The sequence below is a fragment of the Pseudomonadales bacterium genome (assembly GCA_024234165.1).
Taxonomy (GTDB): Bacteria; Pseudomonadota; Gammaproteobacteria; order Pseudomonadales; family UBA5518; genus UBA5518.
Map to the genome: position 1 here is coordinate 461,374 of JACKOP010000002.1, position 57,671 is coordinate 519,044.

The following is a 57,671-nucleotide window of genomic DNA, read 5'->3' on the forward strand; positions in this document are numbered from 1 at the left end:
AGCGATGCATCGGCAATGAACTGCATGCGCTTCAGAGACGTGTGGTACGGATATGCGCGAGCAGCGCGTCGGTCGCCTCCTCGATCAGATCGAGTACCGCCTCGAATTCTCGCTCGTCACCGTGGTAGGGGTCAGGCACATCGAGCAGGCCACTCGAGCCAAAAGGCAGCAGCAACTGGGGTCTCGTCACGCCGGTACCCGGTCTGAGTCGCTCGAGATCGGCAAGATTGCTGCGATCCATCGCGAGCACGAAGTCGAATCGCCGGAAATCCCCGGGAAGCACCTGCCGCGCACGCAGCATCGAGAGATCGTAGCCGCGCTGCGCGGCGTGACGCTGCGAGCGCCGATCCGGCGGCTCACCCAGATGCCAGTCACCAGTGCCCGCCGAGTCGATATGCAGCCGCGAATCCAGCCCCAGCGCACGCGCCTTGTGCGTGAACACGGCGTCCGCCGTCGGCGAGCGGCATATGTTTCCCAGACAGACGAAAAGCACGCCGACCGTCATTGCTCATCCCGCAGCAGGCGCTCGATACGCTGCAGATCCGCTGGCGTGTCGACACCCCCGGGAACCGCAACACGAGCGTATGCCACATGAATCGCCTCGCCATGCTCGAGCGCGCGCAACTGCTCCAGCGACTCGAAGGCCTCGAGCGAACCGGTACGCCAGCCAACGAAACGGTGCAGGAAAGCGGCGCGGTAGGCATAGATACCGATATGACGTCGTGCCGGCAACCCCGCCGGCAGTTCCGCACGTGAACGTGCGAACGCATCGCGAGGCCACGGGATCGGCGCCCGGCTGAAATAGAGTGCCCGCTCGTCGCTGGCGCAGACGACCTTGACCACGTTCGGATCAAGAAATTGTGCGGCGTCGACGAGCGGCTCGCACAGCGTTGCAATCGCACACTGCGGATGCGCCGCCAGGTTGAACGCAACCTGGTCGATCACCTCGGGTGGGATCAGCGGCTCGTCACCCTGCACGTTCACGACGATCTCGTCTGCACCCAGACCGAGCACGGACACCGCCTCCTGCAGACGGTCGGTCCCGGAAGGATGCGTCGCCGACGTCATGCAGACGTCGGCACCGAACGCGAGTGCCGCATCGCGGATACGCACGTCTTCGGTGGCAACCACCACCCGCCGGGCTCCGCTGCGACACGCTCGCTCCCACACATGGCGCAGCATCGGACGCCCCACGATATCGAGCAGCGGCTTGCCGGGCAGGCGAGTGGACGCAAAGCGTGCCGGAATGACGACAGTGAAACTCACGGAATCGGCCTCGGATTGTGGCTGGCGACGTGACGCAGGACCACTTCGGCGAGCGTGCGGGGCAACTGCGCCTCCACACCGAGTGCAAGCCAACCAGGCGCAGCGAAGCTGCGACACTTTACTGCATCCTTTTCGGTCATCACAACGCGCAGCGCATCCCCGAACTGCAGATCCTGCACACGGAAATGATGATGGTCCGGGAACGGGTGCTCGATCGGATCCAGGCCGAGCATCCGCAGTGTCGTGAAGAAACGTTGCGGGTTGCCGATGCCCGCCACCGCATGCACACGTTCCCCGGCTGCAGGCTCTCCCACCGGCGCAGGCGCATCATCGACCACACGTCGCCACGTTGCAGGCTGCAAGCGCAGGTTCGCGTGGACGATCACGCCGGGTGGAGCAGGCGCATCGCCGTTCGCCACCACGCAATCCACCTCCGACAGGCGCTGCGGCGGTTCGCGCAGCGGCCCCAGCGGCAAGCAATGCCCGTTGCCGAACCAGCGTGTCGCATCGAGCACGCAGATCTCCATCGTGCGCGCCAGGCGGTAATGCTGCAGACCATCGTCGGCAAGAATCACGTCCACCGGCGTTGCCGCCAACAGCGCAGTTGCAGCCTGCGCACGGTCACGCCCGACCCACACCGGACCGTCCACGCGCAGCGCCAGCAACAACGCCTCGTCCCCGCAGTACCTCGCCTCACCATGGGCCGTGACGGCGAGCGGCGTGCGCACGCGTCCACCGTGACCACGACTCACGACGCCGACGCGCAAGCCCTGTTCGCTCAACAGGCGTGCAAGTGCGATCACCAGCGGCGTCTTGCCAGTACCTCCGACCGTGATATTGCCGACGACGATCACGGGCACGGGCAATGCCCGTGCAGCGCGAGACTGACACTCGCGGCGTCGACGCGCCAACGCGATGAAAACCCGCTCCAGCGGTCGCAACAGACGAGCGCCCGGCGACGGCACCGTGTGCCACAGCGCCATCAGTCGCGACTCGAGCGCTGCGCGGATGCTCATGCGCCGATGGCGACAGCCTCTCAGCCGCCGCCTTCCTCCGGCAGACGCGTCGTGATGCGCAAACGCGAAAAACCACTGCGTCCGGCGGCGTCCATCGCGCGCACCACGAGCTCGTGTGTCGCACTGGCGTCTGCCGTGATCACCAGCGGTTGCTTCACATCGCCACCACTCGCCTCCGCAAGCGCAGCCATGATGGTTTCGATCCGTGAATTCACCAATGCACGCCCGTTCAGCGCCACCGTTCCCGATGCGGTGACCACCAGCTCGAGCGCCGCATCGTTCAACGCGTCCGGATTCGCCCTGGCCTCAGGCAACGTGAGCTGCAAATGCGCCCTGTTCGTAAAGGTGGTCGAAACCATGAAAAAGATCAGCATCAGGAACACCACATCGACCAGCGAGGTGATGTCGATACCGGACTCGACTCGAGGCCTGCGACGGAACTTCACGCGACGGGCACCCCGCGCACATCGACCTGCCGCCCGCCATGCACCGCATCGACCAGTTTGATCGCCTCCTGCTCCAGACCGACCACGATGGTGTCGACGCGACGCAGAAAGTGGCGATGCATGATCAGCGTGGGAATCGCGACGATCAGACCGGCCGCGGTCGTGATCAGTGCCTTCGAAATGCCACCGGCAAGCAGTTCGGCGTTGCCGGTACCGTGCAGCATCACGTCGGAGAAGACCTGGATCATCCCGAGCACGGTGCCGAGCAATCCGAGCAGCGGTTCGATCGATGCGATCGTACCGAGGGTGTTCAGATAGCGCTCGAGATCGTGGATCACATGACCTGCCGCCTCCTCGATGCTTTCCTTCATCACGTCACGCCCGGCGTGCGCGTTGGCGAGCCCGGCCGCAAGAACGCAGCCAAGCGGCGAGGAATCCTTCAGTGCCCGCAGCCGCTCGGCAGACAATTCGTTGCGACGAATCAGTTGCCAGACTTCAGCCAGCGTGTTCGCCGGCACCACCTTGCGATAGTCGAGCGTCCACCAACGCTCGATGCCGATCGCCAGCGCACCGATCGAACCCAGGATGATCGGCAGCATGACCCAACCGCCGGCGATGATGATCTCGAGCAACTGCCGCACCTCCGTCGATCCGCGCGCGCGAGCATTGTAACGACGTTTGGCGCCCCCGCAATTGCGCGTGGCGATCACCGCCGCCCTCGTCCATAATCCGCCTCCCTCTGGCGAGCCGGCTCCTATCGATGTGGTTCAAGAATCTGCGTATCTACCGCCTGACCGGCGAGCTTCCATGCCCGACGGAGGACCTCGGCGAACGCCTTGCCGACGCCGCCTTCGTACCGTGTACCGGCATGGATACCCGGCGCATCGGCTGGGTATCGCCGATGGGTCCGACTGCCACGCACCTGGTGCACAGCGTCAATGACTTCCATCTCGTGTGTGCGCGCACCCAGCAGAAGCTGCTGCCGGTTGCTGCAATCCGCGAGGTGCTGGATGAAAAAATCCTGGAGATCGAAACTGCCGAAGGTCGCAAGCTGCACAAGCGCGAACGCGCGAACCTCAAGGACGAGACGATCCAGACGCTGTTGCCACGCGCGCTGACACGCTCGCAACTGAGCTTTGCGTTCCTCGCCACAGCACGTGGTCTGCTGCTCATCGACTCGCCGAATGCAGCTCGTGCCGAAGACCTGCTGAACCTGCTGCGTGAAAGCCTCGGCCGTCTGCCGGTGCGCCCGCTGGCCCCGCGGCACAACCCGGTGGAAATCATGACGCGCTGGCTCGGTGGTACGCGCCTGCCCGCCGGTTTCAGCCTCGGTCAGCACTGCGATCTGCGCGATCCGCTGAACGCCGCAAACGTGGTGCGCTGCCGGCAGCAGGACCTCGCCACCCGCGAGGTTCGAGAGCACCTGGACGCCGGCAAGCAGGTTGGCGCACTCGGGCTGAGCTGGAAGGAACGCGTAGCCTTTGTGCTGGCCGAGGATCTGGCCGTAAGGGCCATCAAGTATCCGGAGATCGTGCGCAACGAATCCGGGATCGACCCGGAACTCGACGCAGCAGCGCGTTTCGATGCCGATTTCGCGCTGATGTCACTCGAGCTCGATCAGCTCGCTGCGGAACTGATCGAAATCTTCGGCATTGCCGAAGATTGATGCATCACCATCAGATCACGACGCGGATGAACATGACGAAGGCCATGGCGAACGCCAGTGCCGAAACGCCAAGCAGCAACCATTCGACGCGGTTGAAACGCTCGCTGTGGGAAGTTTCCTGCCATCTGGCAAGGTGATCACGACGACTGCTCATCGATCTCCAGCTCATGCGGACTGCGTGATTTACGCACTCTCGTTGAACTGACTATATCACCGGGATTCCGGTTCGAACGGCAACGGCAGCGTGAATAATTCCAGCGCTCAGTAGCTGCTCGGCAGCTTGCCGTTGATGATGATGTTCTTGCCTTCGAAGCTGATGTAGTCGCCGATCGCGAGATCCTTCAGGATGCGTGCGACCATTTCACGCGAGGCGCCGACGCGATCCGCGATGTCCTGTTGCGTCAGCCGCTCTTCGATGTAGAGCTTGTCCCCGCGCGGTTCGGCAAGTGTCATCAACACTTTCGTCACGCGACCGTAGACGTCCTGCAGCGCCAGGCTCTTCACGTTTTCCGTCAGCTTGCGCACCCGCCGTGTAAGGTTGCGGATCAGCGTCTGCGCGATGTTCGGATGGCGCTCCATGACGGCATGGAATTCGTCCTTGAACATGATCGTGAACGTCGATTTCTCGAGTGTGCGCACGGAAGCAGACCGTCGGTCGTCATCGAGCAGCGCCAGTTCGCCGAAATAGTCTCCCGGCCCCAGCGTGTTCATGATGTATTCCTTGCCGTTCTTGTCGCTGCAATAGACCTTCACGCGACCGCTCTCGATCACGTACAGCGAATCGGCGAAGTCGTTCTCGTTGATCACGACCGTATTGCGCGGGTAGTTGCGGGTCACGCAGGAACCCTCGAGCGCTGCCTGCTCTTCCTCCGACAGACCCGCAAAGATCTCCACCTTCGATAGCATCGACATGCGAGATTGCCCTCCGGCCGCGCGCAGCTCCACAACTCCTCATGAACGCGGGAACTATAGCACATGCCCACGGCACGCCAGCCCACACGCGGCGTGCATCCGACGCCGATCATCCAGGGCTCGCAACCGCGCGATAGCTCCTGAGCGCGTAGACGTCGAAGCGTGTGCTGCGACCTTCGATCGTGAACGAGGGAGGTGGCCCCGGCAATGCCGGTGCACGTCGCGGTCGCTTCACGACGACCCGGTAGCGTGCCAGCGCCAGTGACGCGGCGAGCAATTCAGCCGCATCGGCGTCATCACCGACCAGCGCCTGGAACAGCTGCATCTCCTTGCGCACCGCTGCGCTGCCGTCGCGCTCGGGGAACATCGGGTCGAGCAATACCGCATCCGGTGCCGGCGCACTCCAGCACTGCTGCCGTTCACGCGCATCGCCCTCGAGCAAGTGCAGGCGGTCCACCAGTGTACGTACACGCGGATCCGCACTCGCCGAGGCTCGTGCAAGCGCATCGTCGAGCAGCAACCACACTACCCGGTGGCGCTCGATCATCGTGACCTCGCAGCCGAGTGCGGCAAGTACCGCGCTGTCGCGCCCCCAGCCGGCGGTGGCATCGACTACCTGCAAAGGGCGTCGCTGGCCCACACCGACGGCACGCGCGAGGTCCTCACTGCGGGCGTCAGCACGGCGCAGGCGGTGCAGCAGCGCTGGATCACCGAAATCGACCTGTACCGGCGTCAGGCGCTGCCTGCCTCCCCGCGCCAATGCGAGCCCCGTACTGCCAACCAGCAGCGCCACGCGCTGCTCTGTCACAAGGGTGCGCCAGCACTCGCCGTTCGCCTGCAGGCAGATGCCGCCAAGCTCTTGCGCCAACGCAGCCGCCCGCTCGCCGGAGGCTGTATCGAGCGCCACCACGACTGGCACCGCAGGCCCGCATGCGAGGCTCTCGCTCATGACCATCCTCGTCCCGACCGGGACACGAACACTGCTGCTGTAGTACGCTTGCGACCGCTCATTCCGCAGTTCCGAAGGCCGTTCCGTGACGCTCCAACGCATCGCTCCCCGCCTGGCTGGCATCCTTGTCACGCTGACGGTCACTCTCGCCGGCTGCGTCGGTTACGAGTACAAACTGAACGAGCGCACGATGTTCGAGGGTCCACGCCTGCTCACCGACTACGCGATTGCCGACGAGGCTCTGCGGGAGTGCGTGGCCCAGGCGATCACCGACCAGCGCATCACACACGCCGAAACGCTCGAGGATCTGAACTGCACCCACGCCGGGATCACCAGCCTGGACGGCCTGCAGGCATTCAGCGGCTTGCGCAGGCTCGGGCTCGACGACAATGCGATCACCGATGTCACGCCGCTCGGTGCGCTGCGCGCGCTGGAACTGCTGCAGGTGCGCGGCAATCGGCTGCGCACACTGGATCCGCAACTCTGTCAGGGGGTCGCGAAGAAGATCGCCCTGGAGCGCAACGATGGCCTCGATTGCGCGGCGATCGAACGCCTGCGCGCCTGTAGTGCAACGATCCTCGATCTGCCTGCGCACTGCACGCCCGGTACACCCTGAGAGCAGCTCCTCCCTCGAACTCAGTTGCAGTTCTCGCGCAGAAACTCCTCCTGCTCGCCAAGCATGCGCTCGCGCTCTGCGTCCGAGTAGCGCTGGTAGCTGCCGTCCTCGCGCTCGTAACGCGCGGCCGGACGTGTGCGCAGCCGCTCGATCGCGTCACGGGCATTCGCGCACTGCTCGAGGACCTGCGCGGCCCGCGCACGCTCTGCTTCCGGGTCGTTCCCGGTCGCATCGGCAGCCGCCGTCGGTGCTGCTGCAGCAGGCACATCGGCAGGTTTCGCCGGGGCATCGGCACGCGCCGGCCCGGCATGCAACTGCATCCGCGTCGCGTCATGACCGGGCGGAGGCTGCGCCGAGTAGTGCACCCCACCTTCGGCATCGACCCAGCGATACGCCTCGGCCAGTGCGAGCGGCGCCACGGCGAGCCACGCCGCACCCAAAAGACTCCGCAACGCGAGCGCATTCATCGCAGCGACTCCGGTTCGATCGACCGCTTCATTAAAGACCAAAAACACCATCGTCGCCCGCCCTTCATCCAGTCCCGACAGCAGACCGCGCAGCTGGGCGCAGACCATCAACGCACCACGCTGTGGCGTCCGAGCACCGTGTGCACGGCAGCAGCGAGCGCATCGATGTTTGCATGCGTGATGCCGGCCAGATTGATCCGCGTCGACTCCATCATGTAGACGGCAAAATCCTCGCGCAGCCGTCTGACCTGATCCGGCGCGATACCGAAATACGAGAACATGCCTTTCTGGCGCCGGATGAAGCCGAAGTCGATTCCCGCCGCGTTGCCGGCCAGACGCTCCGCGAGCAGCGCACGCATCGCGTTGATCCGTCCGCGCACCTCGGCAAGCTCCTCCAGCCAGCCGGCACGCAAGCTGGCGTCACCGAGGATATGCGCCACCGCCGCGGCACCGTGCGCCGGGGGCATCGACCAGATCTGACGCGCCGCGGCCATCGCCTGTGTCTGCACCGCATCGGCCTGCCGGGCAGTGGCAGCGAGGAAATACACCGCGCCCACACGCTCGCGGTAAAGCCCGAAATTCTTCGAGCACGAGGTAGCGATCACCGCTTCCGGTACCGCGGCAAGCAGATGCCGCACACCGGCGACATCCTCGTCGACACCGTCAGCGAGCCCCTGGTAGGCGATATCGATGTACGGCGTGAAGCCGTTTTCCAGCACCAGGTCGGTCAGCGCGCGCCACTGCTCGAGCGAGAGATCCGCACCGGTCGGGTTGTGGCAGCAACCGTGCAGCAGCACCACGTCACCGGCCTTCACCTTTGCCAGCCCGGCCATCATCGCGTCGAAATCCACACCGTGCGTACGCGGGTCGTAGTACGGGTACTCGGCCAGCCGCAATCCGCTGCCGCCGATCAGCGGCACATGGTTCGCCCACGTCGGCGTGCTGACCCAGACCGTCGCCTCGGGACGCGCGCGGCGGATCGTCTCGGCGCCGATACGCAGCGCACCGCATCCGCCCGGTGTCTGCAGCCCGCGCACCCGACCTTCGGCGCTCGCACAATCGTCGCTGCCGAGCAACAGCCCGAGCAGGCGTTCGTTGAACTGCGGATCACCGGCAATGCCCAGATAGGTCTTGGTCGTTTCCACTTCCAGCAGATGGCGCTCCGCATCGCTGACCGCACGCATGATCGGTGTGCGTCCGAGTTCGTCCTGGTAGACACCGACACCAAGGTCGATCTTGTGCGGGCGTTCATCGGCACGGTACGCAGCCATCATGCCGAGGATCGGATCGGCCTCGAGGCGTGGCAACTTCTGGAACATGGCGTCTCCGGCAGGCCTGATCGGTTGACAGGCGGCGATTGTGCCGCGCCAGGGTCGCGGCGTCGAGTTCGATCGGTCGCGCGGGTCAGCCCGCACGCAAGCAGGCTTCGCGGATCAGTCCTGGTGCGGATCAGCGTGCATCCACACACGGATCTTCTGTTCGAGCACCCGCAGCGGCAGCGCACCCGTGTTCAACACCTCGGCATGGAACGCGCGCGGATCGAAGCGTGTCCCCAGCACCTGCTCGACCTCGGCACGCAGACCACGGATCGTCAGCGCGCCCACCTTGTACGCCAGCGCCTGTCCGGGAATCGCGATGTAACGCTCGACCTCCGTGCGGGCGCCGGTTTGCGACTGTGCCGAGTGCTCGAGCACGTAGGCAATGGCCTGCTCACGACTCCAGCCCATGGCGTGGAGCCCGGTATCGACCACGAGGCGGATCGCACGCAGCATTTCGTCGTCCAGATTGCCAAAGCGCTGGTATGGGTCCGACAACATCCCGAGCTCCGGTCCCAGCGACTCCGCATACAGCGCCCAGCCTTCGACGAAGGCCGGGTTGCCGCCGAAGCGCATGAACGCCGGCAGTGATCCGTTCTCCTGCGCAAGGCTGATCTGGAAGTGATGCCCCGGGATCGCTTCGTGCAGGAACAGCGTCTCCACTCCCACGCTCGTGCGCGACGGCAGATCGTAGGTGTTCACGAAAAACACGCCGGGGCGTGAGCCATCGGGAGTGCCCGGGCGATAGAAGGCAGCGGCTTCGAACTTCTCCGAATACGCTGGCACGGGACGGATCTCGAACGGCGTGTCCGGCATCAGCGAGAACAGCAGCGGCACACCGGCCTCGACGCGCGCACGAATGGCCGTGTAACCGTCGAGCAGCGCCTCCTTGCTTGCAAACCTGAAGCGCGGATCGTTGCGCACATAATCGAAGAACTCGCGCAGCGTGCCGTCGAAACCGAGCTGCGTGCGAATCGCGTCCATCTCGCGCGTGATGCGCTCGACTTCGCGCAGACCGATGGCGTGGATCTCCTCGGCCGTCATGTCGGTGGTCGTGTAACGTTCGATCAACCCCTGGTACAGCGCCTTCCCGTCCTTCATCGTCAGCAGCCCGGGCGCCCCTTCGCGACACGCGGGCAGGTACTCCTTGCGGATGAACGCCTGCAACTGGCGATACGCGCCAAATACACGCTCCTCGATGGCGTTGCGATACGCTGCGCTCAGACGCTCGCGGTCTGCAGCAGCGAAATCGTCGGGCATGTTCTTCACCGGCTGGAAGAACGGGCTTGCCTCGACGCCACCATCCATCTGCCGTGCGAGCTGCTCGAGCACATTCTCCATCACCAGCTTCGGCTGCGTGTGTCCGCTGGCGATGCCCTGGCGCATGCGGTCGATCGCGTGCTCGAAATAGCGTGCGTAGCCATCGAGTCTCGCGAGTCCGTGGTCGTAGTCGCTGACGGTGTGAAACGGCGCCACCGACCGGCCGGACGAGATCTCCGGGTAGAACACATGAAAGCCGTTGAAATGATCGATGGGCAACTGGGCCTTGATGTCCATCAGACCGCGGTCGAAGAAGTCGAGCAACTGGCGGTTCTGGTAGGCGAACGCATCGTAGGCGATGCGATCCTGCGCCGAGAGCAGCGCGCGATCGATCACATCCAGCCGCTGCATCTGCTCGCGCGCATTCGTTTGCAGCCGCGTGAAATATTCGAGCGTCACGTAGTCACCGAACTCGGCCACGTAGCGCATGTCGCCGCGCAGCATCGCCTCGAGCGGATCCAGCGCAAGCGCAGCCTCGTCGGCATCCGCGAACAGCGCTGCCAACGTATCGGCCTGGTCGCTGCGCGTATCGGCAAGCGCACGCGCGCCCGGCCCCATACCGAGCAACAGCACGATGGCGCACACGATGTGGCCTGTCCGGCAAAGGTTTTTCATCATGACTCCCGGCAAACCAGCCCGCGCTGCAGACGGGCGACGCCAGATGATACTGCAGGCGCAGCGGCACCACGGTGCACGAGCTTGACGCATCACGCGATGCCCGCTTAGGGTCGCACGCGTCCACCAGCGCCCGGAGAGACCCCGCGATGACGAACTCGCTCGATGCCGGAACGTGTGCGTCGATCGCAGCCGAGCTCGGCTTCGAGCTCGACGCTGCCGACGCGGCGCGCTACGCCGCACTCGCCTCGGCGACGCTGCAGAGCATAGGCCTGCTGGAGCTGTTGCCACTCCCCGGTCCATGGCCGGATCCCGAGCGCACGAGCTGGCACCGGCCATCCACAGCGGAGAACCCGCTGGGCGCCTGGCATGTGCGCGGCGAGCTGCGCACCCGCAGCGAGGGAGCGCTTGCGGGCCGCACGGTCGCACTGAAGGACAATGTATTGCTTGCCGGCGCGCCACTCGCCAACGGCAGCACGATCCTCGGCGACTACCGGCCACGCGAGGACGCCACGATCATCACGCGCATGCTCGCTGCGGGAGCGACGATCGTCGGCAAGACCGTCTGCGAGGCCTACTGCTTCTCGGCCGGCAGCCACACCAGCGCAAGCGGCGTGGTACGCAACCCGCATGACCCCGAGCGCAGCGCCGGCGGCAGCTCGACCGGCTGCGCCGTGGTGGTGGCAACCGGCGAAGCCGACATGGCGATCGGCTGCGACCAGGGCGGCTCGATCCGCCTGCCCGCGGCGTTCTGCGGCATCGTCGGCCTCAAGCCAACGTGGGGACTGGTGCCGTACACCGGCATCCTCGGCATGAACTTCACGGTCGACCATGCCGGACCGATGACGCGCAACGTCGCCGACAACGCGCTGCTGCTCGAAATCATCGCCGGCCCGGACGGACAGGACCCCCGCCAGCACGGCGCGCGCGTCGGTGAGTATCGCGCCGCGCTCGGTGAACCGCTCGAGGGCCTGCGCATCGGCCTGCTGAAGGAGGGTTTCGGCACCGCGGGCGCGGATCCGGAAGTCGATGCCTGCGTGCGCGAGGCGGCAGCGCGCCTTGCCGCACTCGGCGCACGTGTCAGCGAGATCTCGGTTCCGGTGCACACGATTGCCGGTGGCGCCACCTTCGCGGCACTGCAGGGAATGATCACCTCGATGTTCCTGCTCGATGGTGCCAGCCTGGAACATCAGATCGGCGTCGACGAGCAGTACGTGGAACGCCAGCACGCCTGGCGCACGCACGCCGGGCTGCTGCCGCCGAATATCCGCCTGCTGCTGATCATCGCCGAGCAGTTGCGCCGCAAGCACGGCTACGGCCTCCTTGCCCGCGCGATGAACCGCATCCCGCTGATCCGCCGTGCCTACGATGAAGCGCTCACCCGGGTCGACCTGTTGCTGCTGCCGACCGCGCCGACCACCGCACCGCGGTTGCCACGCCCCGACGCTGCACTCGAGGAGCTGATCGCCGCCGCGTTCGGGCCAGTCACCAACCTCAGCATGTTCAACCACACGCACCACCCGGCAATGTCGCTACCCTGTGGAACGCGTGCAGGACTGCCGGTCGGGATGCTGCTGGTGGGTCGACACTTCGACGAAGCGACGCTGTACCGCGCGGCATACGCATTCGAACAGAACCGCTGACAATCCGGACCGGACACGACGATGGAGGCGATACGCATGAACCTGGACACCTCGATGGATTTCAGCGGCAGGACCGCCTTCGTCACCGGCGGCGGCAGCGGCATCGGACGCGCGGCAGCCCTGCTGTTCGCACACCACGGCGCACGCGTGGCGGTGGTCGATCTGGATGTCGCGGCCGCAGGGGAAACGCTGCGCCTGATCCGCGCGGTCGGCGGCGAGGCCGAGTTCCTGCGCGCTGACCTGGCGCGGGAAGACGCAGCACGGCAAGCGGTGGAGCACTGCGTCGAGCGCTTCGGCGGGCTCGACTGCGCGTTCAACAACGCCGGCATCTGCCCACCTGCCGGTCCGTTCCACGAACTCGACGGCGCCGAATGGGAGCGTGTGATCGCGGTCGACCTGTCGGCGGTGTTCTACTGCATGAAGCACCAGATCCGCCATATGCTCGGACACGGGGGTGGCACGATCGTGAACACATCCTCGGGCGCCGGTGTCACCCCGGCACCGTTCCTGCCGCACTACACCGCGGCCAAGCACGGCGTGCTCGGGCTGACGCGCGTGGCAGCACGCGAGTACGCCCGCCAGCAGATACGCGTGAACGCGATCTGTCCCGGCGTGACCGACACGCCGATGATGCGCGCGAGCATCGACGCGCGCCCCGATCTCGAACCGGTGCTGCTGTCGACGCTGCCGGCCGGACGCATGGGCAGCTCGGAAGAAATCGCACGCGCAGCGCTGTGGCTGTGCTCGGACGCTGCGTCGTATGTCTCGGGCGTGGCGCTTGCGGTGGACGGCGCCAGCATCTGTCACTGAGCCTCTGCGGCAGAGGCTCAACCCGAGCGGGCTGCCGCGCGTCCGGCTCGCCGGCCGAAGAACGTGGCATCACCGATCGACATGCCGCTCGCGTAGCCCTCGCCACTGCGTGGCAAGCCGGCACTGCTGCGCCCGGCCGCGTAGAGTCCGGGGATCGGCTTGCGGGTCGGCGTCAGCACCTCACCGTCGACCGTGGTATCGAGGCCGCCGAGCGTGAACGACGGATAGAAGACGCCGCTGCCGATCGAGAAATCGAGCAGCGCGAACGGTGGCTGGTCGAGCGGACGCAGGTAGTCACGGCTCTTGTGGAACAGCGGATCCTCGCCGGCGCGCGCGAAGCGGTTGTAGGTCTGCAGCGCCGCGCTCAGCGTTCCCTCAGGGAAACCCGCCTCGCGTTCCAGTTCCTCGAAGCTCTCGGCGACGTGCAGTACGGTGGCCTTGGCATACAGCGGCGGCTCGGTATAGATGCCGCTGTCGACGACCATATAAGCCTTGCGGTTGCTCTGGTTCAGGCAATGATGGCCGCCGCGCGCGTGGTAGCAGTCCTCGTTCACGAAACGCTGCCCCTGCTCGTTCACGAACACGCCCTTGCAGAACTCGCCCGATGGATACCACACCACCGACACGAAACCCTCGTGCATGTTGATCGCGGCACCACCGGCACCCATGCCCATCAGGATGCCGGCACCGGTATCGCCCGGGCTGCCGATCGGGTCGGCGTCCTGCAATCGCGGCGCGTAGCGCGCGATCATGTCGCGGTTCATCACGAAGCCGCCGCAGCACAGCACCACACCACGACGCGCACGCCAGGCACGAATGGCCCCGTCCTGACGGCACAGCGCACCGACGATGCCCCCGTGCTCGCGCACCAGCGTGAGCGCGCGCGTATCCACGTGCACGCGGATCGCACGACGCTCCACCGCCGCGCGCAGGGTGGCCATCAGCGTCGCGCCGCCCTCCTCCCAGTGCGCATGCGGCTTGTGTGCCCGCGGTGCCGGACGCGCCGCGAGCGACTCCCTGTAGCCACGCTCGTTGCCCGACCAGGTCAGCGTCTGGTATTCGGGCGTGTTCGTGTGCTTGCCACCGTAGTATTGATTGTTGAACTGCACGCCCTGCGCCACCAGCCAGTCGAAATGTTCCAGACTGCCGTGCGCATAGAGGTGCGCCTTCTGTGGATCGACGTTCGCGCCAGCCGCCGCCAGCAGGTAGGCCTCCATGTCCTCGGGAGCGTCCTCGAAGCCGCACGCCTTCTGCACCGGGGTGCCACCACCCAGGTAGATCTGCCCGCCCGCCAGCGCGGTGGTGCCGCCGCCGGCACTCGCGAGCTCGAGCAGGCTGACGCACGCGCCGGCAGCCTCGGCCTCGAGCGCCGCACACGCGCCCGCCGCGCCGTAGCCGATCACCAGCACATCGGCATCCTCGAACCACTCCTGCACCGAAGCCGCATCGACCGGCTCGCATGGATCGATCGCGCTCATTGGCCTGCCTTCTGGTAGGTACCGATCAGCTCGGCCTGCGCGATCACGTGCCCGCGCATCGCCGCCTCGAGCTGCTGCTTGTCCGGCTGCTGCAGATCCGGCAGCACCACATCGAGTGCATAGAGCTTGTGGAAATAGCGATGGCGCCCAATCGGTGGGCAGGGGCCGCCGTAGCCGGTGCGCTTCCAGTCGTTGTGACCTTCACGGGTGCCCACGGGAAGCGTGCGTACGGCTTCGGGCAGGCCGGCACTCGCCGGTGGCAGGTTGTAGAGCACCCAGTGCACCCAGGTCATCTTCGGCGCCGCCGGATCCGGCGCGTCGGGGTCGTCCACGATCAGCACCAAGCTGCGGGTGCCTTCCGGCACGCCACTCCATGCCAGCGGTGGCGAGATATCGCTGCCCTCGCAGGTATGGCGCTCCGGTATCGCGCCGCCGTCGCTGAACGCGCTGGATGAAATCTGCATGCTCATGGTGTCCTCCCCGGCCCGGACCGTGCACACCACCAGCGCTGCCAGCAGTGCACCGGTGCGCAGCCAATGCCGATGTTTCATCGTGGTGCACCTCACCGTCTGGCCAGTCGCCGCTTCAGTCCGCATGGGTCGTCAGGATCGCTTCCGGAAACGGGGTCGGCGGAATACCGTGCACCTGACTGCCCGGAGACACAAAGACCTCGAACATGCCGTATCCCGTCTGCCCTGCAAACTCCACGCGCACCAGTTGTTCGTACCACAGCGCCACCTCATCGGCGTAGCGCTGCTCGCCTGGCGCCTGCTCCGACCACCGGTCCGGCGTCGGTCCCAGCACCATGCTGTGCACCGTATGCGCGCTGTAATCGATCACCCTGCCGGCTTCCGTTTCGATCCGGCAGTGGCGCAACCGCGGTCGCTTGACGCCGCTGTCAGCGAAGGTCTCGATGCGCTGGTCGTAGCGCACGATGCGCTCGACGCGTCCGTCGGCATGGGTGATCGCACCGTCCGTATATACCGAACTGCCGTCCTGGTTCTCGAACTTCCAGGTGTTGATCGCGAAATCCTCGAACTGGGCCTCGCACCAGTGGTACATCGGCAACTCGAGCCAGGCGCGTACTCCCCACGAGCGGTTGCGCATGCCAAGCAGGCTGCGGTAACAGGCACCGCCGATGCGGAACTCACCGCTGAACTCGCCACTCTGGTTGTAGTGCTGCTGCTGGATCACCGGTCTGCCGACAGCGTTGAGCCAGAACGGCGGTCTGACCACATTCTGCACGCAGCGTGCAGTGAAACGCAGCTCCGCATGAATGCCGTTGGCCGGATCGTCGATACCGAGCGCCCACACACGCTGCGGTTCGACCACGACGAACTCGATGCCGCCTCCACGCATGCGCAGACGATCGTCGTTGTCGAGCGGGCCATTCCACACGTAGCGGCTGTGCTGCCCCTGGTGGCACGCGAGCATCAGCGCACGTGCATGACCCCGGTTCGGAAAGATTTCGAAGGTGACGAAAGCCACCATCTCCCCGTCGCGATCGTGCATGAAGAAGTACGCACTGTCGTCCCAGTGCGGCTCACGCGAGACCGTCACCGCCAGTGGCTGCTCGGTCTGGTGAATCAGATATTCGTCCATCGCCGTGATCATGGGCGTTTCCTCACGTATCCGTGAAGCTAGCGGCGCGGCGCAGCCAGAGTCTGCTTCACTTCGATCCGGTCGATCTCCCCGGTGAACGCGTTGCTGCCCGGATAGTCGACCACGGTTGCTCCGGTGTCGCGACCGGTATCGAAGGTCTCTCCCAGACCGGCCGTCATGATCGCCGTATGTTCGATGACGCCTTCGGCAACCTGCTTGCCGTCGACGCTGATCGTGAGCGTACCGCCCTCGCCTACCTTGCCGTGCGGGGTGAACGCATAACCCAGCTTCACCCGGCCAGGGGGCAGCGCCGTGTCCGCCGCGACGCGATAGACGTGCCGGGGTTGCTGCGAATACGCGTGCACCACGACCGGCCTGCCGGCCTCGAAGTGGAAGCTCCAGCCGCCGAAGCGGCTGCCGATCGCAGCCAGCACCCCGTCGAGCCCTGCCGCCGGAACGACGACGTCGGCCTCGACCGAGAACGGAAACACGCCAAGCATCGGAGCACGCGACGCCGGGGCGCTGATCCCGCCGCCCCAGTACACATAGCTCGGCCGCGGCACGTCTTCCGGGCGCATGCTGCCGATGGAGCGCGTTCCGCCCTGGGTGTCATCCAGGGGGAACACGTGGTTGCGCTCCGCCTCCGCCTCCCACAGCGCCTTCAGCTCGGCGAGTTTCGCCGGGTTGCTGGCGGCGATGTTGCGCGCCTGCGCATAGTCCCGGTCGAGGTTGTAGAGCTCCCACTGGTAATCGGCGGGCGAAATACCCGAGCTGCCGAGCCCCCACGGCAGGCGTGCCGGCGTCGTGCTCGCCATCCAGCCGTCGTGGTAGATCGCGCGGTTGGCCAGCATCTCGAAATACTGCGTCGTGTGCCGTTCGGGTGCCTTCGCATCGCCGAAGCTGTAGCGGAAGCTGGTGCCATCGATACGCTGCTGCTCGATGCCGTTCACCGTCGCCGGTGGCTCGATGCCGATCACTTCGTACAGGGTGGGAGCAATGTCGATCACGTGCGTGAACTGGCTGCGGATGCCGCCCTTGTCGCCGATCCCGCTGGGCCAGGACACCACGAAGCCATTGCGCGTGCCTCCCAGATGCGAACCGACCTGCTTGGTCCACTGGAACGGCGTATCCATCGCCCAGCCCCAGCCCACCGGGTAAAGCTGGTAGGTGTTCGGGCCTCCCATTTGATCGAGCATCGAAAGCTTGTACTGCAGGTCCTCGGGCACGCGGTTTGCGATACGCCCGAGCTCGTTCATGGTGCCATCGGGTTCGCCCTCCGGACTCGAACCGTTGTCACCTTCGATGAACAGGACCAGCGTGTTTTCACGCACCCCGGTACGGTCGAGCTCATCGAGCAGACGACCGAACTGATGGTCCTGGTAGGCAAGCATCGCCGCGAACACTTCCATCATGCGCGCATAGACCCGGCGTTCGTCGGCACTCAGCGCATCCCAGGCCGGAATCGCCGTGGGCCGCGGAGTAAGCCCCGTATCGCGCGGCACCACACGAAGTTCCTTCTGACGCTTCAGGATGGGGGCACGGATCGCGTCCCAGCCCATGTCGAACTTGCCCCTGAACTTCGCAATCCATTCGGCGGGTACCTGGTGCGGGGAGTGGTTGGTGCCAAGGGCCGCATACATCAGGAACGGCTTGTCGGGAGCAACCGCAATATGGTTGTGCAGCCAGTCGATCGCATCGTCGATCAGGAACTTGTCGAGGGTCGCGTCCTGGCCGATCGTGTCCGGCGTCTCCACGCGCTGGATGCCGCGGAACAGGCGTGGATGCCACTGGTTGGTATCACCGCCGAGGAAACCGTAGAAATATTCGAAACCGAGTCCGGTGGGCCAGTGATCGAATGGACCCGCCGCCGAAAGCTGGCCATTCGGCGTGTTGTGGTGCTTGCCGAACATCGCGGTGTTGTAGCCGTGCTGGCGCAGCACCTCGGCAATCGTCGCCGCCGAGCGCGGAATGTCCCCCGTGTAGCCCGGAAAGCCGCTGCCGGTATCGGTGACGATGCCGCTGCCGACGGCATGGTGGTTGCGGCCGGTGAGCAGCGCGGCACGCGTCGGCGAACACATCGCCGTCGTGTGGAAACGGTTATAGCTGAGACCCTCCCTGGCCAGACGATCCAGGCTCGGGGTGGGAACGGGGCCACCGAAGGTACTGCTGGCGCCAAACCCCGTATCGTCCGTCAGCACGATCAGGATGTTCGGCGCACCGGCAGGCGCCCTTGTGGCAGGAGCAAAGAAGGGTTTCGACGTTGCGAGTGTCTGGCCGGCCACGCCTGCGAACGGTGCGTCGGGGCGTGGCAACTGCGCTGCGCTCTCGGCTGCGATCAGCCCGGCTGGTGCCAGGAGCACGAGCAGCAGGGCTGCAAGCATTTTCCTGTGGATCATGTGGTGTTACCCCCTTGCTTCGGGACGATTCACACGGCGCCCCCGTTGCGGGGATGAGCCGCACTATCCTGCAGCCACGCCGGCTTGGCAAGGCTGGCTGTGGCACAGCTGTCGCAAAAGCCTCTCGTGCATCGACACGACCGGCGCGTGGCCTACTCGTCCACCTCGACCGCCTCGCCGGGCTTCTGGTTCTTGAAGCTCTGGCGCTTCAGCTCGCCGTCGAGCTCGAAGACACCACGGCGCACGACACGGCGCAACACCACATCCACCATGGTCGTCTCGTGGGGACGCAGCAGGAGCTCCAGCCGGTCCACGGCCGCCTTCAGTTGCGCCGGCAGGTGATGCACGAACGGACCCATCACAACCGGCTTGAGCTGCAGCCCGAGGCTGCCGGCGCCGGGCAACGCGGCGCGACGCTCCTTGCCAGCCTCGTCGATCACGGCCGCCGCACCGTGCATGACCGCATGGTTGAAGAACAGGGTCAGCGTGCCGGAGTGACGCCGGTTGCGCTGGCGATCGGCCAGGAAGCCCTGCGGCAGATGGTTGGGGTTGTCGTCGGCGCCGGCGGTCAGTACCAGATCGAACTCCGGCACGCGCTCGCCGGCATCGTCCAGCACGCGCATGATCACCATCGAGTGCGGATCGTGGAAGTAGCCACGCTCCTGCAGGAACAAGCCGCGCTCGCACTCGTAGCGCTCGTCGGCCTGCGTGCGCGCCGTCGTGGCGGCAAATGCCTGTGCCAGCGCCGCATAACTCGCCGCGTCACGCACGCGCAGGCACTGGAGGATGGCGTCCACGGTGACGTGATCCCTGCCGTCGTTCCTGACGCTGCGCAGGATGCCCATGTTCTTGCCCGAATGCGCAAGCCCGGGCAGCAGCCCGAACGGCACGGCAGGGGAGCGCCGGGCCTGCACGCGCAACAGCCTGGACATCGCCTTCGACGAGCGGCCACCACCGCCCGAGGCGGGTCTTTCCTGCACGAGTTTCACGTAGCTCGTGTTGAGGTTGGCGGCAGCGGCACGGACCACACCATCGGAGCCGATCTCGCCGGTATAGGCATTCACGTGATCGTAGAACTTGCGGTCGATGCTCTGGCCGGTGAGCACGAACGGAAACACGCGGTCTTCCCTGCCGATCGCGTCGGCGTAGTCGAACCAGTTCAGGTTCAGCTCCCAGGCCTCCGGGCTGCCGAGTTCCAGCCAGTCCAGCACGGCGGCTCCCGGCTCCACGCCCTCGAACCAGGATTTCAGCCGACCCACCCTTGCCTTGCCGAGCTGCGCCAGCGCCGAACCGAAATTGGCCGGCGCCAGCATGATCAGGTGACTCATCGGACAACTGCCCGAGCGACCCGACTGCACGTAGTAGTGATCCCACCAATGGCGCACCACCGGTCCGCCGGTGGAATGCGTGATCGCAATGAATCGCTGTCCGGCCTCGATCAGCGTGCCGAGCTCACGTCGGATCGCGTCCTCGAAGGCCCGTGCGATATCGGCCACGCGCACTTCGTCGTGAAAGCTGATGTAGCGGCCGAGGTAGAGATGGCGCACGTCGAGCGCGAGCGCCGGATCGCGGGTCGCCTCCGCGACGAGGCGCTCCGGAAGCTCGCCGTAGGTGTCCGTGTGAGTAACGCTCCAGCCATGGACGAACAACACCAGTCTCGACATCGCCATGTTCTCCTTGCTGTCTGATCCGATCATCCGCAGCGGCAGGAACGGGAATCGCGTGACGGACACCACCCTGCCGGAAGGCTACGCGGGCCACGATACGGTTTCAATCGATGTTCTGTGATACCGTTCCGCGACCTCGACCAAGGTCGATGACCGAACGTGACCGGCGTCCCTGTACTCGACCTTCTGTTCCTCTCACTGGCTGCGGTCGCCGCGGGATTCGTCAATGCACTCGCGGGTGGCGGCACGCTGATCGTCTTTCCCGCGCTGATCGCAGCGGGGCTGCCGCCGATCGTCGCGAACGTGAGCAGCACGCTCGCGCTCTCGCCGGGCTACCTGAGCGCAACGCTTGCACAACGACGCGACCTCGAGGGTCAGGGTCGGCGGCTCGCACTGCTGCTGCCGATCGCGACCCTCGGTGGCGCCGGTGGCGCCCAACTCCTGCTGCACGGCAGCGATGCCACCTTCAACACCGTCGTACCCTGGCTGATCCTGCTGTCCTGCGCGCTGATAGGCGTGCAGAACCCGTTGCGGGCGTGGATCACCGGGCGTCGGCATGCCGCAGGCCTCGGTCGCAGCACCTCGATTCCTCTGCTCGTGCTGCCGCTCGCTGCGGGAGCGGTGTACGGCGGGTACTTCGGCGCCGCGTCGAGCGTGGTGCTGCTTGCGGTGCTGGGCCTTTCGCTGGACGACAGCCTCACGCGGCTCAACGCGCTGAAGCAGGCGCTGTCGTTCGTCGTCAGCGTTGCCGCCGCAGGAACCTACGCACTCACGGTACCGCTCGACTGGACCCCGATCGCCGTCATGGCGATCGGGGCTCTGGCTGGAGGCATGCTCGGCGGCAGGCTTGCCGGCCGCGTATCGCCCGCCGTGTTGCGTGTGGTCGTGGTGACGCTCGGCATCGTCATCGCCGTGCTCTACATGTGGCGCTATCGCTGACGCCGGGACCGGCGTTGCGATCGATAGGCGCCGAATCAGGCACCAAGCCGGTGCATCCGCGTGCCGGCCATGCCCCTCTGCGGTGCGCCCGGATGCCGGATCGATCGCTCTGCCGTACGCGCAGAAGGCAGCCTCACCTGCAAAAAGTGTCGCAAAAGCATCTCGCGCATTGACATGACCGACGCGTGGCACGGCGTTTGCTGACCTGCCGGTGACAACGCTCACGATTGTCCGTGAGTTCGAACGGCAGCTTCCCATCCACGCCTTGCCTTGCAGGAGAAAGACATGTCCAGGCAGACGCTCCAACTGATCAATGACCACGACGCCAAATGGGTCGACATACGTTTCACCGACACCCGCGGCAAGGAACAGCACGTGACGTTCCCGGCATCGGCCATCGGCGAGGACACTTTCGAGACCGGTGTGATGTTCGACGGCTCGTCGATTGCCGGATGGAAGGGCATCGAAGCCTCGGACATGATCCTGCTGCCGCAGGATGAGACCTCGTACCTCGATCCGTTCTACGAGAACCCCACCGTCGTCGTGACCTGCAACATCATCGAGCCGACGACGATGCAGACCTACGAGCGCGACCCGCGCTCCATTGCGACCCGCGCCGAAGCCTATCTGCGCTCCTGCGGCATCGCCGACACCTGCTACGTCGGACCGGAGCCGGAGTTCTTCGTTTTCGACGGCGTCAAATGGCGCTCCGAGATGGGTGGTCAATCCTATTCCATCCACTCGGCAGAAGCCGCCTGGGACACCAACAGCGACCAGGCCGGCGAATGGGCCTCGCCGGGTCACGGCGGCCACCGCCCGACGGTCAAGGGCGGTTATTTCCCGGTTCCACCGGTCGACTCGTTGCACGAGATCCGTGCCGAGATGTGCAACACCCTGCAGGCGATCGGACTCGAGGTCGAACTGCATCACCACGAAGTGGCGAATGCCGGCCAGTGCGAGATCGGTGTGAAATTCAACACGCTGACGCGCAAGGCCGACGAAATCCAGCAGCTCAAGTACGTCGTGCACAACGTTGCCGCCGCCTATGGCAAGACGGCGACCTTCATGCCGAAGCCCCTGGTCGGCGACAACGGTTCCGGCATGCACTGCCACTTCTCGCTGTGGAAGGAAGGCAAGAACCTGTTCGCCGGCGACGGCTACGCGGGTCTGTCCGAAACCGCCCTGTACTTCATCGGCGGTATCATCAGGCACGCCAAGGCACTGAATGCGTTCACCAACCCGACCACCAACAGCTACAAGCGACTGGTCCCCGGCTACGAAGCGCCCGTCATGCTCGCGTACTCCTCGCGCAACCGCTCGGCGGCGATCCGCATTCCGTACACCACCAGCCCGAAGGCCCGCCGCATCGAGGCACGCTTCCCGGATCCGGGCGCGAACCCGTACCTCGCGTTCGCCGCGCTGATGATGGCGGGCATCGACGGCATCCAGAACAGGCAGCACCCCGGTGAACCGGCCTCGAAGGATCTGTACCACCTGCCGCCGGAAGAAGCGGTCAATATTCCGACCATCTGCCACTCGCTGGAAATGGCGATCAACGAACTCCGCAAGGATCACGCGTTCCTGACCAGGGGCAACGTATTCACCCCGGAAATGATCGAAGCCTACATCGAGCTCAAGATGAACGACGTGCAGCGCCTGCGCATGACGCCACATCCGGTCGAGTTCGAGATGTACTACAGCTGCTGAGCCGGTGCCGCACGGCATCCACCCGCAAGGCCGCCCTCGCACCGGGGCGGCCTTCGCGTCTTCAGAGCCCGTCGCAAGAGCCCTTCGCGCTGTCATGACCAGCGCGTGAGACAACACCTTCGCACCGGTGGGACGCCGTAAACACATCCCTGCAGGCTCGAGTGCTGCGGCGCACGCGGCGGGAAGTCCCCGCCTGTCATGGCCACACCCACAGGCCCTCGTAGACGCGCGTCGCCGGTCCTTCCATCAGCACCGGAGCGCCCTCGTCACGCCATTCGATCAACAACTCGCCGCCGGGCAGACCCACACGCACCTGCGCATCCAGCAGACCAAGCCGCCGCCCCGCCACCACCGCAGCGCAGGCACCGCTGCCACAGGCAAGGGTTTCTCCGGCACCGCGCTCGAACACCCGCAGCTTCACGCGCTCACGCGACAGCACCTGCACAAAGCCGATATTGGCCCGGAGCGGAAAACGCGGATGTGACTCAAGGCGCGGCCCAAGCGTACCCACGGGCGCCGTATCGATCGCATCGACGAACAGCACGGCATGCGGATTACCCATATTGACGACAGCCAACTCGTGCGGCTCACCGTCCACCTCGACCAGGTGCAGCGCCCGTGGCGCGTCAGCCACGAACGGAATTTCATCCGGCAGGAACTTCGGCACCCCCATGTTCACAACGACACGATCCGCCGGCGTGATGCGCAGTTCGATCACCCCTGCGCTGGTTTTCACCCGGATGAGATCCTTGCGGGTCAGTCCCCGCTGACGCACGAAGCGGGCAAGGCAACGGGCACCGTTGCCGCACTGCCCGGCCTCCGATCCATCGGCATTGAAGATCCGGTAATGGAAATCCGCATCCGGATCACGCGCCCGCTCGACCATCAGCAACTGGTCGAAGCCCACACCGAAATGACGGTCCGCCATCAAGCGGATCTGTGCACTGCTCAGGTGCACTGGCCGCCGCGTCGCATCGATCACCACAAAATCATTGCCGATGCCGTGCATCTTCGTGAATGACAGAGGGCGCGGGTTCATCCGACCCAGGCTCGGGGCGCCAGCGGCAGTGCGCGCTTGTGCGCGCTGCGCTCATAGGCACGCACGATGCGCTCGAAACATGCACCATCGACGGGCAGCCCGTGCAGGAACGCATCGATATCGTCGTAGCTGACACCGTGAGCGGCTTCATCCGGCTTGCCCGGAGCGAGCGCCTCCAGATCGGCCGTCGGTATCTTGTGCACCAGGTGCGGCGGAGCCCCCAGACTGGCCGCGATGGCACGAATCTGGGATTTCACCAGACCATGCAGCGGCGTGATGTCACAGGCGCCATCGCCGAACTTGGTGAAGAACCCCATCACCGCTTCGGCGGCATGATCGGTACCGATGACCAGCCCGTTCGTGGCGTTGGCGATCGCGAACTGGGCCACCATGCGCATGCGCGCCTTGATGTTGCCGAGCACGAAATCACGGCGCTCGTGCGCCAGCGTCTGTACCTGAGCGAGCTGTGCCGCCAGGCCGAGAACAGCCGCTTCGATATCGACACTGCTCTCCTCATCGGCGCGAACGAATGCGAGTGCCGCGCGTGCGTCGTGCTCGTCGTGCTGCTCCGCGCACGGCAAGCGCACGGCGATGAACCGATAGCCGTCGTCACCGGCTTCGGCACGCAGCGCCTCGACCGCAAGCTGGGCCAGCCGTCCCGCCAACAGCGAATCGACGCCGCCGCTGATGCCCAGCACCAGCGTCTTCAATCCGCTGTCGAGAAGCGCTCTCTTGATGAAGGCGATGCGTCGTGCCGTCTCGGCCCGCAACGCCGCTTCGTCGATGAACGCAGGCACCACTCCGAGGGCTGCGGCAATTTCATGCTGGCGAGCGCGCATCCCGCTCGGGTGCATCCGAGCACCCGGATGCCTTGCGCTCTGCCACAGACGCGGGGCGAACTGCAGTGTGCCGAAGTAGTCTTCCACCGTCTCCGCCCGCCGGATCAGCTCGACCTCACCGTCCTGGCGCAACAGCAGCTCCTGTGGACGCAGCTTGCCGTTGTAGTTGAAGCCCATGGCGATGCCGTGCGCACCGGTATCGTGGATGAGCAACAGATCGCCGTCGGCAACCGGGGGCAGCGGGCGCTGGATCGCGAACTTGTCGTTGTTCTCGCACAGCGAACCGACGACGTCGACCGGCTGGTCGTTCACCGTCGGCGCCTTGCCCAGCACATCGATATGGTGATACGCACCGTACATGCCCGGTCGCATCAGCGAAGACATGCAGGCATCGACTCCGATGAAGGTGCGGTAGGTATCCTTGCGGTTGATCACCCGCGTGACCAGCACACCATGCGGGCCGGTGATGTAGCGCCCGCTCTCCATGTACAGACGTGGCACATAGCCGATGCGCCGGCCGAAATCCTGCAGCAAGGCGCTGGATTCCGCCCCCAGTGCCGCCAGATCGAACGGAACATCGTCTGGCCGGTAGGGAATGCCGAGCCCGCCTCCCATGTTGATGAACTCGAAGCGGATTGCCAGCTCGGCGCCCGCCCACTCGATGATCTCGAGCAGCATCCTGACCGTCTGCACCATGTAGGCGTGGTTGCGCTCGTTCGAGGCCAGCATGGTGTGCAGACCGAAGCGCCGTGCGCCACGCGCCATCGCCGCGCGCAGGGCATCGAGAATCTGGTGGTGCGCAACGCCGTACTTGGCCTCGACCGGGTTGCCGATGATGCTGTTGCCGCTGCGCGAGGGGCCGGGGTTGTAGCGAAAGCACACCAGCTCCGGCATGTCCGGCACCTTGTCGACCAGGCTGATGTCATCGAGGTTGAGGATGCAGCCGCCGTCGGCGGCGGCTGCGTCGAACTCCGCACGCGAGGTGTCGTTGGACGTGAACATGATGTCCTCGCCGCTGGCACCGGCACGGCGTGCCAGCAGCAGTTCGGCGATGGAGCTGCAGTCGAAGCCGAAGCCCATCTCGTGCATGATGGCGAGGATCCGCGGATTGGGCAGCGCCTTCACCGCAAAATACTCGCGGAATCCCGCCGTACCGGCAAAGGCCGCCTGCAACTGTCTCCCGGTCTCACGGATGCCCGATTCGTCGTAGACATGGAAAGGCGTGCCAAAGAATCCGGCGATTTCCGGCAATGCCGGGAACAGTCGCTGCTGGAACGCGGCGGACATGGGCATGGTTCAGTAGCCTTGCAGGAGGGAGTCGGTCATTGCAGCGCCGTGCGGATACGTTGCATGGCCTTGCAGACGTTCTCGTGACTGTTGAACGCGCTGATGCGCACATGCCGCTGACCGCAGCGGCCGAAGCCTGCACCGGGGGTGCAGACGACACCGGCACGCTGCAACAGCAAATCGAAGAATTCCCACGCGTCGCATCCGGCATCCACCCAGATGTAAGGGGAATTGTCGCCGCCGGCGCAACGAAAACCCATGGTGCCGAAGGCATCACGGATGTAGGCGGCATTTTCCATGTAATGGTCGATCAGCGCCCGTACCTGATGCTTGCCCTCGGGACTGTAGACGGCTTCGGCTGCACGCTGCACCGGATAGGAAACGCCGTTGAAACGGGTGGTGTGACGGCGGTTCCACAGCGCGTGCACGCGCACCGCCTCCGCCGTCGCCGTGTACGCGATACAGTCCTTCGGCACCACCGTGTACGCGCAGCGCACCCCGGTGAAACCCGCCGTCTTCGAGAAACTGCGGAACTCGATCGCCACTTCCCGCGCCCCCTCGATCTCGTAAATCGAGTGCGGCAGGCTCTCGTCGCGGATGAATGCCTCGTAAGCGGCGTCGAACAGGATCAGCGCCCTGTGCCTGTGCGCATAGGCCACCCAGTCCTGCAACCGTTCGCGGCTGACCGTGGCCCCGGTCGGGTTGTTGGGAAAACACAGGTAGATCAGGTCCACGTCCTGCGCAGGCAGATCAGGCACGTAGCCGTTGGCAGCATTGCAGTCCAGATAGACCAGGCCCTGATAGCGCTCGTCCACGCAGGCGCCGGTTCGGCCGGCCATCACATTCGTATCCACGTAGACCGGATAGACCGGGTCAGGGATCGCGACCCGCACGTCTGTCGCGAAGATTTCCTGGATGTTGCCGGTATCGCATTTCGCACCGTCACTGACGAAGATCTCGTCGGCCGAGACGTCGGCACCGCGCGCCCGGAAATCGTGCTCGGCGATGGCCTTGCGCAGGAAATCGTAACCCTGCTCCGGGCCGTAGCCACGAAACGTCTGCTCCGATGCCAGCTCATCCACTGCCTTGTGCAGGGCGCCGATGCAGGCGGGCGGCAGCGCACGCGTGACATCACCGATACCCAGACGGATGATCTCGCGATCCGGGTTCCGTGCCTGGAACTCCTGCACCCGTCTGCCGATATCGGAAAACAGATACGCGGATTGCAGCTTCAGATAATCGGGGTTGATCCTGATCATGGTTTACGTCCGGATTGCCGCGTTCTCATCGTGGCAGAACCGTGCTGCCCATCAGGTATTCATCTACCGCGCGCGCCGCCTGGCGGCCCTCCCGAATGGCCCATACCACCAGCGACTGCCCGCGTCGCATATCGCCGGCCGCGAAAACGCCCTTCACGCCGGTTGCGTAGCCGCCCTGCAGATCGGTCGTTGCACGGGCATTGCCGCGCGCATCGCGTTCCACACCGAAGCCCGCCAGCACGCTGTCCACCGGGCCCACGAATCCCATCGCCAGCAGCACCAGATCGGCCTTCCAGAACCGCTCCGTACCCTCGATCTCGATGAAACGCCCGTCGCGCATGTCCACCTGCACCGTCTTCAGGCCGGTCAGCTTGCCGTCCTCGCCGACGAACTCCTTGGTCGCGATGGAAAACTCGCGTTCGCAGCCTTCGTCGTGACTCGACGAGGTACGCAGCTTGTACGGCCAGTACGGCCACGTGAGCGGCTTGTTCTCCTGCGCCGGCGGGAGCGGCATCAGTTCGAACTGCACCACGCTTGCCGCGCGATGGCGGTTCGAGGTGCCCACGCAGTCGGAGCCGGTGTCGCCGCCTCCGATCACGATCACGTGCTTGCCGTCGGCGCGGATCTGCTCCGGCATCTTCACGCCGGCATTGACGCGGTTCTGCTGCGGCAGAAACTCCATCGCGAAATGCACGCCGGCCAGTTCGCGCCCTGGCAGCGGCAGGTCGCGCGACTGCTCGGCACCACCGGCAAGCAGTACGGCATCGAAGTCTGCCAGCAGTTGCGCAGGTTCGATCGTGGCAACGGCCCAGTCCGTCACCTTGCTGGCGGCGGGCAGCTCACCCACGCGCGTGTTGGTACGTATCGTCACGCCTTCGGCCAGCAGCTGCTCCACGCGACGATCGAGGTGCGACTTGTCGAGCTTGAAATCGGGAATGCCGAAGCGCAGCAGGCCGCCCACCTTGTCGTTCTTCTCGAACAACGTCACGTCATGGCCTGCGCGTGCCAGTTGCTGGGCAGCCGCCATGCCGGCGGGCCCGGAACCGACGATCGCAACCCGCTTGCCGGTCTTCACTGCGGCTGGCTGTGCCACCACCCAGCCTTCCTCGAAACCGCGCTCGATGATGGCGCGTTCGATCGACTTGATGCCCACCGGTTCGCTGTCGATGTTCAGCGTGCACCCCGCCTCGCACGGTGCCGGACAGATGCGCCCGGTGACCTCCGGAAAGTTGTTGGTCGACAGCAGCACCGCGAGTGCGTTCTTCCAGTCATCGCGGTACACCAGATCGTTGAAGTCCGGAATGATGTTGTTGACCGGACACGCATTGCTGCAGAACGGTATGCCGCAGTCCATGCAGCGCGCACCCTGCTGGCGGGCCTGCCCGGGTTCGAGCGTATGCACGAATTCCTTGAAGTTGCCGAGCCGTGCCTCGACGCTGTCGTAGCACTCGTCGATGCGCTGGAACTCCAGAAAGCCGGTGATTTTTCCCATGCTGCAGACTCCCGCGCTGCGGATCAGGCTCGCGCCCTGGTAGTGGTGTCGCCCGCATTGCCACTGCTGTCGGACCCGAGCAGCGCGCGACGGTATTCGTGAGGAAACACCTTGATGAATTTCGTCCGTTCCACCGACCAGTGATCGAGGATCGCACGGGCCCGCATGGATCCCGTCCAGCGGTGATGGTCTTCCAGCAGTCGCACGAGCAGGACCTCGTCGGCCTCGCCGGTGTGCCGTGCAATGCCGGCGATCTGCTGCGCCTGCGGCGTCAGCAGCGGATCGAGTGCGACCTGGGCCGTGTTGCAGCGGCGGGCAAAGTCGCCATCCTCGTCATACACGAAGGCAACCCCGCCCGACATGCCGGCGGCGAAGTTGCGACCGGTACGCCCAAGCACCACTACCGTGCCGCCGGTCATGTATTCGCAGCCGTGATCCCCGGTACCCTCCACCACCGCCGTTGCACCCGAGAGGCGCACGCCGAAGCGTTCACCCGCGACGCCACGGAAAAATGCCTCGCCCGCAGTGGCTCCGTACAGCACGGTATTGCCAACGATGATGTTCCGTACGGCATCGCCACGGAATTCATCGTGCGGGCGCACGACGATCCTGCCGCCGGAAAGGCCCTTGCCCGTGTAATCGTTGGCCTCGCCGACCAGACAGAACGTGATGCCTCGCGCCAGGAAGGCGCCGAAACTCTGCCCGCCCGCACCCTCGAACCGGATCCGGATGCTGTCATCCGGCAGCCCGTCCGGATGCAGCCGGATCAGTTCACCCGAGAGCATCGCGCCCACCGTGCGGTTGACGTTGCGTACCCGCTCGATGAAGCGCACCCTCTCGCCGCCGTGCAGGGCAGCGCGTGCCTGCGAGATCAGGCGCACATCGAGCGCCTTGTCCAGACCATGATCCTGCGTCTCCACATGCAGGCGCGGCACCTCGGCCGGCACCGGCGAGCGGGCGAAGATCCGACTGAAATCGAGCCCTTTCGCCTTCCAGTGCTCGATACCCTGGCGGGTGTCGAGCAGGTCGGCACGACCGATCAGATCGTCGAAGCGGCAGATGCCGAGTTGCGCCATGATGCGGCGCGCCTCCTCGGCCACGAAAAAGAAGAAGTTCACCACGTGCTCCGGCTTGCCGGAAAACCTGCTGCGCAGTACCGGGTCCTGCGTGGCGACACCGACCGGACAGGTGTTCAGATGACACTTGCGCATCATGATGCAGCCCGACACCACCAGCGGCGCCGTGGCAAAGCCGAACTCGTCGGCACCGAGAAGCGCAGCGATCACCACGTCGCGACCGGTCTTCATCTGCCCATCGGCCTGCACCCGTACCCGCCCGCGCAAACGATTGAGCACCAGTGTCTGCTGCGTTTCGGCAAGACCCAGCTCCCACGGTGTACCGGCGTGCTGGATCGAGGACCACGGCGAGGCGCCCGTACCGCCGTCGTGGCCGGCAATGACGATATGGTCGGCCTTGGCCTTGGCCACACCGGCTGCGACCGTACCCACGCCGACTTCCGACACGAGCTTCACCGACACGTCGGCACGAGGATTGACGTTCTTCAGATCATGGATCAGTTGCGCCAGATCCTCGATCGAGTAGATGTCGTGGTGCGGTGGTGGCGAGATCAACCCGACGCCCGGCACCGAATGACGCAGCCTGCCGATGTATTCCGACACCTTCTCACCGGGCAGCTGGCCACCTTCACCGGGCTTGGCGCCCTGCGCCATCTTGATCTGGATCTGATCGGCCGACATCAGGTAGCCGGTGGTGACGCCGAAGCGTCCCGACGCCACCTGCTTGATCCTCGAGCGCAGGCTGTCACCTTCGGCGAGGGTGTAATCCACCTCGACCACGTCACCGATCACGTCACGCAGCTTCGTGCCGTCGCGAATCGCCTCACCGCGCAGCTCGGCGCGATAGCGGGCCGGATCCTCGCCGCCTTCACCGGTGTTGCTCTTGCCACCGATGCGGTTCATGGCTATCGCCAGATTCGTGTGTGCTTCGGTCGAGATCGAACCGAGCGACATGGCGCCGGTGGCGAAGCGCTTGACGATTTCCGCCGCCGGTTCCACGTCTTCCAGCGGAATCGAGCGTGCAGGGTCGATACGCAGCTCGAACAGGCCGCGCAGCGTCATGTGGCGCCTGGACTGGTCGTTGATGATCTGCGCGTATTCCTCGAAGGTCTCGTAGCGGTTGCTGCGCGTGCCGTGCTGCAATTTGGCGATGGCGTCGGGCGTCCACATATGCTCCTCGCCACGGCTGCGCCACGCGTACTCTCCGCCGGCATCCAGCATGTTCGCCAGCACCGGGTCGTTGCCGAAGGCCTGGTGGTGACTGCGCAGCGCTTCCTCGGCGACTTCGAAGATGCCGATGCCGCCCACCCGGCTGGGTGTGCCGTTGAAATAGGCTTCGACCAGCGACTGGCTGAGGCCGATGGCCTCGAAGATCTGCGCACCGCAATACGACATGTAGGTGCTGATGCCCATTTTCGACATGATCTTCGACAGACCCTTGCCGATCGCCTTGGTGAAGTTGGCAAGCGCCTTCTCGGGGGCGAGACCCAGCCTTGGCGCGAGATCGCTCAGGGTCTCCATGGCAAGCCACGGATGCACGGCCTCGGCACCGTAGCCCGCGAGCACGGCAAAGTGGTGCACTTCACGCGCGGTAGCCGTTTCCACCACCAGACCCGCGGCTGTACGCAGACCGATCCTCACCAGATGGTGGTGGATGGCCGCGAGTGCGAGCAGCGCAGGGATGGCGACATGGTCGCGATCCATGTGCCGGTCGGTCAGGATCAGGATGTTGCAGCCGGCACGGATGGTCTCCTCCGCCTCGGAGCGCAGGTACGCGATGCGTGCCTCCACGCCTTCCTTGCCCCAACTGGCCGGATAGCTGATGTCGATCTCGCAGGAGCGGAACTTGCCGCCGGTGTGCTTCTCGATGCTGCGCAGCCTGGCCATGTCGGCAAAATCCAGCACCGGTTGCGTCACTTCCAGGCGCATCGGCGGATTCACCGCATTGATGTCGAGCAGGTTGGGTCGCGGCCCGATGAACGACACCAGCGACATCACCACCGCTTCACGGATCGGGTCGATGGGCGGATTGGTCACCTGGGCGAACAGTTGCCGGAAATAGCTGTAGAGCGGCTTGCTGCGTGCCGAGAGCACCGCGAGCGGGGCGTCGTTGCCCATCGAACCAATGCCTTCCTCGCCACCGGTCGCCATCGGCGTCAGCAGCAGCGCAACGTCCTCCCGCGTGTAGCCGAAGGCCTGCTGACGATCCAGCAGCGATTCACGGAACAGCATGGGCTCGGCTCGGGCGTCGATGCTGTCCAGCCGGATGCGCACATTCTCGATCCACTGGCGGTAGGGCTTGGCGGAAGCGAGCAGGTTCTTCAGCTCCTCGTCCTCGATGATGCGTCCCTGCTCGAAGTCGATGAAAAACATCCTGCCCGGCTGCAGGCGCCACTTGCGCACGATGCGGCCTTCCGGAATCGGCAACACACCCGCTTCCGAGGCAAGCACCACCAGGTCGTCGTCGGTGACGACGAAGCGCGCCGGGCGCAGTCCGTTGCGATCCAGCGTGGCGCCGATCTGGCGGCCATCGGTGAACACCATCGCCGCCGGACCATCCCACGGCTCCAGCATCGAGGCGTGGAATTCGTAGAACGCACGCCGACGCTCGTCCATCAGTGCGTGCTGCTCCCAGGCTTCGGGAATCATCATCATCATGGCGTGAGCCAGCGGGTAGCCGGCCATGACCAGCAGCTCCAGCGTGTTGTCGAAGGTCGCCGTATCCGACTGGCCCTCCATCGTGATCGGATAGAGTTTCTTCAGATCGGCACCCAGCACCGGCGAGTTCATCACGCCTTCGCGAGCACGCATCCAGTTGAAATTGCCCTTGAGCGTATTGATCTCGCCGTTGTGCGCCACCATCCGGAACGGATGCGCCAGAGGCCACGACGGGAATGTGTTGGTCGAAAAACGCTGGTGCACCAGGGCCAGCGCCGATACCAGCCGCTCATCCTGCAGATCGAGGTAATACTTCCCCACCTGGTCGGCCAGCAGCAGGCCCTTGTAGACGACCGTACGGCAGGACATGCTCGGCACGTAGTATTCGAAGCCGTGGGTCAGGTCGAGACTGGTGATCTTGGCCGACGCCGTCTTGCGAATCACGTAGAGCTTGCGCTCCAGCGCATCGGGCACGAGGATGTCGGCGCCGCGCCCGATGAACACCTGGCGGATCACCGGTTCGAGGGCGCGTACGGCGGGTGACATCGGCATGCCGTGGTCGACCGGCACGTCGCGCCAGCCGAGCAGCACCTGCCCTTCCGTGCGGATCGCGCGCTCCAGTTCGTGCACGCAGGCCTGGCGCGAAGCCGCCTCCTTGGGCAGGAAGACCATGCCGACACCGTACTCGCCGGGGGGTGGCAGCGTGACGCCCTGGCGCGCCATTTCGGCACGGTAGAACTCGTCCGGAATCTGGATCAACAGGCCCGCCCCGTCGCCCATCAGGGGATCGGCGCCGACCGCTCCACGGTGGTCGATGTTCTCCAGGATCCTGAGGCCCTGGATCACGATGCCGTGCGATTTGACTCCCTTGATATGGGCGACGAAGCCCACGCCGCACGCGTCGTGCTCGGCATCGGCGTACAAGCCCGCGTCGCGGGCCGTGCGGATTTCCTCGGGAGTGGCCATCGCGGCTGTCTGCCGGGAAAGCCGGGCTTGCGACACGAGCTGGGTCATGCTGACGCTCCACATCGATGCACACGGGATGGACTGCTTCGCGGGCCTCGCCCCGGAGTACGACACGTCCTTGCTTGCCACTTTAGCAGCAATGTTCAGCAGCAATGTTCGTGCCAAATGGTCGATGTGCGATTCAAGGGGCTTTGTGGCAGGCGAGGCGCGCCGGCGCACGACGCGTGCACCCAAAGCGTGCATTCATGCCCCATTGCTGGGCAGCGTCGGGATCGGTGACCGGCGCCTTCAGTCTTCGTCCCCATCGCCATCGCCATCGCTGGCCACGTGGCGATCCATGCCGAGCTCCTTGATCTTGCGCGTCAAGGTATTGCGACCCCAGCCCAGCAATTCTGCGGCGTCCCGGCGCCGCCCTGCCGTGTGGCGCAGCGCCACGTCGAGCATGACGCGCTCGAACGCGGGCAGGGCTCGCTCGAGCAAGCCACGCTCCCCCTGTTCCAGTGCCTGACCGACCCAGCGGGCCAGGGCGACCTCCCAATCGGCAACGCCTTCGGCACCCAGCTTCGGGACCAGCAGTTCCCGCGGCAGATCGCTCACCTGCACCTCGCGACTGGGCGCCATCACCGTGAGCCAACGACAGACGTTCTCCAGTTCCCGCACGTTGCCCGGCCAATCGAGCTGGCCGATGTACTGTTCGGTTTCCGGCAGCAGCACCCGTGGTTCGACGTTCAGCTCACGAGCAGTCCTCTGCAGGAACAAGACCGCGAGTTGCGGGATGTCCTCGCGCCGCTCGCTCAGCTTCGGCAGGTGGATGCGAATCACGTTGAGGCGGTGGAACAGATCCTCACGAAAGCGACCCTGACGCACCAGACTCTCCAGGTTCTGGTGCGTGGCGGCAATGATGCGCACATCGACCTGCACCACCGAATGACCACCCACCCGATAGAAGCTGCCATCGGCCAGCACCCGCAGCAACCGGGTCTGGGCTTCCAGCGGCATGTCGCCGATCTCGTCCAGAAACAACGTGCCCCCGCCGGCCTGCTCGAAGCGCCCGGGGCGCTGCACGGTTGCACCCGTGAATGCACCTTTTTCGTGCCCGAACAACTCGGATTCGATCAGGTCGGGTGGGATGGCTGCCATGTTCAACGCGATGAAAGGTTGCTGGGCGCGTGGACTGTGCCGGTGCAATGCCCTCGCTACCAGCTCCTTTCCGGTACCTGACTCGCCATGGATCAGCACCGTGATGTGTGACTGGGACAGACGCCCGATGGCACGGAACACGTCCTGCATCGCGGGCGCCTTGCCGATGATCCCGGTCTCCTGAAATGCGGCCGGAGCCGGCGGTGTGGCAGAGCCCTGGTGCGCCTGGGCCAGTGCACGGCGAACCAGCGTCAGCGCATCATCGAGGTCGAACGGCTTCGGCAGATACTCGAAGGCGCCTCCCTCGTAGGATTTCACCGCACTGTCGAGGTCGGAGTGCGCGGTCATGATGATCACCGGCACCTGCGGGCAAACCTGCCGGATGTGCGCCAGCAACTCGAGCCCGCTCACACCCTGCATGCGGATGTCGCTGAGAATCACCTGCGGTTGCTGCTCGGCAAGCCTGCGCAGCGCCGCATCACCGCTGCCGAAGGTCGCAACCTCGAGGTCCGCCTGCGAGAGCGCCTTTTCGAGCACCCAGCGCATCGACTTGTCGTCATCGATGACCCAGACCTGATCACGAGGGGGCATGCACGAAAACTCCTTCGGTTGCACCGGGGACCGGCTCAAAGGGAATCAGGATCCTGAACACGGTATGGCCTGGCGCGCTGTCGCATTCGATCAGGCCGCCGTGCTGCTGCATGATCGATTGTGCAATCGGCAGGCCAAGACCGGTGCCCCGCGATCGCCCGGTGACCATCGGGTAGAACAGCGTCTTGCGCAAGCTCTCGCTGATGCCGGGACCGTTGTCCTCTACCTCGATCAGGCATACCAGGCGGTGCCTGTAGCCTCCGATCGTGAACTGACGCAGCACCCGTGTACGCATCACGATGCGCGGTCTGTGCAGAACAGGGGATTCGCGCACGGCCGGATTTTCCAGCAACGACTGGGCGGCGTTGCGCAGCACATTGAGCATCACCTGTATCAACTGATCCATGTCGGCCCACAACTCGGGCAGGCTGGGGTCGTAGTCCCGTTGCACTGACAGCGCATCACCGGTCTCCGCCTGCACGACGACACGCACGCGTTCGAGCACCTGATGGATGTTGATCCATCTGCAATCGGGCGGTTTGCGCGGACCGAGCATGCGATCGACCAGATTGCGCAGACGATCGGCCTCGCTGACGATGATCCCGGTGTATTCGCGCAGTTCCGGGTCGTCGAGCGCCCGTGCCAGCAGTTGCGCTGCCCCACGAATACCGCCCAGCGGATTCTTGATCTCGTGCGCCATGCCGCGCACCAGCGCATGGGTCGCCTGGTTGGCAGCCAGCAGACTGTCCTCCCGGCTGATGCGCAGCAGGCGATCCAGTGGCTGCAGCTCCATCAGAAGCTGCCGCGGGCGGCCATCGACATCGCCCATCGGCGTGACCGTATAGTCCACCAGGGCAGCCTGGCTGCTGCCGGGAACACGCAGTCGCGCCTCACGCCGGGTATGCGGGCGCTGCTCCTGCAGGGCATTGCGCAAATCCTCGATGCTCCAGCCGGCATCGTCGAAAAACCGGGCGAGCGACTGTCCGAGCAGATGCGAGACGCTGGTAGCGAGCAACTGCTCGGTGGCCGGGTTGGCGTAGCGTACGCACAACTGCTCGTCCAGCAGCACGACTGCCGTGGAAAGATTGTCCAGCAGGCGGCTGCCGGACTCGTCGATTCCTTGAACACCCGGCTGCGAGTCTCCCCTGCTCACGATCGGCCACCTCCCGGCAGGTGCATCACATCAACTTGCTGCGCCGACGGCTGACTACCTGCGCGGGCGGCGCGAAGGTATCGCTGCGCGATGTGTTCCAGAACGCACGGAACACGGCGTGTTCGGAAACCCGCGCTTGCAGCAGGTCACCCGGCTGCAGGTAACGGTAGAGCGCTCCCAGCGACTGTACCTTGCGCGTCGATACGCGCCGCAGGATATGCTCCGGTCCGAGTTCGTCCGGATGGTTCAGGCCCGCGGCGCTCAGCAGATCCCGCAACGCCTCCATGGTATTGCGGTGGAACGCGTATACACGCGTCGACTTGTCGGGAACGTCCAGATGTTTCCAGCGCTGCGGATCCTGCGTTGCGATTCCCGTCGGGCAGCGGTTGGTGTGGCAGCTCAGCGCCTGGATGCACCCCAGTGCAAACATGAAGGCGCGCCCGGCGTTGCACCAGTCGGCCCCTAGCGCGAGCGTTCGCGCGATGTCGAACGCGCAACTGACCTTGCCGGCTGCACCAATACGGATGCGATCGCGCAAGTCCAGGCCGACCAGCGTGTTGTGCACCAGCATCAGGCCTTCTCGCATCGGCAGTCCGACGTGGTTGATGAACTCCGCCGGCGCGGCACCGGTGCCTCCTTCGGCCCCGTCGACCACGATGAAATCAGGCAGGATGCCGCTCTCGTGCATCGCCCGTGCGATGCCGAACCATTCCCACGGATGGCCGATCGCGAGCTTGAAGCCGGTGGGCTTGCCTCCCGACAGTTCGCGCAGCCGCGCCACGAACGCGAGCAGCTCGAGCGGTGTGGAGAACGCCGTATGGCGTGCCGGTGATACGCAGTCCTCTCCCATCGGCACTCCGCGCGTGGTTGCGATCTCCGCACTCAGCTTCGCTGCCGGCAATACCCCACCCTGGCCGGGCTTGGCGCCCTGCGACAGCTTCAGCTCGATCATCCTGACCTGCGCATCGCGCGCCTGCGCCACGAAACGCTCCTCGCTGAAGCTGCCGTCCTCGTTGCGGCAACCGAAATAGCCGGAACCGATCTCCCACACCAGATCACCACCGTGCTCGCGGTGATACGGAGAAATCGAACCTTCGCCTGTATCGTGATAGAAGCCTCCACGTTTCGCGCCGGCGTTGAGCGCGCGGATTGCCGCTGCCGACAGCGCACCGAAGCTCATCGCGGAGATATTGAACACGCTGGCCGAATACGGCTGCGCACCACCGGCGCCGATGGTGATGCGGAAATCGGCCGACTCGATCCGGGTGGGCGCCAGCGAATGGCTGATCCACTCGTAGTCCTCGGCGTAGACATCGCGCAGCGTGCCGAACGGACGCACGTCGTTGGTGTGCTTGGCACGCTGGTAGATCAGCGCGCGCTGCTCGCGTGAAAAGGGCGCCTGCTCGGTATCGGCCTGGATGAAGTACTGGCGGATCTCGGGTCCGATGGTCTCCAGCCCGTAGCGGAAGTGTGCAAGGATCGGGTAATTGCGCCGCAGCGTGCTCTTGCGCTGCAGCACATCGAGCGTACCGAGCAACATGAACGCGACCGGCAGGATCACGCTCCACCACCATTGCGGATCGCGCATGGTGAGCACCAGCGCAGCGAGCGTGAGCACGATGCTGGTGAAATAGGCAAGATGACGGGACATGGACGCTACCGCTTGCATGGCTGGAGTTGGCCACCAAAGCATAAACGATCCACCGTCCGCCCCCGTCGCATGCGGCGTGACAAAGCGGATTGCAGCCGCCGCCCGCTCCCGCTACCTTGCATGCTCGCGTCGAATCAAACCGAGGTGCCTGACGTGGACTCCATTCTCGAACTACTTCGCAAATCCCCGTTCGGGCCGCTGGCGCGGCATACCGAGCAGGTCCACGACGCCGTGACCCTGATCCGGCCGCTGGTCGAGGCGTTCACAGCCGGGGATTGGGACAGGACCGCAGAAGTCAGCGAACGGATCGGCGAACTCGAACACCAGGCCGATCTGATCAAGAACGACATCCGGGACAACCTGCCCAAATCCGTGTTCCTGCCGGTTGATCGCAGCGACGTCCTGCGTTTCCTGCGCATCCAGGACCGCATCGCGGATTCGGCCGAGGATGTGGGTGTGCTCCTCACGATGCGCCATACGCCGACCCCGCAAGGCATGCAGCAGGGCGTGCTCACGCTCGTCGGCAGCGTGATCGATACCGGCGACGCCTGGTTCAACGCGGCGCAGGAGCTGTTTTCACTGCAGCAGGCGTCCTTCACCGGCTCGAAGGTCGAAAAGGTGATACTGCTGATCAACGAGGTCCGCGAACGCGAACGTGAAGCCGATCGCCACCAGGCCGCCGTAACCCAACAACTGTTCGGCCACGAACCGGAAATCGGTCCACTTTCCATCATGCTGTGGATGAACATCTTCCGCGCGCTCGGCATGATCGCGAACTACGCGGAAAGCACGGCGGACCAGTTGCGCCTGATGCTTGCGAGGCAATGACGAGCGCCGCAGCCCGCGGGTACAGAGCACTCCGCACCCTTCTTCTCCGGAACCGGTCCGCAACCGGCAGCACCAGCGCGCAGCCAGACCCAACCATGAAACCAGTCGCCATCTTCCGTCATTTTCACAGCGAAGGCCCAGGCTATCTGGCCACGTTCCTGGACCGCCACTCGATTCGCTGGCGACTCGTTCGCATCGATGAAGGCGAAGCCGTGCCGGCATCGATCGACGCCTTTTCCGGACTGGTTTTCATGGGTGGACCGATGAGCGTGAACGATCCGCTACCCTGGATCGAACCGTCGTGTGCCTTGATCCGCACGGCCGTCACCGCCGATCTACCGGTGCTCGGCCACTGTCTCGGCGGCCAGCTCATCGCCCGGGCGCTCGGCGCTACCGTTGCGAGATGCCCGGTCAAGGAAATCGGCTGGGGCATGGTGCGCGTGCTGGACAACGCCGAATCGCAACGCTGGTTCGGCGACCTGGACTGCTTCGAGACCTTCCACTGGCACGGCGAGACCTTCAGCATCCCGCCTGGAGCCACACGCCTGCTGGAGAGCGAACACTGCGCCAACCAGGCCTATGCGCTGGGCAACGTCTTCGGCATGCAGTGCCACGTCGAGATGACGGAGGCAATGATCCGCCAGTGGTGCCAGGATGGTGCTGGCGAAATCGCCGCCGCGAACAGTCTGGCCGTGCAATCGCCCACGCGAATGCAGGCCGGCATGACAGCCAAGGTCGCAGCCCTGAATGCGGTGGCCGACCGTCTCTACACCTGCTGGGCCGAAGCACTGACGCGCGACTGAGCAGCCCCCGGAAGTCGTCGAACCGCAGTGCCCCCGTCGGCGATCGACTGCGCGCCGCGAACAGCCCCGCTGCCGGCATCGGGGATCGCGCGGCGCAGGCCCGCACCCCCCACGCCTGACGCGAGTGCGCCCGGCGCCTGGCAATGCATCAGGCCAGCAACTGCTGCAGCACGTAGGGCAGGATGCCGCCGGCACGGAAGTAGTCGACCTCGATCGGCGTATCGATGCGCAGCGTCAGCTTCAGCGACTGTCTGCTGCCGTCGGCACGCGTGATCGTCAGCTCCGCATCGCCCTGCGGCGTCAGATCCTGCGCCAGCGCGATGTCGATCAGCTCGTTGCCCTCGAGGCCGAGGCCTTCCCACGAGTCTCCGGACTTGAACTGCAGCGGCAGCACACCCATGCCGACCAGGTTGGAGCGGTGGATGCGCTCGAAGCTCTTCGCCACCACGGCCTTGATTCCCAGCAGTTGCGTGCCCTTGGCTGCCCAGTCGCGGCTGGAACCGGTGCCGTATTCCTCGCCGGCGAAGACCACGGTCGGCACGCCGGCGTTCGTGTAGTGCATCGCGGCATCGAAGATGTCCTTCTTCTCGCCCGAGGGTTGCACCTGCGTGAAGCCACCCTCCTCCCGGCTGGCGTCGGCCTTCGGCGGGATCATCAGGTTCTTGATGCGCACGTTGGCAAAGGTGCCGCGCATCATCACCTCGTGATTGCCGCGCCGCGAGCCGTAGCTGTTGAAGTCGGGCTTGCCCACCCCGTGGCCGATCAGCCAGCGTCCGGCCGGCGACTTCTCCTTGATGCTGCCAGCCGGTGAAATGTGGTCGGTGGTCACCGAATCGCCGAACAGCGCCATGATGCGCGCGCCGTGCACCGAATAGCGCTCGCCCGCATGACCGCCTGCCGCCTGCATGCTGAAGTGTTCGAAGAACGGCGGCTCGGCGATGTAGGTGCTGGTCGGCCAGTCGTAGACCTGCCCGCTGACGCCATGGATCGCTTCCCACAACGCGCCCGGCTCGCTGGCGATCCGCGCGTAGTTGGCACGGAAATGTTCACCGTTGCGCGCGTACTTCAGCAAGGCATCCACCTCGTGGCTGTTCGGCCAGATGTCGCGCAGGAACACCGCGTTGCCGCTCGCATCCGTGCCGAGTGGCTGCGTCATCAGATCGACCATGACATTGCCGGCAATCGCGTACGCAACGACCAGCGGCGGGCTCATCAGGAAGTTGGCCTTGACGTTGGGATGGATGCGCGCCTCGAAGTTGCGGTTGCCCGAGAGCACGGCGGCACACACGAGGTCGTTGTCGCTGATCGCCGCGTTGATCTCCGGTGCCAGATCGCCCGAGTTGCCGATGCAGGTGGTGCAGCCGTACCCCACCAGATCGAAACCCAGTTTCGCCAGGTACGGCAGCAGACCGGTCTCTGCGAGATAGTCGCTGACGATGCGCGAACCCGGCGCGAGCGAGGTCTTCACGTGCGGCGCCACCGTCAGACCCGCCTCGACCGCCTTTTTGGCCAACAGGCCCGCAGCCAGCATCACGCTGGGATTGCTGGTGTTGGTGCAACTCGTGATCGCGGCAATCAGCACATCGCCGTTTCCGAGTTCATAGCTGAGCGGCACATGGTGCGGGTGATCGGCAGCCTCCGAGTGCGTGGTGGGCAGCAGCGGCTTGTTCGCAACCATCTCGGACACCGACCGCGGCGCACCGTCGGGCGTGGGGCCCGCCTCGTCCGCACTCGGGCCTCCATCTGGTACCACCGTGACGCGCCGCTCGAGCGTATCGGCCGGACGTGAAAAACCGCTCTGCTCCATCGGCATCGAATAAAGGCGCCGGAACTGCGCCGCAGCGTGATCGAGATCGATGCGGTCCTGCGGGCGGCGTGGGCCCGCGAGGCTGGGTGTGACCGTCGCCAAGTCGAGCGTGATCACCTGCGAGTAGTCGAGCTCACCGGCTGCGGGCACGCCGAACAGGCCCTGTGCACGGAAATATGCCTCGACGGCCTCCACCTCCTCGGGCGTGCGGCCGGTGTCGCGCAGATATTCGAGCGTGCGTTCATCGACCGGGAACAGGCCCATGGTCGCACCGTACTCGGGCGACATGTTGCCGATGGTTGCACGGTCCGGCACGCTCAGCGAGCGCGTGCCTTCGCCGAAATACTCGACGAACTTGCCGACCACCTTGTGCCTGCGCAGCAGTTCGGTGACGGTGAGCACCAGGTCCGTGGCCGTGCAGCCTTCGCGCAGCCTGCCCTTCATTTCGAAGCCGACCACGTCCGGCGTCAGCAGATACATCGGCTGGCCGAGCATCGCCGCCTCGGCCTCGATACCGCCCACGCCCCAGCCCGCCACACCCACCCCGTTGATCATCGTGGTGTGGCTGTCGGTGCCTACCAGCGTGTCCGGGTAATACAGGCCGTCTGCCGTCCTGTGGATGCCCTTGGTCAGGTACTCGAGGTTGACCTGGTGACAGATGCCAAAGCCCGGTGGCACCACCCGGAAGGTGTCGAAGGCCTGCATGCCCCACTTCATGAATTCGTAACGTTCGCGGTTGCGCTGGAACTCGAGCTCCATGTTCTTCGCCAGCGCACTCGCGTTGCCGTAGTAGTCGACGGTGATCGAGTGATCGACGACCAGGTCGACCGGCACCAGCGGCTCCACTCGCTTCGGATCCTTGCCGAGGCGCTGCGCCGCCGAGCGCATCGCTGCCAGATCGGCCAGCAGCGGCACGCCGGTGAAGTCCTGCAGCAGCACGCGCGCAACCGTGAACGGAATCTCTTCGGTGCGCACGGCATTGGGCTGCCAGCGCGCGAGCTGCTCGACGTGCTCGCGCGTGATCTTCCTGCCATCGCAGTGCCTCAGCACCGATTCGAGCACGATGCGGATCGAGACCGGCAGCCGCGCGACACCCGGGAACTCCTCGGCCAGCGCCGGCAGCGAAAAAAGCCGACCCGTCCTGCCTGCAGTCGAGAAGTTCCGGATCTTCGAAGCAAAGGGATGTGAAGTCGCCATGGTGTACCTCCTGCTAGTGCCGCCAATACCCGAGTCGATGCCGTCCGGATTGTCGCAGTGACGGCACCAGTTTGCCACGCCTCGCACGGCCTTACATGTCGACCAAGCGCATTGAGCGAAAGAATCAAAGCGCTAACATGCTAGCAACCGTGAACGACATCGCGAGGCAAGCGGACATGAACGCATTGATCTTCACGCTGGAACACCTGGCCAGCCCGATTGGTCCGATGCTGCTGGTGACCGACGACCAGCATCACCTGCGTGCTCTGGAATGGCTCGACCACGAATCACGCATGCAGGCCTTGCTGCAGCGCCATTACAGGCATGAGGTGGAGTTGCGCGAGCCCACCGGACGATCAGCGCCACTGCTTGCCGTGCAGGCCTATTTCGACGGCGACATCACGGCCATCGACGCCTTGGCGGTAGCCATGGGAGGCACCGAGTTCCAGCGCAAGGTCTGGACGGCGCTGCGCGACATACCAGCGGGGCAAACGTGGAGCTATCGCGAACTTGCCGCGCGTATCGGCCAACCGAAGGCCGTTCGCGCCGTGGGCATGGCCAACGGTGCGAACCTCATCGGCATCGTGGTGCCCTGTCACCGCGTCATCGGCAGCGATGGTTCGCTCACGGGCTACGGTGGCGGACTGCAGCGCAAGCAATGGCTGCTCGACCACGAGCGTCAGGCCTTGCGCGGTGGGTTGCAAGGGCAAACCCACACGTAGGTCGGCATTCATGCCGATTGATATTCGTGGGTCGGCATTCATGCCGACTGGGGATTCGCATCGGCACCTGTCGGGTTGAAACCCGACCTACGACGATTCGTAGGTCGGCATTCATGCCGACAGGAGATTTGCGTCGGCACCTGTCGGGTTGAAACCCGACCTACAACGATTCGTGGGTCGGCATTCATGCCGACAGGAGATTTGCATCGACACCAGTCGGGCTGAAGCCCGACCTACAACGATTCGTAGGTCGGCATTCATGCCGACAGGAGGTTTGCATCGGCACCAGTCGGGCTGAAGCCCGACCTACAACGATTCGTGGGTCGGCATTCATGCCGACTGGGGATTCGCATCGGCACCTGTCGGGTTGAAACCCGACCTACGACTGCAATGATCACGGTGCGGCTCGGTCATCAAGACGCAGTGCCTCGGCTTCGGCTGCACAGTCACGCGTGACTGGCTGCGGCTGACCGCGCAATTCGCCCACCTCGGCCTTTGCAGCCTGCAGTTGCGCCAGAAAAGTCGGATCGGCCTGCAGTCGGGCGTAGGTCGCACTGCCCACCAGCATTCCCTGCACGGTATCACTCGCCCAGTGGGCACCACAGATCACCCGGCTGCGCGCAAACGCAAAACCGCGCTCCTGGATCGCGGTGGTTCGATCCGGCACCAGCTCGCTCAGGATCAGCGCCCAGACCCAGCCAATGGCGGAATGACCCGATGGGTACGAGCCGTCCTTTTTCAGCATCGCCTCGTCCTGGGGGAAGCAGGTGTGCGCGTCGTGAGCGACAAAAGGGCGCGTCCGCTGGTAGTGATTCTTGGCCCTGGAAGTAGCCACTGCCGCGTCACTGAAGCTGCGCCGCAACAGCGTGGCCAACTGTGGCGAACGATTCGGATCGACCTCGAAGCCTGTCGCGCACGCGAATGCATTCAATGACCTCGGAAACCTCAGATCGGCGTCGCGGGTTGCCACCCCCCCGCGCGGCCCGTCCGCAAGCGCTCGCGTGGCAATGTACGCCGCTTCGTCAGCCTTCCCGGCTGCACTGTCCGTGGCGGGTGGTGGTGGGAGTATTGCCAGGCTGTCCGGCAACGCGTCGTGCGCCAGATAGCCCTTCGGAAAACCAGGAAACAGCTCGCCGATTTTTGCCATATCCGTCAAAGGCACCGGTTCGGACCGCTGGTGCACGCAACCCTGCAGCGCGACGCACACGATGCCCAAGGTGCAAATGATCGAAACAAGTTTCTTGTTAGCCATCTTCATCGTATCCCTCACCTCTTTCGAGCCATCGGAGCGTAGGTCGGCATTCATGCCGACGGATGTTCGTGGGTCGGCATTCATGCCGACTGGGGAATTCGCATCGACATCTGTCGAGTTGAAACCCGATCCACATCGTTGAAACCCGACCTGCGTCACCTCGGGTTGCGAAGCGTTTGCTTTGCACCATTCACAATCACTTCAGCCGGTTTCCACGCCAGGCGGCGATCAACGGCACACGCATTTCTGCCTCGCTGGGCCCGCCGTGCATGCCAACGAAGTGCATCGATGTACCGTCACCGACGACTTCGACAAGGGTAACGGGTTTCCGCGGCACAAGAATATGGGTACCCAGCCTGCCGCTCAGCGCATCACCCCTCCCGAACCAGCCCGCCTCGAGCAATCCCCGCGCTGTATGCACGGTAAAGGTATCACCCAGCTCGGCGGCAACCGTCCCGGCAAAGCCCTCTCTCGCCGCTTCACGTACGTGGCAGAACGGAACGCGCGGTTCACCGCTCAACGGGCGCTCCAGGCATGCTGCCAGTGCCGGATGGTCATTGAGTCGCAGTTGATCTGCTGCTGCGATGTCGATGAATCCATGATCTGCCGTCGCAAACACCAGTACATCGCGCTGACGTACCCGCTCGACGAGCTGCCCGAACCAGGCATCGAGCCGATGCACCATCGCACGAGCCTTCTCGCTCGCACAACCGGCCAGGTGGCTCACGGTATCGAAATGCGGCAGATAGACGAAGACGCTGGCCGGACCGTTCGCCTCGTCCAGCAGCGCTTCGACCTGGTCGCAGACTTCGTCGAGACTGTGGTAACCGATGATGGTCGAGCCAGCGTATGCATGTCGTGAAAAAACGGTATCGGCTATCTGGATCGGCAGCACGGAAAATGCCGGCGCTGCGGATCGAACCATCCAGGGCACCCATTCCCAGACATCCTGTGCCTCCACGCTACGCGTCGGATCGCCGGGAACATCCATGGGCAGGGTCTGGATGATCTCACCCAATCGCTCGGCCCACATCAGCCAGGCTGGATTGCCGTGCATTGCCGGTGGCGCCGCAGCCGACAGGCTCGACAGGGCTGGCGCCGTACTCGACGGAAACACCGAATCGAGGGAACGCCACCTGAAATGCGACAGAACACCGCCCGGTGCGTGCATGGCAAGCAGCTGCTCGCCCAGGCCATCCATGAGTACGAATACGGCCTGCTGCGCAGATTCCAGCGCAACGGCAAAAGTCTCGTCGGCCAGGAGCGGAAAATCAGCCGCAACGCCGGATGGCGTCTGTGGCCGGCCGGTACCCGACGCTGGCGCAGCAAAACGCGCTGCCAACGAAGCCGCCAGTGACGCAATGCTCGTACCGCGTGTGAAATCCGTGGGCGCCGAGCGCATCAACGATGAAGAAGATTGCTTCAACAGCATGCCCCTACCCCGCCTGTATAGCCTGATCGCACGGCGACGATTGGTTGTGAGCAGCTATGGTATCAGCGCTGCGCCGGCGGCTGCGTCGCGTCATCGAGCGCTAACGTACGATCCTCGGCATCGTGCTGCGCGAGGTGCAGCGCAAGCTCGCTTCGGCCACGGCCGCATCACTGCTGAGCCTGCATCGACTGCAGGTCGTGATGGCGCGGGACGAACGTATCCGCACCCAACAGACGAAGGACAAGAACAAGCTCTACGCGCTGCATGCGTCAGAGGTCGAGTGCATCTCGAAGGGGAATGTACGCACCCGTACAAATTCGGCGTGAAGGCCAGTCTTGCAGTGACGCATCAGCGCGGGTTGATCGTCGACCTGGGATACCGCGAAAACAGTGAAATGGCGGAGAGGGTGGGATTCGAACCCACGGTAGGGTTGCCCCTACTCTTGATTTCGAGTCAAGCCGATTCAACCGCTCTCGCACCTCTCCGGATAGGCGTCCGCGTTGAAGCGGCGCGTAGTGTAGCAGCAGAGAACTTTCGGGCAAGTGCTATTTTCCCGGCCTGTTTCCCCACCCTGAGGTCCGCCGTCAGCCCATGCACTACCCGCGCCGCGTTCACGCAATCCGCAACCACTCGCAACCGGATTCCTGGTCGGCGAGGTGCAGTTGCGCTGCGCTGCCGTTCAGCACGCCTTCGAGCGCTGAACGCGCAAGCGCCGGTGCGTTGTTCTGCTCGCTCAGGTGGGCAGCTACCACGTGCTGCAATGCGCTGCGTTCCACGCTTGCGAGCAGTACGGCAGCCTGCGAGTTGCTGAGGTGACCGTAAGCGCCGCCGACACGCTGCTTCAGCGGCCACGGGTACGGGCCGTTTGCAAGCATGTCGGGATCGTGGTTCGCCTCGAGCACCAGCGCGTCGCAGCATGCATAGCTGGCACGCACCGATGGGGTGACCGTACCCAGATCGGTGAGCACGCCGAGCCGGCGGGAACGGTGACTCAGCACGAACTGGCAGGGTTCGCGCGCATCGTGCGGCACGGTAACCGGCAACACGTCGATATCGCCCACGCGCACCTCGCGCTCGGCGAGCAGCACTTCCACCCGCAGTCCGTCAAAGCGGGCCGCCTTCGCGGTGCCCACCGTCGCGAACACCGGGATGCCGTGGCGGCGCGCCACCGCCGCCACACCGCCCACGTGATCGCTGTGCTCGTGCGTGACGAGGATGCCGTCGATGTCGCGCGGGTGCATGCTTCGCTGGGCCAGGCGGCGGTCGAGTTCGCGCGGTCCGAACCCGCAGTCGATCAGAACGCAACTGGTGTGGCTGCGCGCGAGCAGCGCGTTGCTGCGGCTGCCGCTGCCGAGCGAGCAGAACTCGATCACCTGGCTGCGTGCCTGCCGCTATCTCAGGACAGGTGCGCCTTGATCAGCCCGAGCACGAACTCGGCCTCGCCTTCCTCGAACGCGCTGCCATCGTCGCGCCGCACACCGATCAGCACGCCCTTGTCGGCCGTGCGCATCTCGACGCGGTAGTGTCGGCCGACGAGCGGATTCGCCTCGTCGTCGCTGCCCCATGGCCAGAGACGCGAGAAGAACCCCTTCTTCGGCTTCGGCGTTTCCTCAGCACCCGGACCCGTCGTCGACTTCTCGTCCTGCTTGTGGCCGGGTTCATACACCACGTAATACAGGCCGGCGCTGCGATCGAGATCCTTCACGACCAGCTCGGCGTGCTCGAGCGAACGGCCGAGCGATGCCCACGCACGGTCGAAACCGAGCCGCAAATCGATGACCGGCTGGCCGCTCGCATCACGCACGAGGTAGACCTTGTTCACCGTGCTGATGCCCTGTGCGAGCAGGCTCACCGTGGACTCGTCACCGGTGCTGGCGAGGTAGTTCGCGAGCTCCTTCAGCATCCACGTTTCGCGCTCGGGGTCGGCAGATGCGGCCGGCCACTCGGCGGGCGGCGCATCCTGTGCCTTGTCCTGTCGGTAGCCCGTCTGCAACACGTAGATTTCGCTGCTGGCGCGCTGCACGCCCTGTTCGACGCGGAACCGGTATTTCTCGCGCCGATCGCTGTCGCTGCGAAACGAGAGCCACGACGTTTCCATCTGGCCCTTCGATGCGTCTTCGTGTTCGATGCCGATCTGGTTCGAAACCAGGAAGGAGCGGATCTTCGGCCACGCCTCGGCGGGCGTCTCGTCGAGCAGAATCCACTGCTCGTTGCCGAGCTTCTGGATACGTACGACCTTCTCGCCGGCGTCGCCCCTGAGCGGCTGCGGGCGCGGCACCTCGAAATCCTGGTCGAGCAGCGCGTCGGCGCTCTCGGTCGGTATCGCGTACAGCGGCGACACTGCGTCCGTCCGCGTGCCTTCGGGCGCCTTCATCGGCGGAATCGAACGCGCCTTGCGGTAATCGTTGGCGCGGTCACGAAAATAACCCTCCTCACCGCCCACGCCCAGCCAGCCGCAACCGGCCAGCACGACGGTAAGCAACGACAGCAGCAGCCCGGTCAACGGTCGCATCGACTCTCTCCAGTCAGCCTTGATCCGGGCCAAGCAGCCCGAGATCCGTCAGCGCCTTGCGCACGCGCTGGTGGTAAATTTCTGATAACGGCGTCAGCGGCAGCCGGATGCCGGAACCGATCAACCCCATCTGCTGCAACGCCCACTTCACCGGTATCGGATTCGCTTCGAGGAACAGCACCCGGTTCAGTTCGGCCAGATCTGCATCGAGCGCACGCGCACTCGCGGTGTCGCCTTGCAGCGCCGCACGACATAGCGCAGCCATCCGTTGCGGATCCACGTTGGCGGTAACCGATATATTGCCGCGTGCGCCCAGCAGCATCAGTTCAGCCGCGGTCGCGTCGTCGCCCGAATACACCGCGAACCCCTGCGGACAGCCTGCTATGAGCTCGCGGCCACGCTCGAGGTTGCCGGTCGCGTCCTTGATGCCGACGATACCCGGCACTGCGGCAAGCCGCAGCACCGTGTCGTTCGTCATATCGCACGCGGTACGCCCGGGTACGTTGTAGAGGATCTGCGGAATATCGACTGCCTCGGCGACCGTCCGGAAATGGCGGTACAGGCCTTCCTGGGTCGGCTTGTTGTAGTACGGAGTGACCAGCAGGCAGGCGGCAACACCAAGCCCGCTCGCCATCTGCGTCAGTTCCATTGCTTCGCGCGTCGAATTGGCGCCGGTACCTGCAATCACCGCGATGCGCCCGGCCGCCATGGCCATCGTGCGCCGGATGACTTCGAGGTGCTCGTCGACGTCGAGCGTCGCGCTTTCGCCGGTGGTGCCCACCGCCGCGATCGCCGCGGTGCCGGCGCTTACCTGCAACTCGACCAACCGCTCGAGCGCAGCCCAATCGATGGCACCCGATGCGTCCATCGGTGTCACGAGGGCGACGATGCTGCCCGAAATCATGCGCTCACCCTGGCGTGCGAAAGCGTGCAAGGATACGTGCGCCTCCGGGCAAGCTCAAGCAAGGATGCAGCGCCCCGGGAATACGACACCCCGCCCGTGCTCAGAACTGATCCGGACGGAACGAAGCGTCGTGACCACCGTCGATGAAGAGCATCGCACCACAGATGAAACCCGCCTCGGGCCCGAGCAGGAACAGCACCGGCCCCGCGATGTCATCCGGCTGGCCAACACGGCCGATCGGTATCGTCTTCTCGAAATTCTGCATCGCTTCGGCAAAGCGCGGGTCGTTGGTCGCGCTGTCCGACAACGGCGTCCTGATCAGACCAGGAGCCACTGCATTCACGCGCACGCCGGCAGCGGCCCATGCCGGTGCATTCCGGCGCACCCAGCGCGCCACCGCTGCCTTCGAACCCGAATAGGCAACCTGGCCGTTCTGGGCTGCGACCCGCTCGCAGGCGCCAGCCTCGTCACCGGCAAGCAGCAGGTCGACATACTCCGCGTCCGGACTCATCGGCGCCGAATTCGAGGAAATCACCACGACGCTGCCGCCGCGGCGCTCCAGCGCCGGACGCACGCCTTCGGTGACCTCGACTGCTCCGAAATAGTTGAGGCGCACGATCAGCGCCGGATTCACATAAGGACCTACTCCAGCGCAGGCCACGAAACCGTCGAGGCCTTCCGGGGCGCGGGCGAGGACTTCCGCAACGGCGGCCTGGCGCCCTTCATGCGTCGAAAGATCCGCGATCACGTCGGCGTCCTTGACGTCGACGACGATCACCGTGTCACCGCGCTCCCGCAACTGGTTCTTGATTGCCGCGCCGATTCCGGTGGCGCCGCCAGTCATTGCGTAGATACCCATGCACTCCTCCGCTGCTGCTCGTTGTTTGTGATCAGGCCGGCGTGCGCGCTTGCGCAACCCAGTTGTATTCGCTGGTCGGCACCACGTCGATACGGTTCATGTCGATGAAGCGCGCACAACTGTCCATCATCGCCTGCAGGTTTGCGCGAAGCTTCTGCTCGTCACCCACCGCAGCGTAGAACGCCTGCGGCGAGGTCATCGCCTCCGCAGGGAAGTTCTCTTCGATGATCGCGGTGTATGGCGGCGCGGCGTAGGTGAGCGGCCGGAAGATGACGTTCTGCCGGTAGCCGAAGGTCGACTGGGTATCGATCGCGATCTGCGTGTGGCTGCCCTGCCACACTGCGAGCCACTGTTCGTAGGCAATCCAGTCGGGTCGGGTCAGGATGCAGATCTGGGACCAGCCCTCGGCGCGCCGGCCATCGGCGGGCATCTGCGCGTGGTGCGCGATCGGCTCCGACTCGCACACCAGGTAGCCATGGCAACGCGCCACCTGGTCGCGGAAAAGAGCCTCGTAGCGGGCACGCCAGACCGCCGTGTCCAGCCACAACGATAGCATCGCGTCGAAGGGCTGCCCGCTGCACGACTGCTTCAGCGGCGCCGCCGGCGCCACGTCGTCGTCGGCCACATTGACCCGTACGTGCCTTGCACCGGCTTCCAGCAGTGCCGGTGCGATCCGATCCAGCCATCGCTTGCGAAACCCCTCCGGTGTGTCTCCGGGTTGCTTCCACACCAGGTACAGGATCTTTTCCATCACGGGCCTCCATCGTCAGCGATACGTGGACCGTATGATCGCACTGGTTCCGTCGGCTGCAAAGCCGCCATTCATCCCGTTCTCCATACCCGTGCAATAACCTTGGCCAGCGTCGACGGTCGCGGCTTCATGTGACAAATAATCCACTCGCACTAATGACTTAGCCGTCTATACTGATGCGACACTTCAACTGGGCGAACCTGGTCGGATGCCTGTCGTTGCAGCACAACACAATAAAAGGAGGGCTCGGTGAGCGCTCGTATCCATCCGTTGCATCCCGCTGGCGCACTGCGATCCAACAATGAACCCGAAGTCTTCGAGGCTGGCGACCTGATTCTGCGTCATCTCGAACAGCTCGGCGTCGAATACGTGTTCGGCATTCCCGGTGGCGCGATCGAGCCGCTGTACAACGCACTCGCGCGCAGCGAACGCCGCGGCGGCATCAAGGCCGTCATCGCGCGCCACGAGGCTGGAGCGGCGTTCATGGCCGAAGGCTACGCGCGCAACACCGGCAAGCTGGGCGTGTGCTGCTCGACCACCGGGCCAGGCGCCACGAACCTGATCACCGGCGTGGCGTCCGCCTACGAGAACCAGATCCCGTTGCTGGTGATCACGCCACAGACCGCGCTCAGTCACTTCGGTCGCAAGGCCCTGCAGGAATCCAGCGATACCGCCGTGAACACGGTCGGCATGTTCCAGCACTGCACGCACTACAACACGCTGGTCAGCCATGTCGACCAGATCGAGCACAAGCTGGCGTCGGCGATCATGACCGCCTTCAACTCGCACGGCCCGGCCCACATCAGCGTCCCGCTCGACATCATGCGCACCACGCTCGAGCGCAGCTCGCCGGGATTCAACCTGTCCTCCCTGCTCGCGCGCCCGGCGTGGAAGGACGAAAGCGCAATCGACACCCTGGTCGACCTGCTGCTCGATGCACGCAAGCCGGTGTTCGTGCTCGGCAACGGCTGTCAGGAGACCGCCGGACTGATCCTGCGCACTGCGATGATCCTCGATGCACAGGTCGTGACCACCCCCGACGGCAAGGGACTGATCAGCCCGTTCCACCCGAACTACCGCGGTGTGTTCTCGTTTGCCGGTCACCAGAGCGCCGAGCACGTACTGCACGACCCGGCCGTCGACCTGGTCGTCACGGTCGGCAATATGCTCAGCGAGTGGAGCAGCAACAACTGGGATCGCGAAACGCTGCTTACGGGGCAACTCGTGCATATCGATACCAACGAGAACAACCTGACCCGCTCGCCGATGGCGCGCCTGCACGTGCGTGGCAACATCGATACCGTGTTCGAGACGCTGATCGTCGAGCTGGCCCGCCATGGTCGCCAGCTGATCGCCGCCGACACGCCACGCACCGATGGCGCCAGCGCGGTGCTGTCGTTCGAGGTCGACGACCTCCCGAAGTGTCTCGACGCCTCGTGCCCGATCAAGCCGCAATGGCTGATGACCAAACTGACCCAGTTGTTCCCCCCGAGCACGCGCTACCTCGCGGACGCCGGCAACAGTTTCGCGTGGTGCACCCACTACCTGCATCCCTTCGACCGCCGTGTGCTCGACCGTCGCAGCGTAGGGCGTGGTGACCGTGGACGCCGCACCACACGCGGCGGCCTGTTCCAGGCCGGCTTCGAGTTCGCGCCGATGGGCTGGGCGATCGGCAATGCGGTCGGCGCCGCACTGGCACGCCCGGGCGATCCGGTCGTCTGCATCACCGGCGACGGCAGCATGCTGATGAGTGGCCAGGAAATCACCGTCGCCCAGCAACTGGGCCTGCCAGTGGTCTACATTGTGTTGAACGACGCACGACTCGGAATGGTTGCGCACGGTCAGCAGCTCGGCGGCGGAGAGCAGATCGGCAGCGAACTGCCACAGGTGGACTTCCGGCGCATGGCCGAAGCCATGGGTATCCGGGCCTATCTGATCCAGACGCCGCAGGATCTGATGAACCTGAACATTCCGGGCATCTGCCAGCAACACAGTCCCACGTTGCTGGATGTACGGATCGACCGGCGTGAAATCCCGCCGATCGGTCGCCGCATCCAGATTTTGCGTGAAATGTGAAGCAGCGCACGATTCCGCCGGTCACGGCATGGCGCGCGCGCAGGCAGGGGCAATCATTGTACGTGCGTACCGACCACATCGCTGCGAGGACAGCCGTGCCATGAAAAACCGCTCTCTGTTGGCGTTGTCACTGGCCATGGCGCTGATGCGGGTCGCTCCCGGTGCATCCGCAGCCGGCGAGGAAGATCTGCTGCTGTCCTTCGGGGAGGAGGAATTCCTCAGCATCGCGACCGGGCAGAAGCAGCTCGTCGCGAAGGCACCGGCAGTGGCCTCGGTGATCACCGCCGACGATATCCGGGATCTGGGCGCGAACACGCTCGAAGAAGTGCTGGCCACGGTTCCCGGTATGCACGTCTCGCTGTCGTCGACGTATTTCTCGCCGATCTATTCGGTCCGCGGCGTATACACCGACAAGAACCCGCAGGTGCTGATGCTGGTGAACGGGGTACCGATCACGCAGACACACATGGGCAATCGCGGCGGCCGAATGAATTTCCCGGTACGCGACATCGCGCGCATCGAGGTGATCCGCGGCCCCGGATCGGCCGTCTACGGCGCCGACGCCCTCGCCGGCGTGATCAACGTGATCACGAAAACCGCCACGCAGATCAACGGCACCGAGGTCGGCGCAAGGGTTGCCTCCTTCGATACCACCGAGGGCTGGCTGCTGCACGGCACGCGCTGGGGCGAGGTCGACGTCGCATTCTCGTTGCAGGGAACGAAGACCGACGGTGACGATTCGCGTCGCGTCAACGCCGACGCACAGAGCGCGTTCGATTTCGTACTTGCCTATTTCGGGGTTGCGCCGGTGTCCAGGGCACCCGGTCCGTTCGCGACACGGGCCGAAGGCTACGACGCACGCATCGACCTGCAGTACGACAAGCTGCAGTTCCGTCTGTGGAACTGGCGGCAGATCGACTCGGGCGTAGGACCCGGACTCGCACTGGCACTTGACCCTGAGGGCAGCGGCGAGATCGACAACTACCTGTTCGACGCCCACTACAGCGACGCGAACCTGTTTGCCGACAGCGTCGTCGAGCTCAATATGTCGTATATGGACATCAACGCACGCACCAGGCAAACCCTGTTCCCGGCGGGCGCCGTGCTGCCGATCGGCGACGATGGCAACATCGACGTATGGCACTTCACCCCGATGCAGTTCACCGACGGCTACCGCGGCAATCCGGAGTTCTTCGAGAAGCACCTGCGCGCCGAGGCAATCTTCAGCTACGACGGATTTGCCGGGCACAAGCTGCGCTTCGCCGCAGGCGCGTCGCGCCAGGAGGAAACCGGCAAGGAACGCAAGAACTTCGGGCCTGGGGTGCTCGATCTGGCGCACCGCAACTGCGACCCGCTCAACTGCATCATCGACGGCACGCTGACCGACGTCAGCAATACCCCGTACGTATTCTTCAGGAAAGAGGACCGCGACATCGTCTACGCCTCGCTGCAGGACCAATGGCAGGTCGCAAACGACTGGAACCTCACTGTCGGACTGCGCTACGACGATTATTCGGATTTCGGCTCCACCGTGAACCCGCGCGCTGCGCTGGTCTGGGACGCCAGCACCGACATGACCGCCAAACTGCTCTACGGCCGCGCGTTTCGCGCACCGTCCTTTACGGAACTGTTCGTGCGCAACAACCCGGTCGCCCTTGGCAATCCGGATCTGGATCCTGAAGTCTCGAACACATGGGAACTCGCGTTCGACTACCGTGCCAGCTTCGATCTGCGGCTGGGTCTCAACGTGTTCATGTACGACATCGAGGACCTGATCGAATTCGTTCCAACCGGTCCCGGAACCCAGGTCGCACGCAACATCGGCGAGCAGAAAGGACACGGTTTCGAGGTCGAGGCCGAATGGAAGCCCGTACAGACGCTGCGCCTGGTCGCCAATTACTCCTTTCAGGACTCCGAGGACGAGGAACTCCGCAAGCAAGCCTCGCGCTCGCCCGAGCAACAGGCGTACCTGCGCGCGAGCTGGCTGCCGGCGGGAGACTGGGCACTTACCGGAGAACTGAAGTGGGTTGCCGATCGCAACCGCGAACCAATGGACCCGCGCGCGTCGATCGACGACTACACGATCACCAACCTGAACATCGAGCGCCGCAACCTGTTCGGGCGCCTCGATATCGGCTTGCGGATCAGGAATCTGTTCGACGACGATGCGCGCGAGCCATCCCCCTTCGCCGCAGTACCCGACGGCCGCGGGTCGCTGATGCCCGATGACTTCCCGCTGGAGAAGCGCAGCACACATCTGACGGCGCGACTGCGCTTCTGAGCCGACAGCAGAAACAGAGACCGTGGAAGAAAGCCGTAACACCCGATTTGCCAGCCGTCTGCGAACCCGCATCTGGGAGGAAGTCGCGGATCCGCACAACCCGTGGGTCGCGACTTCCGCACGCTGTCACGGCTACGCGCACGAGGCGATGATCGAACAGCTCGATTACCCGCAGACGATCTACCTGCTGCTGCGCGGCGAACTGCCTGACACCCGTCAGCGAGCGTTGCTGCAACGCTTCCTGGTCGCATTCTGCAACCCGGGACCACGCCATGGCGCCACGCGCGCGACGATGAGCGCCGCTGCCTCGGGTACCCGTACGCGTCATCTTGCCGCGATCGGCATGGGGCTTCTGGGCGGTGAGCATCTCGGCAGCGCGGAGGTCGAGAACGCGGCCGCCTTCATTGCGCGCCAGCACGACGCCGACCCCGACACCCTCGCCGGTGAACTGCTGGCACGCGTCGACCGAAACCCGGACGCCGGGGACCTGCGCATTGCACCGGGTTTCGGTACCCTGTACGGCGTGGCGGATCCGCGTGCCGCAGGGATCGCACGCCTGCTTGCAGACACGCCGGGTGAATGGGCCGCACTTGCGTGGGGACACCGTTTTGCCGCCTGCCTGGCCAGAGGTGGCTGCGGCTGGCTGGAACCGGGCGTTGCCGCTGCAGCATGCCTGGATCTGGGATTCGCACCGCGCAGCGCGGGCGTGCTGTACCAGATTGCCAGTCTGCCGGGGTTGCTGGCGCACGGTCTCGAGGCCGGACGCCAGGGCCTGCAGGCGTTTCCATTCATCGGCGACGAGAACTACGAATTCGTGGACCCGCGCCCCGGCGCAAACGCAGAAGGAACTGCCTCTTGAACGCATCGCACTTCTGGGAAGCCCGACACGGGCGCATCGTCACGCACAAGGGCGGCTGGCGCGTGGGCCACGGGATACGCGTCGGCGCGTATTCACTGCTCGACGATCTGCTGGGCCAGCACGGGTTCTTTGAACTGTTGATCCTCGAGGTGACCGGCCGCATGCCGAAGCCCGGCATGGCGCGCTGGCTGGAAGCCTGCTTCATGTGCATGTCGTTTCCGGACCCGCGCATCTGGTGCAACCAGATCGGAGCGCTCGGTGGTTCGATGCGCTGCACCCCGGGGGCCGCGGTGAATGCGGGTACCCTGGCGAGCGACTCGACGCTCTACGGGCCCGGACAATCGCACTATGCATGCCAGTTCATCGCCGAGGCGCGGCACGAAGCACGGGCAGGGGCGACGCCCGCCGGGATCCTCGCGCGCCGCACCACACGCCGCGGCCGCCTGCGGGCACCGGGCTACTCGCGCCCGATCGCCAGCGGCGACGATCGCGTCGAGGCGATGTTGCAGCTCGGCACGGAGCTGGGATTGCCCGAAGGCGAGCACATGCAGCTGGCGCGCCAGCTCGATGCGTACCTGCGCGCTCGCGGCGGCGACGCGCTGAACATGCTCGGCTATATCGCGGCGTTCGTACTCGACAGCGACATCAGCGTGGAAGAAGGCTACCGCCTGTTCACGTTGAGCGTGAACGCCGGTGTGCATGCCTGCTACAGCGAGGCAGCCGACGCGCCTGCGGGAGCCTTCCTGCCGTGGCGCACGGACGACGTCGAGTACGTCGGGTGCCCGCCGCGCGCACTCCCTGCGGGAGACGCGTGATGTACCGGCTGCATCTGCACAGGCGTCTTCTGCTGCTGTGGGCCGCCTTGCTGGCGGCTGCTGCGATCGCGTCGCCTTCGCTGGCAAACGAGGCACCGTTACCGCACGTGGCGGTGATCTACCCGCAGGTACGTGAACCCTACCGTGCCGTATTCCGTTCGATTTCCGAGGGCATCGCGGCGGCATCGGCACGCAGCGCGGTCCATGAACTCGCCCCCGGAGAAGATCTGCCGGCCGTCGAGCGCAAACTCGCCGCCCAACCACTCGATGCGGTGATCCTGCTCGGCAAGCGTGGCCTCGACCTCAGCGCGCAACTCGGGAGCAGCACCCGCCGTATCGTCGGCGCCGTCTTCGCGCAGCCGGACGAGATTGCACCAGGCGTTTCCGTCATATCGCTGGCACCGGCACCGCGCATGCTGTTTGCAAGGCTGCGCGAACTGGCTCCTGCCGTCCGGCGCATCCACGTCATCCACGGCGTCGACGCGAACGACTGGCTGATCGAACGCGCGAAGCAGGATGCCGCTGCGGCAGGCTACGAACTGGTCTCCCAACGCATGGACAGCATTCGCGACGGCGCAAACGCGTATCGCG

General features: G+C 65.0%; 48 protein-coding genes, 1 tRNA gene and 1 pseudogene (2 of these 50 only partly in view). 15 read left to right on the forward strand and 35 right to left on the reverse strand.

The features are described from left to right. The 6 genes in view from murB to H7A12_07825 are tightly spaced (at most 53 nt apart) and all read right to left on the reverse strand, a layout consistent with a single transcriptional unit that may run on beyond the window. On the reverse strand, positions 1–26 hold the beginning of the coding sequence (gene murB, locus H7A12_07800; protein ID MCP5320713.1) for a UDP-N-acetylmuramate dehydrogenase. Its footprint begins 982 nt before the window's first position; 26 of the gene's 1,008 nt are visible here — the first part of the coding sequence; its start codon is at positions 24–26; the stop codon falls past the left edge of the window. Between the two features lie 5 nt (positions 27–31). Continuing rightward, complete coding sequence (locus H7A12_07805; protein ID MCP5320714.1) at positions 32–505, reverse strand: low molecular weight phosphotyrosine protein phosphatase; 474 nt, start codon at positions 503–505, stop codon at positions 32–34. After that, the gene (kdsB, locus tag H7A12_07810; protein ID MCP5320715.1) at positions 502–1,266 is read right to left on the reverse strand and encodes a 3-deoxy-manno-octulosonate cytidylyltransferase; all 765 of its coding nucleotides are present in this window, start codon (positions 1,264–1,266) and stop codon (positions 502–504) included. The genes H7A12_07805 and kdsB overlap by 4 nt, the downstream gene beginning before the upstream one ends. Further along, complete coding sequence (locus H7A12_07815) at positions 1,263–2,249, reverse strand: tetraacyldisaccharide 4'-kinase (protein ID MCP5320716.1); 987 nt, start codon at positions 2,247–2,249, stop codon at positions 1,263–1,265. Before H7A12_07815 ends, kdsB begins: the two co-directional genes overlap by 4 nt. 53 nt (positions 2,250–2,302) lie before the next feature. Continuing rightward, entirely contained in the window at positions 2,303–2,728 is a 426-nt protein-coding gene (locus H7A12_07820; protein MCP5320717.1) for a biopolymer transporter ExbD, read from the reverse strand. Continuing rightward, positions 2,725–3,360, reverse strand: a complete 636-nt coding sequence (locus H7A12_07825) for a MotA/TolQ/ExbB proton channel family protein (GenBank protein MCP5320718.1) — start codon at positions 3,358–3,360, stop codon at positions 2,725–2,727. Before H7A12_07825 ends, H7A12_07820 begins: the two co-directional genes overlap by 4 nt. A 128-nt stretch (positions 3,361–3,488) precedes the next feature. Here H7A12_07825 and H7A12_07830 point away from each other — a divergent pair, with 128 nt between their 5' ends. After that, positions 3,489–4,394 carry a recombination-associated protein RdgC gene (locus tag H7A12_07830; GenBank protein MCP5320719.1) on the forward strand — a complete coding sequence of 302 codons (906 nt, stop codon included), beginning with the start codon at positions 3,489–3,491 and terminating at the stop codon, positions 4,392–4,394. A gap of 10 nt (positions 4,395–4,404) precedes the next feature. Here H7A12_07830 and H7A12_07835 read toward each other — a convergent pair whose 3' ends face one another. The 3 genes from H7A12_07835 to H7A12_07845 all read right to left on the reverse strand — a co-directional run bounded on the left by H7A12_07835 (position 4,405) and on the right by H7A12_07845 (position 6,255). After that, a complete protein-coding gene (locus H7A12_07835; GenBank protein MCP5320720.1) occupies positions 4,405–4,563 on the reverse strand; it encodes a hypothetical protein in 159 nt (52 codons plus the stop codon). 92 nt (positions 4,564–4,655) lie between these two features. Beyond that, positions 4,656–5,300 carry a Crp/Fnr family transcriptional regulator gene (locus tag H7A12_07840; GenBank protein ID MCP5320721.1) on the reverse strand — a complete coding sequence of 215 codons (645 nt, stop codon included), beginning with the start codon at positions 5,298–5,300 and terminating at the stop codon, positions 4,656–4,658. 115 nt (positions 5,301–5,415) lie between these two features. After that, positions 5,416–6,255 carry a class I SAM-dependent methyltransferase gene (locus tag H7A12_07845; GenBank protein MCP5320722.1) on the reverse strand — a complete coding sequence of 280 codons (840 nt, stop codon included), beginning with the start codon at positions 6,253–6,255 and terminating at the stop codon, positions 5,416–5,418. A gap of 85 nt (positions 6,256–6,340) precedes the next feature. Here H7A12_07845 and H7A12_07850 point away from each other — a divergent pair, with 85 nt between their 5' ends. Continuing rightward, entirely contained in the window at positions 6,341–6,871 is a 531-nt protein-coding gene (locus tag H7A12_07850; protein MCP5320723.1) for a hypothetical protein, read from the forward strand. A 20-nt stretch (positions 6,872–6,891) separates the two neighbouring features. On the opposite strand, the gene H7A12_07855 is transcribed toward H7A12_07850, so the two are convergent. From H7A12_07855 to H7A12_07865, 3 genes are all read right to left on the reverse strand, one after another. Then, entirely contained in the window at positions 6,892–7,338 is a 447-nt protein-coding gene (locus H7A12_07855; protein ID MCP5320724.1) for a DUF4124 domain-containing protein, read from the reverse strand. 107 nt (positions 7,339–7,445) lie between these two features. Then, positions 7,446–8,657 (reverse strand): aspartate/tyrosine/aromatic aminotransferase, encoded by a 1,212-nt coding sequence (locus H7A12_07860; protein MCP5320725.1) that lies wholly within the window; start codon positions 8,655–8,657, stop codon positions 7,446–7,448. A 114-nt stretch (positions 8,658–8,771) separates the two neighbouring features. Continuing rightward, entirely contained in the window at positions 8,772–10,589 is a 1,818-nt protein-coding gene (locus H7A12_07865; protein ID MCP5320726.1) for a DUF885 domain-containing protein, read from the reverse strand. A gap of 149 nt (positions 10,590–10,738) precedes the next feature. Between H7A12_07865 and H7A12_07870 the strand changes: the two genes are divergently transcribed. Next, complete coding sequence (locus H7A12_07870) at positions 10,739–12,232, forward strand: amidase (protein ID MCP5320727.1); 1,494 nt, start codon at positions 10,739–10,741, stop codon at positions 12,230–12,232. A 54-nt stretch (positions 12,233–12,286) separates the two neighbouring features. Next, positions 12,287–13,042 (forward strand): glucose 1-dehydrogenase, encoded by a 756-nt coding sequence (locus tag H7A12_07875; protein ID MCP5320728.1) that lies wholly within the window; start codon positions 12,287–12,289, stop codon positions 13,040–13,042. Positions 13,043–13,059: 17 nt separating this feature from the next. Here H7A12_07875 and H7A12_07880 read toward each other — a convergent pair whose 3' ends face one another. The 5 genes from H7A12_07880 to H7A12_07900 form a co-directional block, all read right to left on the reverse strand. Beyond that, the gene (locus H7A12_07880) at positions 13,060–14,520 is read right to left on the reverse strand and encodes an FAD-dependent oxidoreductase (GenBank protein MCP5320729.1); all 1,461 of its coding nucleotides are present in this window, start codon (positions 14,518–14,520) and stop codon (positions 13,060–13,062) included. Beyond that, complete coding sequence (locus tag H7A12_07885; protein MCP5320730.1) at positions 14,517–14,990, reverse strand: YbhB/YbcL family Raf kinase inhibitor-like protein; 474 nt, start codon at positions 14,988–14,990, stop codon at positions 14,517–14,519. The genes H7A12_07880 and H7A12_07885 overlap by 4 nt, the downstream gene beginning before the upstream one ends. Before the next feature lie 115 nt (positions 14,991–15,105). Continuing rightward, positions 15,106–16,134: a hypothetical protein gene (locus tag H7A12_07890; protein ID MCP5320731.1), complete on the reverse strand. Its 1,029-nt coding sequence runs from the start codon at positions 16,132–16,134 to the stop codon at positions 15,106–15,108. A gap of 26 nt (positions 16,135–16,160) precedes the next feature. Beyond that, on the reverse strand, positions 16,161–18,320 hold the full coding sequence (locus H7A12_07895) for an arylsulfatase (protein ID MCP5320732.1): 2,160 nt from the start codon (positions 18,318–18,320) through the stop codon (positions 16,161–16,163). Between the two features lie 350 nt (positions 18,321–18,670). Then, entirely contained in the window at positions 18,671–20,182 is a 1,512-nt protein-coding gene (locus H7A12_07900) for a phospholipase (GenBank protein MCP5320733.1), read from the reverse strand. A gap of 162 nt (positions 20,183–20,344) precedes the next feature. Here H7A12_07900 and H7A12_07905 point away from each other — a divergent pair, with 162 nt between their 5' ends. Together H7A12_07905 and glnA are read left to right on the forward strand one after the other, a co-directional pair. Then, positions 20,345–21,124, forward strand: coding sequence for a sulfite exporter TauE/SafE family protein (locus H7A12_07905; protein ID MCP5320734.1), 780 nt, complete (start codon positions 20,345–20,347; stop codon positions 21,122–21,124). A 285-nt stretch (positions 21,125–21,409) separates the two neighbouring features. After that, complete coding sequence (gene glnA / locus H7A12_07910; GenBank protein MCP5320735.1) at positions 21,410–22,831, forward strand: type I glutamate--ammonia ligase; 1,422 nt, start codon at positions 21,410–21,412, stop codon at positions 22,829–22,831. Between the two features lie 196 nt (positions 22,832–23,027). On the opposite strand, the gene dapF is transcribed toward glnA, so the two are convergent. From dapF to H7A12_07955, 9 genes and pseudogenes are all read right to left on the reverse strand, one after another. After that, the gene (gene dapF, locus H7A12_07915) at positions 23,028–23,870 is read right to left on the reverse strand and encodes a diaminopimelate epimerase (GenBank protein ID MCP5320736.1); all 843 of its coding nucleotides are present in this window, start codon (positions 23,868–23,870) and stop codon (positions 23,028–23,030) included. Continuing rightward, positions 23,867–24,709, reverse strand: coding sequence for an ammonia-dependent NAD(+) synthetase (gene nadE, locus H7A12_07920; protein ID MCP5320737.1), 843 nt, complete (start codon positions 24,707–24,709; stop codon positions 23,867–23,869). The genes dapF and nadE overlap by 4 nt, the downstream gene beginning before the upstream one ends. A 63-nt stretch (positions 24,710–24,772) precedes the next feature. Continuing rightward, a pseudogene (locus H7A12_07925) lies at positions 24,773–26,002 on the reverse strand (diaminopimelate decarboxylase). Positions 26,003–26,031: 29 nt separating this feature from the next. Next, on the reverse strand, positions 26,032–27,255 hold the full coding sequence (locus tag H7A12_07930) for an LL-diaminopimelate aminotransferase (protein MCP5320738.1): 1,224 nt from the start codon (positions 27,253–27,255) through the stop codon (positions 26,032–26,034). A gap of 25 nt (positions 27,256–27,280) precedes the next feature. Continuing rightward, the gene (locus tag H7A12_07935; GenBank protein MCP5320739.1) at positions 27,281–28,747 is read right to left on the reverse strand and encodes a glutamate synthase subunit beta; all 1,467 of its coding nucleotides are present in this window, start codon (positions 28,745–28,747) and stop codon (positions 27,281–27,283) included. 23 nt (positions 28,748–28,770) lie between these two features. Further along, on the reverse strand, positions 28,771–33,495 hold the full coding sequence (locus tag H7A12_07940; GenBank protein MCP5320740.1) for a glutamate synthase subunit alpha: 4,725 nt from the start codon (positions 33,493–33,495) through the stop codon (positions 28,771–28,773). A 240-nt stretch (positions 33,496–33,735) separates the two neighbouring features. Next, a complete protein-coding gene (ntrC, locus tag H7A12_07945) occupies positions 33,736–35,178 on the reverse strand; it encodes a nitrogen regulation protein NR(I) (GenBank protein MCP5320741.1) in 1,443 nt (480 codons plus the stop codon). Then, positions 35,165–36,274: a nitrogen regulation protein NR(II) gene (gene glnL / locus H7A12_07950; protein ID MCP5320742.1), complete on the reverse strand. Its 1,110-nt coding sequence runs from the start codon at positions 36,272–36,274 to the stop codon at positions 35,165–35,167. Before glnL ends, ntrC begins: the two co-directional genes overlap by 14 nt. 82 nt (positions 36,275–36,356) lie before the next feature. Further along, positions 36,357–37,982, reverse strand: a complete 1,626-nt coding sequence (locus H7A12_07955; GenBank protein ID MCP5320743.1) for an FMN-binding glutamate synthase family protein — start codon at positions 37,980–37,982, stop codon at positions 36,357–36,359. A gap of 12 nt (positions 37,983–37,994) precedes the next feature. Here H7A12_07955 and H7A12_07960 point away from each other — a divergent pair, with 12 nt between their 5' ends. Beyond that, entirely contained in the window at positions 37,995–38,810 is an 816-nt protein-coding gene (locus H7A12_07960; protein ID MCP5320744.1) for a TIGR00153 family protein, read from the forward strand. A gap of 95 nt (positions 38,811–38,905) precedes the next feature. Beyond that, the gene (locus tag H7A12_07965; GenBank protein MCP5320745.1) at positions 38,906–39,613 is read left to right on the forward strand and encodes a type 1 glutamine amidotransferase; all 708 of its coding nucleotides are present in this window, start codon (positions 38,906–38,908) and stop codon (positions 39,611–39,613) included. A 148-nt stretch (positions 39,614–39,761) separates the two neighbouring features. Here H7A12_07965 and H7A12_07970 read toward each other — a convergent pair whose 3' ends face one another. After that, positions 39,762–42,617: an aconitate hydratase gene (locus tag H7A12_07970; GenBank protein MCP5320746.1), complete on the reverse strand. Its 2,856-nt coding sequence runs from the start codon at positions 42,615–42,617 to the stop codon at positions 39,762–39,764. A 227-nt stretch (positions 42,618–42,844) separates the two neighbouring features. Here H7A12_07970 and H7A12_07975 point away from each other — a divergent pair, with 227 nt between their 5' ends. Next, the gene (locus H7A12_07975) at positions 42,845–43,339 is read left to right on the forward strand and encodes a methylated-DNA--[protein]-cysteine S-methyltransferase (protein MCP5320747.1); all 495 of its coding nucleotides are present in this window, start codon (positions 42,845–42,847) and stop codon (positions 43,337–43,339) included. 394 nt (positions 43,340–43,733) lie between these two features. Here the strand turns inward: H7A12_07975 and H7A12_07980 are convergent, their stop codons facing one another. Continuing rightward, complete coding sequence (locus tag H7A12_07980) at positions 43,734–44,486, reverse strand: phosphatase PAP2 family protein (GenBank protein MCP5320748.1); 753 nt, start codon at positions 44,484–44,486, stop codon at positions 43,734–43,736. Between the two features lie 301 nt (positions 44,487–44,787). Next, positions 44,788–46,023 (reverse strand): alkaline phosphatase family protein, encoded by a 1,236-nt coding sequence (locus H7A12_07985; protein MCP5320749.1) that lies wholly within the window; start codon positions 46,021–46,023, stop codon positions 44,788–44,790. A 122-nt stretch (positions 46,024–46,145) separates the two neighbouring features. On the opposite strand from H7A12_07985, the gene H7A12_07990 reads away from it, so the two are divergent. Next, positions 46,146–46,349 carry a hypothetical protein gene (locus tag H7A12_07990; protein MCP5320750.1) on the forward strand — a complete coding sequence of 68 codons (204 nt, stop codon included), beginning with the start codon at positions 46,146–46,148 and terminating at the stop codon, positions 46,347–46,349. A 69-nt stretch (positions 46,350–46,418) separates the two neighbouring features. Here H7A12_07990 and H7A12_07995 read toward each other — a convergent pair. The 6 genes from H7A12_07995 to H7A12_08020 form a co-directional block, all read right to left on the reverse strand. After that, a tRNA-Ser gene (locus tag H7A12_07995) sits at positions 46,419–46,508 on the reverse strand. Positions 46,509–46,634: 126 nt separating this feature from the next. Further along, on the reverse strand, positions 46,635–47,393 hold the full coding sequence (locus tag H7A12_08000; protein ID MCP5320751.1) for an MBL fold metallo-hydrolase: 759 nt from the start codon (positions 47,391–47,393) through the stop codon (positions 46,635–46,637). Positions 47,394–47,419: 26 nt separating this feature from the next. Further along, entirely contained in the window at positions 47,420–48,535 is a 1,116-nt protein-coding gene (gene bamC / locus H7A12_08005) for an outer membrane protein assembly factor BamC (GenBank protein ID MCP5320752.1), read from the reverse strand. Positions 48,536–48,548: 13 nt separating this feature from the next. Beyond that, complete coding sequence (locus H7A12_08010) at positions 48,549–49,439, reverse strand: 4-hydroxy-tetrahydrodipicolinate synthase (protein ID MCP5320753.1); 891 nt, start codon at positions 49,437–49,439, stop codon at positions 48,549–48,551. Between the two features lie 100 nt (positions 49,440–49,539). Continuing rightward, complete coding sequence (locus tag H7A12_08015; protein MCP5320754.1) at positions 49,540–50,298, reverse strand: SDR family oxidoreductase; 759 nt, start codon at positions 50,296–50,298, stop codon at positions 49,540–49,542. 31 nt (positions 50,299–50,329) lie between these two features. Next, positions 50,330–51,049 carry an EthD domain-containing protein gene (locus tag H7A12_08020; protein MCP5320755.1) on the reverse strand — a complete coding sequence of 240 codons (720 nt, stop codon included), beginning with the start codon at positions 51,047–51,049 and terminating at the stop codon, positions 50,330–50,332. A 288-nt stretch (positions 51,050–51,337) separates the two neighbouring features. Here H7A12_08020 and H7A12_08025 point away from each other — a divergent pair, with 288 nt between their 5' ends. The 5 genes from H7A12_08025 to H7A12_08045 form a co-directional block, all read left to right on the forward strand. Further along, positions 51,338–53,125, forward strand: a complete 1,788-nt coding sequence (locus H7A12_08025) for a thiamine pyrophosphate-binding protein (GenBank protein ID MCP5320756.1) — start codon at positions 51,338–51,340, stop codon at positions 53,123–53,125. Positions 53,126–53,225: 100 nt separating this feature from the next. Next, the gene (locus H7A12_08030; GenBank protein MCP5320757.1) at positions 53,226–55,406 is read left to right on the forward strand and encodes a TonB-dependent receptor; all 2,181 of its coding nucleotides are present in this window, start codon (positions 53,226–53,228) and stop codon (positions 55,404–55,406) included. Positions 55,407–55,428: 22 nt separating this feature from the next. After that, positions 55,429–56,265 (forward strand): hypothetical protein, encoded by an 837-nt coding sequence (locus tag H7A12_08035; GenBank protein MCP5320758.1) that lies wholly within the window; start codon positions 55,429–55,431, stop codon positions 56,263–56,265. Further along, positions 56,262–57,080, forward strand: coding sequence for a hypothetical protein (locus H7A12_08040; protein MCP5320759.1), 819 nt, complete (start codon positions 56,262–56,264; stop codon positions 57,078–57,080). Before H7A12_08035 ends, H7A12_08040 begins: the two co-directional genes overlap by 4 nt. Continuing rightward, positions 57,080–57,671: the 5' portion of a hypothetical protein gene (locus H7A12_08045; GenBank protein MCP5320760.1), read on the forward strand. It continues 362 nt past the right edge of the window; 592 of the gene's 954 nt are visible here — the first part of the coding sequence; the start codon lies at positions 57,080–57,082; its stop codon lies beyond the right edge, outside the window. Before H7A12_08040 ends, H7A12_08045 begins: the two co-directional genes overlap by 1 nt.

Excerpts from the sequence above, each read along its gene's own strand:
- H7A12_07805 (MCP5320714.1), bottom strand. The coding sequence starts at position 505 with ATGACGGTCGGCGTGCTTTTCGTCTGTCTGGGAAACATATGCCGCTCG.
- ntrC (MCP5320741.1), bottom strand. The coding sequence starts at position 35,178 with ATGCCCCCTCGTGATCAGGTCTGGGTCATCGATGACGACAAGTCGATG.
- glnA (MCP5320735.1), top strand. The coding sequence starts at position 21,410 with ATGTCCAGGCAGACGCTCCAACTGATCAATGACCACGACGCCAAATGG.
- H7A12_07860 (MCP5320725.1), bottom strand. The coding sequence starts at position 8,657 with ATGTTCCAGAAGTTGCCACGCCTCGAGGCCGATCCGATCCTCGGCATG.
- H7A12_08020 (MCP5320755.1), bottom strand. The coding sequence starts at position 51,049 with ATGGAAAAGATCCTGTACCTGGTGTGGAAGCAACCCGGAGACACACCG.
- H7A12_07940 (MCP5320740.1), bottom strand. The coding sequence starts at position 33,495 with ATGACCCAGCTCGTGTCGCAAGCCCGGCTTTCCCGGCAGACAGCCGCG.
- H7A12_07870 (MCP5320727.1), top strand. The coding sequence starts at position 10,739 with ATGACGAACTCGCTCGATGCCGGAACGTGTGCGTCGATCGCAGCCGAG.
- H7A12_07830 (MCP5320719.1), top strand. The coding sequence starts at position 3,489 with ATGTGGTTCAAGAATCTGCGTATCTACCGCCTGACCGGCGAGCTTCCA.
- nadE (MCP5320737.1), bottom strand. The coding sequence starts at position 24,709 with ATGCGCGCTCGCCAGCATGAAATTGCCGCAGCCCTCGGAGTGGTGCCT.
- H7A12_07885 (MCP5320730.1), bottom strand. The coding sequence starts at position 14,990 with ATGAGCATGCAGATTTCATCCAGCGCGTTCAGCGACGGCGGCGCGATA.
- H7A12_08015 (MCP5320754.1), bottom strand. The coding sequence starts at position 50,298 with ATGGGTATCTACGCAATGACTGGCGGCGCCACCGGAATCGGCGCGGCA.
- H7A12_07980 (MCP5320748.1), bottom strand. The coding sequence starts at position 44,486 with ATGGCAAAAATCGGCGAGCTGTTTCCTGGTTTTCCGAAGGGCTATCTG.
- H7A12_07815 (MCP5320716.1), bottom strand. The coding sequence starts at position 2,249 with ATGGCGCTGTGGCACACGGTGCCGTCGCCGGGCGCTCGTCTGTTGCGA.
- H7A12_07970 (MCP5320746.1), bottom strand. The coding sequence starts at position 42,617 with ATGGCGACTTCACATCCCTTTGCTTCGAAGATCCGGAACTTCTCGACT.
- H7A12_07875 (MCP5320728.1), top strand. The coding sequence starts at position 12,287 with ATGGATTTCAGCGGCAGGACCGCCTTCGTCACCGGCGGCGGCAGCGGC.
- H7A12_07935 (MCP5320739.1), bottom strand. The coding sequence starts at position 28,747 with ATGGGAAAAATCACCGGCTTTCTGGAGTTCCAGCGCATCGACGAGTGC.
- bamC (MCP5320752.1), bottom strand. The coding sequence starts at position 48,535 with ATGCGACCGTTGACCGGGCTGCTGCTGTCGTTGCTTACCGTCGTGCTG.
- dapF (MCP5320736.1), bottom strand. The coding sequence starts at position 23,870 with ATGAACCCGCGCCCTCTGTCATTCACGAAGATGCACGGCATCGGCAAT.
- H7A12_07930 (MCP5320738.1), bottom strand. The coding sequence starts at position 27,255 with ATGATCAGGATCAACCCCGATTATCTGAAGCTGCAATCCGCGTATCTG.
- H7A12_07900 (MCP5320733.1), bottom strand. The coding sequence starts at position 20,182 with ATGTCGAGACTGGTGTTGTTCGTCCATGGCTGGAGCGTTACTCACACG.
- H7A12_07845 (MCP5320722.1), bottom strand. The coding sequence starts at position 6,255 with ATGAGCGAGAGCCTCGCATGCGGGCCTGCGGTGCCAGTCGTGGTGGCG.
- H7A12_07840 (MCP5320721.1), bottom strand. The coding sequence starts at position 5,300 with ATGCTATCGAAGGTGGAGATCTTTGCGGGTCTGTCGGAGGAAGAGCAG.
- H7A12_08010 (MCP5320753.1), bottom strand. The coding sequence starts at position 49,439 with ATGATTTCGGGCAGCATCGTCGCCCTCGTGACACCGATGGACGCATCG.
- H7A12_07975 (MCP5320747.1), top strand. The coding sequence starts at position 42,845 with ATGCTGCTGGTGACCGACGACCAGCATCACCTGCGTGCTCTGGAATGG.
- H7A12_07865 (MCP5320726.1), bottom strand. The coding sequence starts at position 10,589 with ATGAAAAACCTTTGCCGGACAGGCCACATCGTGTGCGCCATCGTGCTG.
- H7A12_07955 (MCP5320743.1), bottom strand. The coding sequence starts at position 37,982 with ATGTCCCGTCATCTTGCCTATTTCACCAGCATCGTGCTCACGCTCGCT.
- H7A12_08030 (MCP5320757.1), top strand. The coding sequence starts at position 53,226 with ATGAAAAACCGCTCTCTGTTGGCGTTGTCACTGGCCATGGCGCTGATG.
- H7A12_07890 (MCP5320731.1), bottom strand. The coding sequence starts at position 16,134 with ATGATCACGGCGATGGACGAATATCTGATTCACCAGACCGAGCAGCCA.
- H7A12_07880 (MCP5320729.1), bottom strand. The coding sequence starts at position 14,520 with ATGAGCGCGATCGATCCATGCGAGCCGGTCGATGCGGCTTCGGTGCAG.
- H7A12_07985 (MCP5320749.1), bottom strand. The coding sequence starts at position 46,023 with ATGCTGTTGAAGCAATCTTCTTCATCGTTGATGCGCTCGGCGCCCACG.
- H7A12_07835 (MCP5320720.1), bottom strand. The coding sequence starts at position 4,563 with ATGAGCTGGAGATCGATGAGCAGTCGTCGTGATCACCTTGCCAGATGG.
- H7A12_07855 (MCP5320724.1), bottom strand. The coding sequence starts at position 7,338 with ATGAATGCGCTCGCGTTGCGGAGTCTTTTGGGTGCGGCGTGGCTCGCC.
- H7A12_07965 (MCP5320745.1), top strand. The coding sequence starts at position 38,906 with ATGAAACCAGTCGCCATCTTCCGTCATTTTCACAGCGAAGGCCCAGGC.